At 37.4% G+C, this 57,671-nt stretch carries 55 protein-coding genes and 1 CRISPR repeat array (1 of these 56 running past the window's edge); of the genes, 39 read left to right on the forward strand and 16 right to left on the reverse strand.

Annotated features, from left to right (window positions below):
• Positions 1–87, forward strand: an 87-nt coding sequence (locus tag FCI53_RS05235; RefSeq protein WP_138417204.1) for an IS3 family transposase, incomplete at its 5' end; no start/stop codon positions are given.
• Between the two features lie 64 nt (positions 88–151).
• On the opposite strand, the gene FCI53_RS05240 is transcribed toward FCI53_RS05235, so the two are convergent.
• Positions 152–706: a hypothetical protein gene (locus FCI53_RS05240; protein ID WP_138416563.1), complete on the reverse strand. Its 555-nt coding sequence runs from the start codon at positions 704–706 to the stop codon at positions 152–154.
• Positions 707–802: 96 nt separating this feature from the next.
• Here FCI53_RS05240 and FCI53_RS05245 point away from each other — a divergent pair, with 96 nt between their 5' ends.
• Entirely contained in the window at positions 803–1,717 is a 915-nt protein-coding gene (locus FCI53_RS05245; protein WP_138416565.1) for a phosphatidate cytidylyltransferase, read from the forward strand.
• 48 nt (positions 1,718–1,765) lie between these two features.
• Here the strand turns inward: FCI53_RS05245 and FCI53_RS05250 are convergent, their stop codons facing one another.
• Positions 1,766–2,974, reverse strand: coding sequence for a PLL family lectin (locus tag FCI53_RS05250; protein WP_246050019.1), 1,209 nt, complete (start codon positions 2,972–2,974; stop codon positions 1,766–1,768).
• A gap of 165 nt (positions 2,975–3,139) precedes the next feature.
• Between FCI53_RS05250 and FCI53_RS05255 the strand changes: the two genes are divergently transcribed.
• The 7 genes from FCI53_RS05255 (at position 3,140) to FCI53_RS05285 (ending at position 7,313) form a co-directional block, all read left to right on the forward strand.
• Complete coding sequence (locus tag FCI53_RS05255) at positions 3,140–3,436, forward strand: hypothetical protein (protein WP_138416569.1); 297 nt, start codon at positions 3,140–3,142, stop codon at positions 3,434–3,436.
• Positions 3,437–3,541: 105 nt separating this feature from the next.
• Positions 3,542–4,063 (forward strand): CBO0543 family protein, encoded by a 522-nt coding sequence (locus FCI53_RS05260; RefSeq protein ID WP_138416571.1) that lies wholly within the window; start codon positions 3,542–3,544, stop codon positions 4,061–4,063.
• 35 nt (positions 4,064–4,098) lie between these two features.
• Positions 4,099–4,338 carry a hypothetical protein gene (locus FCI53_RS05265; protein ID WP_138416573.1) on the forward strand — a complete coding sequence of 80 codons (240 nt, stop codon included), beginning with the start codon at positions 4,099–4,101 and terminating at the stop codon, positions 4,336–4,338.
• 55 nt (positions 4,339–4,393) lie between these two features.
• Positions 4,394–4,765: a VOC family protein gene (locus tag FCI53_RS05270; RefSeq protein ID WP_138416575.1), complete on the forward strand. Its 372-nt coding sequence runs from the start codon at positions 4,394–4,396 to the stop codon at positions 4,763–4,765.
• A 336-nt stretch (positions 4,766–5,101) separates the two neighbouring features.
• Positions 5,102–5,536 (forward strand): hypothetical protein, encoded by a 435-nt coding sequence (locus FCI53_RS05275; protein ID WP_138416577.1) that lies wholly within the window; start codon positions 5,102–5,104, stop codon positions 5,534–5,536.
• Between the two features lie 120 nt (positions 5,537–5,656).
• The gene (locus tag FCI53_RS05280; RefSeq protein WP_138416579.1) at positions 5,657–5,998 is read left to right on the forward strand and encodes a hypothetical protein; all 342 of its coding nucleotides are present in this window, start codon (positions 5,657–5,659) and stop codon (positions 5,996–5,998) included.
• Between the two features lie 151 nt (positions 5,999–6,149).
• Positions 6,150–7,313 (forward strand): iron-containing alcohol dehydrogenase, encoded by a 1,164-nt coding sequence (locus tag FCI53_RS05285; protein WP_138416581.1) that lies wholly within the window; start codon positions 6,150–6,152, stop codon positions 7,311–7,313.
• 124 nt (positions 7,314–7,437) lie between these two features.
• Here FCI53_RS05285 and FCI53_RS05290 read toward each other — a convergent pair whose 3' ends face one another.
• Positions 7,438–7,848: a VWA-like domain-containing protein gene (locus FCI53_RS05290; RefSeq protein ID WP_138416583.1), complete on the reverse strand. Its 411-nt coding sequence runs from the start codon at positions 7,846–7,848 to the stop codon at positions 7,438–7,440.
• A 109-nt stretch (positions 7,849–7,957) separates the two neighbouring features.
• On the opposite strand from FCI53_RS05290, the gene FCI53_RS05295 reads away from it, so the two are divergent.
• The 5 genes from FCI53_RS05295 to FCI53_RS05315 all read left to right on the forward strand — a co-directional run bounded on the left by FCI53_RS05295 (position 7,958) and on the right by FCI53_RS05315 (position 13,527).
• On the forward strand, positions 7,958–9,229 hold the full coding sequence (locus FCI53_RS05295) for a Bcr/CflA family efflux MFS transporter (protein ID WP_138416585.1): 1,272 nt from the start codon (positions 7,958–7,960) through the stop codon (positions 9,227–9,229).
• A gap of 117 nt (positions 9,230–9,346) precedes the next feature.
• Positions 9,347–9,640 (forward strand): hypothetical protein, encoded by a 294-nt coding sequence (locus FCI53_RS05300; RefSeq protein WP_138416588.1) that lies wholly within the window; start codon positions 9,347–9,349, stop codon positions 9,638–9,640.
• A 115-nt stretch (positions 9,641–9,755) separates the two neighbouring features.
• The gene (locus FCI53_RS05305) at positions 9,756–11,573 is read left to right on the forward strand and encodes a DUF3298 and DUF4163 domain-containing protein (protein ID WP_138416590.1); all 1,818 of its coding nucleotides are present in this window, start codon (positions 9,756–9,758) and stop codon (positions 11,571–11,573) included.
• A gap of 391 nt (positions 11,574–11,964) precedes the next feature.
• Complete coding sequence (locus FCI53_RS05310; protein ID WP_138416592.1) at positions 11,965–13,017, forward strand: S1 family peptidase; 1,053 nt, start codon at positions 11,965–11,967, stop codon at positions 13,015–13,017.
• Between the two features lie 192 nt (positions 13,018–13,209).
• The gene (locus tag FCI53_RS05315; RefSeq protein WP_138416594.1) at positions 13,210–13,527 is read left to right on the forward strand and encodes a hypothetical protein; all 318 of its coding nucleotides are present in this window, start codon (positions 13,210–13,212) and stop codon (positions 13,525–13,527) included.
• Positions 13,528–14,231: 704 nt separating this feature from the next.
• Here the strand turns inward: FCI53_RS05315 and FCI53_RS05320 are convergent.
• Positions 14,232–15,431 (reverse strand): AraC family transcriptional regulator, encoded by a 1,200-nt coding sequence (locus FCI53_RS05320; RefSeq protein ID WP_138416596.1) that lies wholly within the window; start codon positions 15,429–15,431, stop codon positions 14,232–14,234.
• Positions 15,432–15,560: 129 nt separating this feature from the next.
• Between FCI53_RS05320 and FCI53_RS05325 the strand changes: the two genes are divergently transcribed.
• On the forward strand, positions 15,561–16,175 hold the full coding sequence (locus FCI53_RS05325) for an HAD family hydrolase (protein ID WP_138416598.1): 615 nt from the start codon (positions 15,561–15,563) through the stop codon (positions 16,173–16,175).
• 118 nt (positions 16,176–16,293) lie between these two features.
• Here the strand turns inward: FCI53_RS05325 and FCI53_RS05330 are convergent, their stop codons facing one another.
• The 5 genes from FCI53_RS05330 to FCI53_RS05350 form a co-directional block, all read right to left on the reverse strand.
• Positions 16,294–18,813: a PIG-L family deacetylase gene (locus FCI53_RS05330; protein WP_246050020.1), complete on the reverse strand. Its 2,520-nt coding sequence runs from the start codon at positions 18,811–18,813 to the stop codon at positions 16,294–16,296.
• Between the two features lie 110 nt (positions 18,814–18,923).
• Positions 18,924–19,733 carry a carbohydrate ABC transporter permease gene (locus FCI53_RS05335; RefSeq protein ID WP_246050021.1) on the reverse strand — a complete coding sequence of 270 codons (810 nt, stop codon included), beginning with the start codon at positions 19,731–19,733 and terminating at the stop codon, positions 18,924–18,926.
• A gap of 19 nt (positions 19,734–19,752) precedes the next feature.
• Entirely contained in the window at positions 19,753–20,727 is a 975-nt protein-coding gene (locus FCI53_RS05340) for a carbohydrate ABC transporter permease (protein WP_246050022.1), read from the reverse strand.
• A gap of 60 nt (positions 20,728–20,787) precedes the next feature.
• The gene (locus tag FCI53_RS05345) at positions 20,788–22,134 is read right to left on the reverse strand and encodes a sugar ABC transporter substrate-binding protein (RefSeq protein ID WP_246050023.1); all 1,347 of its coding nucleotides are present in this window, start codon (positions 22,132–22,134) and stop codon (positions 20,788–20,790) included.
• A gap of 56 nt (positions 22,135–22,190) precedes the next feature.
• On the reverse strand, positions 22,191–23,369 hold the full coding sequence (locus FCI53_RS05350) for an ROK family transcriptional regulator (protein ID WP_342774178.1): 1,179 nt from the start codon (positions 23,367–23,369) through the stop codon (positions 22,191–22,193).
• Positions 23,370–23,597: 228 nt separating this feature from the next.
• Between FCI53_RS05350 and argH the strand changes: the two genes are divergently transcribed.
• Positions 23,598–25,025 (forward strand): argininosuccinate lyase, encoded by a 1,428-nt coding sequence (argH, locus tag FCI53_RS05360; RefSeq protein ID WP_138416604.1) that lies wholly within the window; start codon positions 23,598–23,600, stop codon positions 25,023–25,025.
• 99 nt (positions 25,026–25,124) lie between these two features.
• Here the strand turns inward: argH and FCI53_RS05365 are convergent, their stop codons facing one another.
• Positions 25,125–25,352 (reverse strand): group-specific protein, encoded by a 228-nt coding sequence (locus tag FCI53_RS05365; protein WP_138416606.1) that lies wholly within the window; start codon positions 25,350–25,352, stop codon positions 25,125–25,127.
• 218 nt (positions 25,353–25,570) lie between these two features.
• Here FCI53_RS05365 and FCI53_RS05370 point away from each other — a divergent pair, with 218 nt between their 5' ends.
• The 18 genes from FCI53_RS05370 to FCI53_RS05455 all read left to right on the forward strand — a co-directional run bounded on the left by FCI53_RS05370 (position 25,571) and on the right by FCI53_RS05455 (position 45,330).
• On the forward strand, positions 25,571–26,524 hold the full coding sequence (locus FCI53_RS05370; RefSeq protein WP_138416608.1) for a helix-turn-helix transcriptional regulator: 954 nt from the start codon (positions 25,571–25,573) through the stop codon (positions 26,522–26,524).
• Between the two features lie 122 nt (positions 26,525–26,646).
• On the forward strand, positions 26,647–27,279 hold the full coding sequence (locus FCI53_RS05375) for a DUF4352 domain-containing protein (protein ID WP_138416610.1): 633 nt from the start codon (positions 26,647–26,649) through the stop codon (positions 27,277–27,279).
• Between the two features lie 323 nt (positions 27,280–27,602).
• Positions 27,603–30,767, forward strand: a complete 3,165-nt coding sequence (cas9, locus tag FCI53_RS05380) for a type II CRISPR RNA-guided endonuclease Cas9 (protein ID WP_138416612.1) — start codon at positions 27,603–27,605, stop codon at positions 30,765–30,767.
• Positions 30,768–30,782: 15 nt separating this feature from the next.
• Positions 30,783–31,691: a type II CRISPR-associated endonuclease Cas1 gene (gene cas1, locus FCI53_RS05385; RefSeq protein WP_138416614.1), complete on the forward strand. Its 909-nt coding sequence runs from the start codon at positions 30,783–30,785 to the stop codon at positions 31,689–31,691.
• A 4-nt stretch (positions 31,692–31,695) separates the two neighbouring features.
• Positions 31,696–32,004 (forward strand): CRISPR-associated endonuclease Cas2, encoded by a 309-nt coding sequence (gene cas2, locus FCI53_RS05390; RefSeq protein ID WP_171038072.1) that lies wholly within the window; start codon positions 31,696–31,698, stop codon positions 32,002–32,004.
• A 14-nt stretch (positions 32,005–32,018) separates the two neighbouring features.
• Positions 32,019–33,035 (forward strand): hypothetical protein, encoded by a 1,017-nt coding sequence (locus tag FCI53_RS05395; protein ID WP_138416616.1) that lies wholly within the window; start codon positions 32,019–32,021, stop codon positions 33,033–33,035.
• Positions 33,036–33,051: 16 nt separating this feature from the next.
• Positions 33,052–34,077: direct repeats of the CRISPR family, unit length 36 nt; unit sequence GTTTTAGCACCCTGTGATTTTAGGTATTAATGAGAC.
• A 350-nt stretch (positions 34,078–34,427) separates the two neighbouring features.
• On the forward strand, positions 34,428–34,601 hold the full coding sequence (locus tag FCI53_RS05400) for a helix-turn-helix domain-containing protein (RefSeq protein WP_138416618.1): 174 nt from the start codon (positions 34,428–34,430) through the stop codon (positions 34,599–34,601).
• A gap of 39 nt (positions 34,602–34,640) precedes the next feature.
• Positions 34,641–35,441: a DnaD domain-containing protein gene (locus FCI53_RS05405; protein WP_138416620.1), complete on the forward strand. Its 801-nt coding sequence runs from the start codon at positions 34,641–34,643 to the stop codon at positions 35,439–35,441.
• Positions 35,441–35,776: a hypothetical protein gene (locus tag FCI53_RS05410; RefSeq protein ID WP_138416622.1), complete on the forward strand. Its 336-nt coding sequence runs from the start codon at positions 35,441–35,443 to the stop codon at positions 35,774–35,776. The genes FCI53_RS05405 and FCI53_RS05410 overlap by 1 nt, the downstream gene beginning before the upstream one ends.
• Positions 35,763–37,022, forward strand: a complete 1,260-nt coding sequence (dnaB, locus tag FCI53_RS05415) for a replicative DNA helicase (protein ID WP_138416624.1) — start codon at positions 35,763–35,765, stop codon at positions 37,020–37,022. The genes FCI53_RS05410 and dnaB overlap by 14 nt, the downstream gene beginning before the upstream one ends.
• 303 nt (positions 37,023–37,325) lie before the next feature.
• Complete coding sequence (locus FCI53_RS05420) at positions 37,326–39,014, forward strand: BCCT family transporter (RefSeq protein WP_138416626.1); 1,689 nt, start codon at positions 37,326–37,328, stop codon at positions 39,012–39,014.
• Positions 39,015–39,324: 310 nt separating this feature from the next.
• Positions 39,325–41,463 carry a catalase gene (locus tag FCI53_RS05425; RefSeq protein ID WP_138416628.1) on the forward strand — a complete coding sequence of 713 codons (2,139 nt, stop codon included), beginning with the start codon at positions 39,325–39,327 and terminating at the stop codon, positions 41,461–41,463.
• Positions 41,464–41,826: 363 nt separating this feature from the next.
• Positions 41,827–42,828 (forward strand): signal peptide peptidase SppA, encoded by a 1,002-nt coding sequence (sppA, locus tag FCI53_RS05430; RefSeq protein WP_138416630.1) that lies wholly within the window; start codon positions 41,827–41,829, stop codon positions 42,826–42,828.
• A 15-nt stretch (positions 42,829–42,843) separates the two neighbouring features.
• Entirely contained in the window at positions 42,844–43,308 is a 465-nt protein-coding gene (locus FCI53_RS05435; protein ID WP_246050024.1) for an RDD family protein, read from the forward strand.
• A 249-nt stretch (positions 43,309–43,557) separates the two neighbouring features.
• Positions 43,558–43,755 carry an ATPase gene (locus FCI53_RS05440; protein WP_246050025.1) on the forward strand — a complete coding sequence of 66 codons (198 nt, stop codon included), beginning with the start codon at positions 43,558–43,560 and terminating at the stop codon, positions 43,753–43,755.
• Between the two features lie 48 nt (positions 43,756–43,803).
• A complete protein-coding gene (locus tag FCI53_RS05445; RefSeq protein ID WP_138416632.1) occupies positions 43,804–44,043 on the forward strand; it encodes a hypothetical protein in 240 nt (79 codons plus the stop codon).
• A gap of 91 nt (positions 44,044–44,134) precedes the next feature.
• Complete coding sequence (locus tag FCI53_RS05450) at positions 44,135–44,599, forward strand: hypothetical protein (protein WP_138416634.1); 465 nt, start codon at positions 44,135–44,137, stop codon at positions 44,597–44,599.
• A 140-nt stretch (positions 44,600–44,739) separates the two neighbouring features.
• Positions 44,740–45,330 carry a hypothetical protein gene (locus FCI53_RS05455; protein WP_138416636.1) on the forward strand — a complete coding sequence of 197 codons (591 nt, stop codon included), beginning with the start codon at positions 44,740–44,742 and terminating at the stop codon, positions 45,328–45,330.
• 58 nt (positions 45,331–45,388) lie between these two features.
• Here FCI53_RS05455 and FCI53_RS05460 read toward each other — a convergent pair whose 3' ends face one another.
• Entirely contained in the window at positions 45,389–46,591 is a 1,203-nt protein-coding gene (locus FCI53_RS05460) for a DUF4317 domain-containing protein (RefSeq protein WP_138416638.1), read from the reverse strand.
• Between the two features lie 294 nt (positions 46,592–46,885).
• Here FCI53_RS05460 and FCI53_RS05465 point away from each other — a divergent pair, with 294 nt between their 5' ends.
• From FCI53_RS05465 to FCI53_RS05475, 3 genes are all read left to right on the forward strand, one after another.
• Entirely contained in the window at positions 46,886–47,209 is a 324-nt protein-coding gene (locus tag FCI53_RS05465; protein WP_138416640.1) for a hypothetical protein, read from the forward strand.
• Between the two features lie 169 nt (positions 47,210–47,378).
• Complete coding sequence (locus FCI53_RS05470) at positions 47,379–48,311, forward strand: D-2-hydroxyacid dehydrogenase (protein ID WP_138416642.1); 933 nt, start codon at positions 47,379–47,381, stop codon at positions 48,309–48,311.
• Between the two features lie 284 nt (positions 48,312–48,595).
• Positions 48,596–50,062, forward strand: a complete 1,467-nt coding sequence (locus tag FCI53_RS05475; RefSeq protein WP_138416644.1) for a protein adenylyltransferase SelO — start codon at positions 48,596–48,598, stop codon at positions 50,060–50,062.
• Positions 50,063–50,578: 516 nt separating this feature from the next.
• Here the strand turns inward: FCI53_RS05475 and FCI53_RS05480 are convergent.
• Together FCI53_RS05480 and gltC are read right to left on the reverse strand one after the other, a co-directional pair.
• On the reverse strand, positions 50,579–51,409 hold the full coding sequence (locus FCI53_RS05480; RefSeq protein ID WP_138416646.1) for a CAP domain-containing protein: 831 nt from the start codon (positions 51,407–51,409) through the stop codon (positions 50,579–50,581).
• Positions 51,410–52,031: 622 nt separating this feature from the next.
• Entirely contained in the window at positions 52,032–52,943 is a 912-nt protein-coding gene (gene gltC / locus FCI53_RS05485; RefSeq protein ID WP_138416648.1) for a glutamate biosynthesis transcriptional regulator GltC, read from the reverse strand.
• Positions 52,944–53,297: 354 nt separating this feature from the next.
• Between gltC and gdhA the strand changes: the two genes are divergently transcribed.
• Complete coding sequence (gene gdhA, locus FCI53_RS05490; RefSeq protein WP_138416650.1) at positions 53,298–54,680, forward strand: NADP-specific glutamate dehydrogenase; 1,383 nt, start codon at positions 53,298–53,300, stop codon at positions 54,678–54,680.
• A gap of 58 nt (positions 54,681–54,738) precedes the next feature.
• Here the strand turns inward: gdhA and FCI53_RS05495 are convergent, their stop codons facing one another.
• Positions 54,739–55,845 carry a DUF1648 domain-containing protein gene (locus tag FCI53_RS05495; protein ID WP_246050026.1) on the reverse strand — a complete coding sequence of 369 codons (1,107 nt, stop codon included), beginning with the start codon at positions 55,843–55,845 and terminating at the stop codon, positions 54,739–54,741.
• A 3-nt stretch (positions 55,846–55,848) separates the two neighbouring features.
• Positions 55,849–56,229, reverse strand: a complete 381-nt coding sequence (locus FCI53_RS05500; protein ID WP_138416653.1) for a GntR family transcriptional regulator — start codon at positions 56,227–56,229, stop codon at positions 55,849–55,851.
• Between the two features lie 342 nt (positions 56,230–56,571).
• Between FCI53_RS05500 and FCI53_RS05505 the strand changes: the two genes are divergently transcribed.
• Positions 56,572–56,949 (forward strand): SET domain-containing protein, encoded by a 378-nt coding sequence (locus tag FCI53_RS05505; RefSeq protein ID WP_138416655.1) that lies wholly within the window; start codon positions 56,572–56,574, stop codon positions 56,947–56,949.
• A gap of 296 nt (positions 56,950–57,245) precedes the next feature.
• Here FCI53_RS05505 and FCI53_RS05510 read toward each other — a convergent pair whose 3' ends face one another.
• Positions 57,246–57,671 carry the 3' end of a CAP domain-containing protein gene (locus tag FCI53_RS05510; protein WP_138416657.1) on the reverse strand. The gene runs 705 nt beyond the window's last position, so 426 of the gene's 1,131 nt are visible here — the last part of the coding sequence; its start codon lies beyond the right edge, outside the window; its stop codon occupies positions 57,246–57,248.

The following is a 57,671-nucleotide window of genomic DNA, read 5'->3' on the forward strand; positions in this document are numbered from 1 at the left end:
ATGGTTTACTATAACAATTATCGATATCAATGGAACTTAAAAAAGATGACCCCTATCCAATATAGGAATCATCTTCAAGTAGCTTAATCTCTTTTTTCATAGTGTCCTTGACACGGGTGCCAGTTTAAACCATGCAACAAGGAATTCCCCCTTATTTTTTTGGATTTTTAATCGGCCCAAAGTTAAACAGTTTCCCTTCATAGATTAATTGTAATCGTTCATTTTGACGGAAATCATCAGGTGTGACCATCACGGAAAGTTTATCCCATAATTGAATGCCTGAGCGACGCAAGATTTCAGCAACAAATTGCGAACAAAAGTAAGCATTACTAAACTCAATAGGTTCTTTGAATGATACACCAATGACACCTAGTATATTGTATAAAAATTTAGTATCATTTTTTATGAAAATATCTAAAATTCGTTTCATTTTTTGTTTTTCTCGGTTTGTCACTTGAAGTTTATAGATGACACAAGTTGTTTCTTTGTATCTACTATATGTTCCTGTGAAAATATCTTCTTTAACAAATCCACCATGTAATGGATTTTTTGGGTTTTTTCGTCCAAAGCTGTACATTTCCTTAAGTTCAGGATCAAATGAAATGGAGGCATGATTATATGGTGCTTTCGTATATTTCTTAATAATGCTTGTAAACATCGTGCCTGTGTCAGATAGCATTATGTAGACATAGTGAGGTTGGCTCATTAATAACATTCCTTTTTTACTCGTTTTGTCTCATCTTTTTATTATATATGATAGGCTGTAAGTTGTGTGCAGTTTTTTCGTGAAGTGGGTGAGTATATGGTTCAAACATTATCGACATTAGCAATTATATTTTTCGCTTTATTAGGTGCGACAGTCGTATTTTATTTAACTCAAAAAAATCAAACGAACAAAGATTTCTCTACTATTCAAATGCGGGTGAAAACATGGTGGGGAATGTTTGTTGTTTTCTGTTTCGCTACGTTATTTAATCCGATGATTTCACTATTATCTATCATGGTGCTCAGTTTTTTCGCTTTAAGAGAATATTTCTCGATGATGAAAACTAGGAAATCGGATCGACGGTTGTTCCTTTGGTCTTACTTGATGATTCCATTGCAGTTTTACTGGATACTAATTGGCTGGTATGGGATGTTTATTGTATTTATACCGATTTATGTGTTTTTATTTCTCCCTTTACCACGTATTATTGGAAAAGGAACAATAGGATTTCTTCGTTCGGTGAGTTTTACGCAGTGGGGATTAATGTTAATGGTGTTCGGGCTTAGTCATTTAGCCTATTACCAAATTGCTACGCCGACATATGGTCCGAACCTAGTGTTGTTTCTCATTGTTTTGACACAATTAAATGATGTATACCACTATTTGATTTCACTGTACATAGGCAAAAGGAAAATCATTCCATCAGCAAATCCGTATATGACGTGGGAAGGATTCGTTATAGCATTGCTATTGACGATGGTGTCATCTTTTCTGTTATATCCTTTTCTTACGCCATTTGATCTAATATTTGGGATCTTATCAGGTGTCATCATAAGTGTTGCGGGATTTGTGGGAGGCTTAACTATTTCGGTTCTAAAACGTGATTTATTAATTGCCGATGTGGAAAAGCGGGAGTTGCTTAAAGGGCGTTATTTAAGTCGGATTGATAGTTTAACCTATACGTCACCGATTTTTTTTCACATTATCAGGTACTTTTTTGATTTTATGTAAAGGAAAGGGGGACATTGGATCGTCCCCTTGAACATTTTGTTACCGTTGTTATAGAAAATAATGGATAAGGTTTTGGTTCTGGCCTCTTGCAAATACATCGACTCGATTTGGTCCCCAAGAAACCGCCGCAGGTGCTGAGGTCAGTGTTCCACCTAGATTTTCCCAGTCTTGCCAGCGCGAACCATTCCATGTTCGTTTATACAATCGATTGTTTGTTCCTCTAACAAATACATCCAACTGATTGGACCGGCGCGAAGAAACGGCAGGAGCGCTTGTTAAGGTACCGCCAAGGCTTTCCCAATCACTCCAAGTCCGGCCATTCCACCATTTATGAATTAAATCTCGGTTTTGCCCCCTTGCAAAAACATCAATCCGATTCGGTCCCCAAGAGACTGCTGCAGGCTCTGAGTTTAGAGACCCCCCAAGATTTTCCCAATCGCTCCAGCTCGATCCGTTCCACGTTTTTTTATATAGACGATTATTCGTTCCGCGTACAAAAACATCAAGGTGATTAGTTCGGCGGCTCGATACAGCTGGACCACTCGTTAGCGTGCCACCAAGGTTTTCCCAATCACTCCAACGGGATCCATCCCACCACTTATGATATAAATTTTGGTCGGTTCCTCTTCCAAACACATCAATTCGATTCGGTCCCCAAGAAACAGCAGCAGGTGGAGAAGTTAACGTTCCGCCTAGGTTTTCCCAATCACTCCAGCGACGACCATCCCACCATTTATGGTATAGGCTTTGGTTCGTCCCGCGCGCGAAAACGTCAAGACGATTTCGTTGCCAAGAAGCAACAGCTGGAGCTGATGTTAAGGTGCCACCTAAGTTTTCCCAGCGACCTTGATCAGGTTGAGTGTCTCCATCTCGGATGATCGATAATACAATTTGAATCACTCGTGTTAAAACGCGATTTGCAGTGCTTTGGTCAATATTGAACTGTCTAAAGATAAGATTTAACCATGGAACTTGTTGCTGGAACTGATTATAAATTTGGTTTGCTGTGAGATTGCTAGTTGCTTGCCTCATGGTAAAGTCAATTAGAATATAGAAAATATAGTCGACAAGTTGTTGATTCATTCCAGCTTGTTGTAACTGTGTATATAGGTTACTATGTTGCGTGCGAATCGTTTGGAAGATTTGCTGTACATTTGGTTGCTGACGCAGATCTACATAGGCTTGGGTATAATAGTTGTTTATCGGAACATAGTGTGGATAATAGGTTTGAGGAACATAATAAAAATAATGATACATATACATACCTCCTGCTTTTTCATTAGCCTATGCAAAAAGGGGAGGTATAGGAACGATGGACTTGCCCAGAAGTGTTTGGTTATTTCGTACAGAGCGATCTTCGTGTAAACTGTAAATGAGCAAATAATGTTTGTATATTATTACGATATGAAGGCGTGGGGGCATATGGATCTATTTTTTTACATACTACCGTTATTATTAATAGGATTACTTTTTTTCTTGTTTAATTGGTTAATGGGATATCGTAAAGGGCATATTGTCCTCGATCTTGATGATCGCTATTTTGATCATCGTGCCTATATGCTAGCGATTCAGGAAAAGTTGGAAAGGGATGGGCATACCGTCAGTTATGAAGGGTATAGTCGGTTTATTATTGATGGCAAAAGATATTTGATGCTAGAAAGAAATATAAGTATGGGTGGTGTACCGATGCAGCGTACGATTCTTAAACCAATCGAATAGTGTACATTATTGTTCTTCACACTTCACTAGAACACTTATTATATGCCTAAGTAAAGTATGATGCATGGTTTACTGGTGAGACTAAGTAAAAAAAAAGGAAAAAAGGTGTTTCTAGTGTTTGCGCTTACGGTGTTAGTTATAGATGTTTTGCTTGCATGGAAATGGGGAGATTGGACGAATTGGAAGAAGTATGAATCCTCAATTTTATATTTAATTTCTTGTGATTTAGCTTATAATTTTCTAACTTATCATAGGCCATTATGGGAACATAGCCCAACACTGCTTGTGCAAAACCACACGATAATGAACTTTGTAGTGATGTTGGTTGCCTACCCAAGTGTGTTGCTTGTCTATTTGGGAAGGTATCCATCAAAGGTGCAAGATCAAATGGTTTGGGTCTGTTTTTGGGCTATCTTCTGGACGCTATTCGAGTGGATCAGTATACAATTAGGAGAGTTTAAACATTTTGCTAGTTGGAATATTGTACATAGTTTATTATTTAATTTTGCGCTTTTCACAATGGTACGCCTCCATTACAAAAAATCATTATTAGCGTACTATTTATCTATCATCATTGCCATTAGTTTATTAATACTCTTTCAAATCCCGGTTACTTCAATGAAATAACGAATGGTCATCGCCATTGATTGGAGGAAATGAATGTGAATTTTATACGTATAATAACAGGTGTAGCAACGATTGGAATTGTGTTTTATCACTTCTTTATTGATCAATTTTATTTTCCAGAAATGATATTTTCTGCGTTATTAACCATCCTATTTTTGTTTGGGGCATTAGACTATATGAAAGACAAAAAGAGAGTGCTAGGATCTATCTATATAGTTGCAGCACTGATTTCTTGTTCTGTTGTTGTAAAAGAACTTTTTACTAACTTTTCTTAACGGTATGTTCATCGTAACAGTGCAAGTTACTCAATTATATTTGGGGGGGATACCTATGGTTTTTTCTTTTAAAAAAATTGACCATGTGCAATTAGCAGCACCAAAGGATTCTGAAAATACTGCGAGAAAGTTTTATTCTGATATTTTAGGTTTTAAGGAAGTTGAAAAACCTGATGTGTTAAGGAGACGAGGAGGGGTATGGTTTACATTTGGGTCTAACCAATTACACATTGGTATTGAAGATCCATTTACACCAGCAAAAAAAGCCCATCCCGCCTTTGAGGTAGAAAATTTGGAGGCATTAAAGCAGCATTTAACAACTAATGAAGTGGAGTTTATTGTCGATCATAATCTCCCAGGTGCGAATAGAATCTATGTCTATGATCCATTTGGAAATAGAATCGAACTGTTAGAGTGGGAGGAATAGGTTAGATAAGAATGCTCTCAAAAATTTTTGGCGCCTAACTTTTAGATAGAAAGGTTTGGCGCTTTATTTTATCCTAGCGCAACCATCAGGATAGTTATCGTAACTGGTACACCCTATAATTTTTCAATGTCTCCATACCAGTATTATTTTAGAAAGAATAATATTAGTTTGAAAAATGATAACAATTTATTGTGAAACGATAAAAATACTGGTAAACTGATCTTGAAAATGAAGCACAGGTAAAAGTATTTTTTCTACAACTATTTTGTTTCAATTTTTCCGGACATACGGACAACGTGATTTACTGTTAAATTTTATTGGTGGGGGAAATAGTGAATGAATTATTTCTTGAAGTTACAAGTGGTTAGTATGTTATACGGTTTTATGGCATTTCTTCCCTTAGAACTTATGATAAATGTGTACAGAATTAGCAGACTCACAAACTGGGAAATTGGGACGGTTAATATTCTGACTGGCGCAATAGTCATAATTGAATGTGTAGTTGGTACAGTACTACTCTTTTTCTTAAACAAAAACTGGCTAGATGGGAGAAAGGCTAACTTTTGGTCGGTCATTCTTTGGATACCTTATTTCGTAATTTTTGTTTATCTTTTCGCATCTTTATTTCCAATAACTTATCGAGGGGATGATCCTAATCCGGTTACAGGTCTTCTGGCAATGGGAGGATTGATTGTTTATCCGATTTATATCCTCATTATGAACCTTACAAGTATGAAACTTGATCATCAATCGACAACTACAAATGTCTAACAGGTCGTTACCAACGTCAAACAGGAGGCATGACTTCGGTGTGCTTGGTATGACAACAAGGGGATTTAGCAATTACTGGAAATCACACTTATCCCTATTGAGAAAACGAGGTGTTGCATCATGCGTGAAACGATCTTAATCGTTGTGCTAACGGTATTATTGGTGGGGTGTTCAAACACAAAGACTTTTACAGGTAATGTCTATAAAATACAAGATCAACTACTCACTGTTGACTGTTCTGATGAAGTGAATCATACACAGGATGATTGGGGATATGATTGCCCTGTACAACTAACTAGCGAAACATCCCTAGTAGACCATGATCAACAACCAATAACTGTGCAAGATTTAGAAAAAACGAAAGGCTATGTCAAAGTAGAAGTGACGTTGGTTTCACCGACAAACTTAATGGAAAATTCAGATGACATCATTGCTAAGCAAGTAAAAGTTATCAATGAGTAAACCTAATCGAATTGGCAGCGATTTCTAACATGATGATGAAGAAGCAAACGAGAAAATATGCTGGTCAATTAAATGACACATTTTCAAACTAGTATTTAGTTGCTTTTTGGTAAAAAAATAGATTAAGATAGGAGCGGGAGGGAAGTCAATTATGAGAAATTTTGTATTTGATAATAAAACAAAGATTATTTTCGGTAAGGACCAAGAACAAGTAGTAGGAAAAGAAGTTGCTCCTTATGGGAAAAAGCTACTTCTACATTATGGTGGTGGAAGTATTAAGGAAACGGGCTTATACGATAAGGTAATCGAATCATTGAAAGCCCAAGGAATTGAAGTGTTTGAATTAGGAGGAGTAAAACCGAATCCAAGAGTTAGTCTTGTTCGTGAAGGTGTAAGCCTTTGCAAGGAACATGATATTGATTTTATTTTATCTGTTGGTGGCGGTAGTGTCATTGATTCAGCGAAAGCAATAGCTGCTGGCGTCAAATATGATGGTGATGTATGGGACTTTTACACAGGCAAAGCTTCGATTTCAGAAAGCTTACCGACTGGCGTTGTGTTAACGATCCCTGCAGCTGGAAGTGAATCAAGTGCAGGTACAGTCATTACCAATGAAGATGGGTTGTATAAGCGAGCTACTGGACACATCTCCTTAAGGCCACAATTTGCTATTTTAAATCCAGAGCTTACCTATACATTACCTGCCTATCAAACAGCAGCTGGTGTAACAGATATGATGTCACATATATTTGAAAGATATTTTACAAACGAACAAAATGTTGAGTTGACCGATCGGCTGTCCGAGGCTACCTTACGAACAATTATTCATAATGCACCGGTTGTGTTAGAAGAGCCCAGCAACTATGATGCGCGAGCAGAGATCATGTGGGCGGGTACACTTGCACATAATGACTTACTTGATACAGGAAGACTCGGGGATTGGGGAAGTCATGATATTGAGCATGAGTTGAGCGGTATTTATGATATCACACATGGTGCCGGATTAGCGATCATTTTCCCAGCATGGATGAAGTACGTTTACCAGCAAGATGTGAACCGGTTTGCACAGTTTGCTAATCGTGTATGGGGTGTAGAAATTGACTTAAATAATTTGGAGAAGACAGCCCTAGCTGGAATTGAGAAATTAGAGCAATTTTTCCAGTCAATCGGTATGCCAACAACTCTACGTGAAGCAAACATTGATGACAAACACTTCGAAGAAATGGCGAAAAAAGCGACGGAAAATGGTCCACTAGGTAACTTTGTTAAACTACATGCTGAAGATGTTCATCAAATTTATAAATTAGCACAGTAACTAGTTTTAACAGACATATAAGGATCCTTATCGTAACAGGTAGCCCCCTAACATGATTTGGAAGGGGGCTTTTTCATATAGTATAGCGAATCCTAAAGTTAAATGCCTGCACAGCTTTGTTCAGTTATGCTAAGTTAACCCGTTTGCCAAAGGGCACTTGTGGTTTGAATTTGTCTGGAATTAACCAAAACACATCATAATCAATGGTTAACTCTTCCCAAAAATAACCAGTAACATCTGTGATATAAAAGAGCTTGTCAATGTTGTTTTCTTCGGCCCATTCTAAGGTCTCAGTATAGGAAGCTTTACCGTGTGTTTTAAAGGTAAGATCGTCGGCATGTTCCGTGTCAGTTACCTCACGAATTTTATAATCGGCAACCAACATTGGTGTTTTTTGCTTGACTTGATTAAATAACGTGATAATGTTTTTAATGGTGTCGATTGGGTATTCATCTGTAGACGTATCAACAGCCACTGCAATATTTTCATCTTTTGCTTTCGTAATAATACTCAACAGTTGTTTTTGCCATGTCATTCCATTCAGCTCCCCATGATAAAGTTACGTTCCTAGTATTTTGAAAAAGCTGTGGAATTAGTCATTTAAATTGTTGGTCTATAGTGGGATTTTTTGAATAAAAATAAAAATGGAGGTGTTTGTGATTCATCAAGAGAAACAACATCATACGTTACATAATCCAACTGGAAAACAGCGGATCGGATTGGCGTTTTTGCTGGCGATGTTAAGTATGTTGGGACCTTTTAATATTGATATGTACTTACCGAGTTTTCCTGAAATTGCAAATGACTTTGGTGCTCGCGCATCGCTTGTTCAACTTAGTTTAACTGCATGTTTGATTGGGCTTGCAGTCGGTCAAATGGTGGTTGGTTCGATTAGTGATGCCAAAGGTAGGAAGAAACCATTAGTCATTTCGATTAGTTTATTTGCGCTAGCTTCTTTGCTTTGTGCACTAGCGCCAACGATTACGGTTCTTATTTTTGCGCGCTTCTTGCAAGGATTTACGGCCTCTGCAGGTATTGTGTTATCGCGAGCCGTTGTTCGTGATGTGTTTACAGGAAAAGCATTAACGAAATTTTTTGCGTTGTTAATGGTGATCAATGCAACGGCACCAATTATTGCACCAGTTTCTGGTGGAGCCGTTTTACTGTTGCCATTTGCAAACTGGCAGACGATCTTTATTTTCTTATTTTTATTAGGGATTGCGATTGTACTTACAATTATTTTCAAATTAAAAGAAACCTTACCAGAAGAGAAAAGACAGCCAAGTTCGATTGGCAATTCGTTACGAACAATGGTCTCGCTTGTGGTAGATCGTTCCTTTATTGGCTACGCACTTGTCGTTGGATTTGTACAAGGTGGTACATTTGCTTATGTTGCTGGTACGCCATTCGTTTATCAAGAGATTTACAATGTTTCGCCACAAGTATTTAGTATTTTGTTTGGAATTAATGGTCTGGGAATTATTTTAGGGAGCTTTCTTGTTGGACGGTTGAGTGGCATGATAAATGAGCGAACATTGCTTCGTACAGGTGTAATCGTGTCTTTAACCGCTAATAGCTTATTGTTGACCATGACCATAATCGAAGGGCCACTTGCCATGATTGTGCTGCCGATTTTTATCCATTTATTTACAATAGGAATTATTCTAACAAGTACATTCACATTGGCAATGAAACATCAAGCACATCGCGCCGGAAGTGCAAGTGCCTTCTTGGGCATGCTACCGTTAGTAGTTGGTTCCATTCTTGCACCATTAGTGGGGCTCAATGAATCATCAGCTATACCGATGGGTGCAGCGTTATTTACTACTTCTCTTATTGGCTCGATTGCGTTTTTTACTTTAACGAAGAAAAAAGCGTCACCTCATCATGAAAGTAAAGTTGTAGTAGAAAGTTAATCCATGAAAAGTATCGTACGATTCACATAGGTGAAGGTCAATAAAATTTATTTTGAAGAGTATTTCCACGGTTTCCTGTCAATAATAGTGATGAAAAAAGATAGGGAGGAATTCGTGATGCCAATCCAAAATGAACATGAAATTCAACAACTTGTTGAAGTATCGCAACGTTTAGAAGAAGCTGCTCGCCATGCACAAAACAATGCGGACCTCGAGCAAGCGCAAATCCTTCAACAAGAATTACAAGATGTGCAACATAAAATCCAAGATGCTCGTGGAAAAGCAATTAATGGTAGTGGCACATCAACAGAGCCGCTATTCGAAGCACAATTACGTGTTGAAGAAACACAGCACCAAATCCAAAGAGTCGTCAATAATTTAGAAGCAGGAAATGATAATGTGCAACCATAGCTTCTCTAAAAACGTCTTATTCCGGTTAATGAATGGAATAAGACGTTTTTTTGTAACTTTTTTCCTTTTGTATCGTCTGATTAGTTGAACAGATGAAACAGGGGAGTGAAGAAAAGTGAAAAAAATCAAGCAAGTTACAATGGCTGGATTACTTACTGTTGGCTGTTTCAGTATCCCTACGATCAGTATAGGAACTGAAAAGGTAGAAGTAGATAATGAGCAGCAAGTCAGCCAAGAAGAAGAGGAAGCGTCAAACTATGTACATATGACAGGTGAAATCACAGAGGTAAAAAAAGATGGATCGTTTTCGCCGTCGATTGTGGTAGAAGGTTTGGAAGAGGAAACAGAAACATACTTCAATATTGGTGGTGACTTTTTACTGCTTGATAGTGAGGGGGACCAATCATTAATGAAAGAAGATTTACAAATAGGACAACAAGTTGATGTTTTTTATGATCGACACAAGCCAATTCCAATGATTTACCCAGCAGTTATTCCACCAGAAATGATTGTCGTACACGATGAAGCAAAGCAAACACAAGTAAAGGTTGCGCCATTTGATCAAGATTTGTTAAGTTTGGATGGCGAATTACAATTACACGTTGAGGAATCAACAATCCTTGAGAATCCACAACAAGAACAGCTAGAAAAAGCGGACTTGCAAGAAAAGGAATTAATGGTGTTTTATGATAGGTCAACGAGAAGCATACCAGCTCAAACAACTCCGAACAAAGTGATTGCATTAGATCCTGTTGATGATGTAACAGAGACTGAACAACTTCAAATAGACCCAGAAGTGAATCAACTTGAAACGGAAAATGTAAAAATGGATGTTCGCATCCCAGTGATCAATATGCTAGATGGCACGCAAACTTGGAAACAAATAAATGAGACAATCCAAGATGATGTCACAGAACGGCGAAGTCAATTCTTAGAACAAGCGCAAGACGCATGGCGTACTGCAACGGAAACAGATTGGGATCCGCCACAAATGGAACTTAATACCGATTATCAAGTTACAAAAAACGAACAGATCGTATCGGTTGCGCTTGAAACGTTCTCCTTTACTGGTGGGGCTGGAAGTATGTCCTATACGGATTATTATAATATACATATACCATCCGCATCGATATTAACATTAGAGGATCTATTCAAACAAGAAGTTGACTATGAGCAAGTAGTAAACGAAAACATTCAGAAACAAGCGGAAGAACAAAGCAATAGCTATTTTGATACGGAGTCAATCAAAATTTCAGACGATCAGTCTTTCTATATCGAACATGGCAACTTAGTACTTGCGTTTGGAAAATATGAGATTGACGCAGGGGCTGCAGGTGAACCAACATTCTCGATACCATTAAAACAATTAGAAGATTTGTTGAGTGAAGATATGGTTGATGAAATTTGGGAGGACTCGTGGGAACGAGAAACGAAACAACTAAGTACGGATCAAGGATATACACAAATCGCTTACCCACAAGTTAATGACATGGAGGATCAAGAACTAGAACAGACCATCAATAGAGCGATTGAGCAACACGTAACAGAATTTACAACGAAAGATGCTTATTCACACCTGGATATGGATTATCAACTCTCCCAAGTTGATGACAACTATTTTAGTATTGTTTGGAAGGGCAATACACATACAGAAGAACAAGGAGAGGTTTTCGAACAACAAAGTTTAACAATTAATCAAGATACAGGTGAATCGGTGACGGTAGTTGATCTAACCGATAATCAAGATTTGCTATCTTTGTTAAACGAACAAGTAGAACAGCGAGAATTAGCCCCATTGCCAAAGGATGAGATCGCAATGTATTTTGATGAGGATGACGCTGTTTTCTATTATCACGAACAGGCTCAAGCATCGGAGCAATTGATTGAAGTTCGTTTGCCAAAAGATAATGTACGATCAATCATCGATATGTAAGAACAGGATGATGCTCGTACAATAAATTGTGTCAGTGAGGGCGAGGGCACAGACACGAGTTGCCCATGACAAGTCTGCGTTTGATTTACCCTGCCTAAACAAGTTCATCATTTCTGGAAGAACTGACAGATCAATTAGGATTACTTATTGAAAACAACATGAATAAACGCCTTATTCCTTGTAGGAGTGGAATAAGGCGTTTTTAATATGGAGGGACAAGTTAGCGAAATGGTAAGAAAACAGAAATTGTATGGTAGGAGATCGTCTAGGGCAAACTAGTTTTAGATAAGATCCCTTTTTAAATAAAAACGGCAAGATGATTAAATATATCGTGTCTTTTTTTAAACATTTCTGAATCGTTAGCAAATATGCTAGGATTAATGGTGGAGAAATGGTCCTTCAATTGGACTTATCTAGTAAAGATCAAAAAAGATTGGAAAAACTTGAAAAGATAGTTGACAAATTAAATAAATCTTATCCGAATGAATATGAAGCAGAAGAAATTACTCATTCTTTTGATGAATTAGTTGAGATGCAAAATGAATTTGCTCAACTCGCAGATTCATTAAATATAGAAAACTATGTATTAGACTTGGTCTCGTCAAAAAATAGTTTAAACCTAATTGTTGATACAATTTCTTCAGAAAACAAACAAATAATAAAGGAGACCTTCGGTAATAAATTATCGATTACCATAGATGAAAATATTGTACAAAAATATAAAGGAAAGGAGGAAGTTTATAAAGATAGAACAGAAGATTGGAATTCACAAGGTGCTGGAATTGGATTAAGGATAAATCAAAATGATGGATCTTACTATACTTGTTCTACTGCTGGTGTAGCTCAAAAAGATACAAAATTATGGGTAATAACAGCAGGACACTGTAATAATCACGGAAACACATTTCATCAATGGAACAAACAGCTAGGAACTACACATTTAGATGCCACGGAAAGTGATTATGACTTCTTATTAATAGATGTCAGTGGTTCACCAATATCTCGGTATGCTTCCAATGGATTGTATTCTAATACTGGAGATACTTCAACAGGTTACGATAGTATATTAGAAGGTTCTTTTGTACAAAAAGAAGGTCTAAGAGTTTGTAAAGTTGGTATTACCACAAACCGAACATGTGGGGAGGTTACTGTTGCTAGAAGACAAGCAGGTTTATTTAACACTGGGATTGTCACTTCGGTCGTAAGTGGAGACGGATCTATTTTATCTGGGGGTGGAGATAGTGGAGGAGCCTGGCATACACAAAGTCTGCCTTTCCGACTTGTTGGAATCCATCAAGGTGGTTCAAAAGATATTTATGTAGGTAAAACTTCGAGTGGTGATCCTATTTACCATTCAAGTGAATCATATTTTACCCCATGGGTGGAGGTAAGAGATAAGTATGGTTTAAGCTTATATACGAGTGATACAAAAAATCCAATGTAACAAAATATGTAATAATTAGAGGGTACCAAACGTCACTTCCTTTCTTGGTTGTTGGGTGTTGAGGTATCCTCAATAATCTATAGAATTTAGAGGTGGTATTTTATTGCTTATACAGCCCTCTAATATAGGATTTAATAACCAATTTTTTATATAAAGCCTTGACAATACGATTAATGGAGAGGGGAGTTAACAATGAAAAAAAGTAGTTTAGTCCTATCATTACTTCTACTAGCATTCGTTTTATTTGGTTGTAGCGAAGATAAAAATAATACGGACATAGGAAAAGTAACTATTAATACCGAAGTTGGCGAATATGTTGGAATAATTGATAATAATATTTTTAGATTTGAAGTAAAAGTAAATGGAGAAATTATTAAATTACAAACCACTTCTGAGGAATGGGGAAAAATTAAAGAATTAGATAGAGGGGAAAAAGTGAAAATTACATTTGGTGATCCACCAGATATTAATGGATACTATCTTCTTGAAAAGATTGAAATTCAACGTTAGGAAATTAATTACACTTTGTAATGTATCATACACGATAATCTATGCATTAACTTTATTATTAAAAAGTTCCATACACTTTAATCAATATGGTAAGCGTGAATCTAATGCTTACCATATTGTTCGACTTATGAAAAAGATGGATGTTCTTGCATTTTTACATAAATAATTTTCAGTAATTGTAACAAATTGTCATTGTAGTTCAATAAAAGTAATATTCATTAGTTGAAAAGTTCGGCATGGAGAATATAGGCGAAATGTCGATGGAAATTGTGATATATCACATCCAGAAAGATTCATTTGTACATACTTTTTTGTCGCATTCATTACTAAAAAGATGAATGTACATACTTTTTTGTCATTTTTGTACAAATATTTATGTCCTCGGACAATATGGGGGGACCGTGGGGGACGGTCTTTGTTATACAAACGAAAAAAAGATAGAAGTTGGTAAAAGGATATTAGTTATAACTCGTTCGGTTTTTAAATAGGAAATTTAGGGTATATATCAACGTCATTTGTTTCATGCTAGTCAAAAAAACCGAAAAAACGCAGAGGCAAATCCTCTGCGTTTTTTTCGGTTTACTAAAGTCTTTATATCACTAACTCATTGCGTTGTTCGTTGCTCTTCACCAGAATGGAATAATTACTTAAATCTTTAGCAAGGCAGGCAACACACAATCTACTAATTTAAAACAACATTTTAATTATTGATACGAATGTTCTTTTCTGTATTGAACAGGTGGAACATGATAATACTTTTTAAATATTTTAGTAAAGTAATTGATATCATAAAATCCGACATATTCGCCAACCTCTTGGATCGGTTGTTGACTAAATTGAAGAAGTTCAGCGGCTTTAATAGCGCGTAGTCGATTGATATAGTTTGGAATCGATTCATGTACTTCTTTATTAAATAATCGTGATAAGTGTGAGGTGCTAACATTCGCATATTCCGCTAATTGCTCAAGTGTAAGTTCATCACTCAAATGGATTTGTATGTAGTTTATGACTTTACGAATAATGGGGGCGTAGTCTTTTAAACTATATTGCTGAACGAGGCGACAATAGTCATCTACCATTTTAAATTCTAATTCCTCTATGGCTTGCACACTTGTTGAAGATTCAATCCGTGTTGCGAAGTGGGAAGAAATTTTGTCAATATAGTATGGATGTACACTCGCTTGTTCCACAGATAATCGCAACAAGGTATTGAATACGAATGCTAGATTCTTTTTATTCCGAATCGGACTTTTGTTGCGCTTAATGACTTTGAGTTGTTCTCTTAGTAATTGAAAGTGTTGTTTTGCTTTGACCACGTTACCATACTGTACTTCTAGTAATAATCTATTATTTAAATCATATCGTTGTTCCAAAAGAGGTATAAGTGACTCGATCTCATCTTGTTGTCGGTCATCTTTGGGTATATCCATTATATTTTCTAAATGATAGTAAACAACGGGATAATCTGTTTCAGTCTTCGCTACTTTACGAATAATTGTTTGCGCAAAAAAGATTAAATCGGTTGTCTGACAGATTGGGATTGTTTCTAAGTACGTATAAATTGGCAAGGAATGAGAGGGCAGGGACTGACTGTCTTGTACCGTCTCTTGGCTGACTCGCTGCACTTTGTACGGACCAAGTACAACCAACTGGTCCTGATCACAGGAAAAAGTAACATAGTTCATTGACAAAGAATCTTTATAATGGCCAACCGATAAATTAGGTGGAAGAGTAGTGATTCTTTCTGCCATCTTGTCTTTTTGTTGCGTCGTTAGAAAAGGAGGTAATTGTTGTTTGTAATGGGATTGAAAACTGCTTTGATTCCACTCGATACAAGCTACTTGAACAGAAAATAGTCCATTTACTAGTTCTTTTGTTAACTCGATTAGATCTTGATTTTGCATAATTTCTCCTCCATTGTTGTAACTGTCTACTATTATATACTATCAGAATGTTTAAGTAACCAGAATTTCCAACTGTTTTACAAAATGTGGTATTGTTAAGGGAGTATATGTTGAACAAGGAGCGTTTGTATGGACAGTGTTATATTTGATTTAGATGGAACGTTATGGGATTCAAGACAAGCGGTAGCAGATGCGTGGAACCATGTCCTCAAGCAAAAACAAATCAATAAACAAATTTCAGTGGATGATTTACAAAAAACAATGGGGTTGCCATTTGATGAAGTAGCAATGAAACTGTTACCTAATATAGACCAACAGAAGCGGGAACAAATTCTAGAGAAATGCGGTGAATTGGAAAATGGTTATTTAAGGAAACAAGGTGGTAAGCTCTACCCACAAGTAGAGAAGGTGCTTGAGACCTTGTCGGAAAAATATAAGCTCTTTATCGTAAGTAATTGTCAGGACGGGTATATTGAGGCGTTCTTTGCTTATCATCAACTTGGGAGCTACTTCATCGATTACGAGCATCCAGGTAGAACAGGGCTTTCAAAAGGAGAGAATATTCAACTCGTGATCGACCGAAATCAATTAACCAATCCTATCTATGTTGGGGACACGGATGGTGATCAAAAAGCAGCAACATTTGCCGGAATTCCATTTGTTTATGCAAAATATGGATTTGGGGAAGTAAAACAGTATGACTACGTGATTGATCAATTTAATGCGTTACCCGAAATCATTTGAAATGGGACATGGGGACAGGGCACTTGTCCCAGTGAAGTGTGGGACAACAAACCTGTCCCCATGTCCCAGAAAAACGCCTTATCCATTTGATGGATAAGGCGTTTTTTGATATAGATGGCTATTCTTGTGATCCATCATAACTAATGAGGTTTGTGAAGGTGCGGTATCCACCTGGAACAAGCCCTTGTATTTGACGATACCAAACAAGGTTCGAATAAATGTACGAGCCTTCACCATAATCTGTTACTAGAATACCAGATTCAAACGTATCCCCATCAAGGTCTGTCATAGTTAAGAGTGTTTCGTATTGGTTATCCCACTCCATTGGGTAATAAAGGCCACGATCTTGAATCCAACCCGACCAGTCATTTTCTGTTATTTCATTTGGTTGATTGAACAATGGATGTTCAGGTTGTAAGATTTCGTAGTCAGAATCTTCATCGGTAACCCGCCATTCGATCGATGGTTCACCTAATGTTAGTGGGTATGGAGCCGTTGTTTCAGAATCCCAATTGTCCCAAGGTTTATGATATTGTACAACAACGTTCCCACCATTTTCAGCAAATTCTAATAGTCGATCATTATGCTCTAGTAAATCTTCTCTTGATAAATAGGCACGAATACCGACGACAACTGTATCGTAATTAGAAAGGTCTGCACTACCAAAGTCTTCAATCTTTGTGACATCCATTCCTACTTCTGTAAGACTGTCGGCAACGGTATCAAACCCCGATTCGACATAGCCAACTCGTAGGTCGTCATCAAATTGAAGATCAAAGGCGGATACGTCAATACTTGCATCTGTTAAATAATAAAAGGTACCGATATGGTCATAGGAAATCACTTGAATACTAGTAGATAATTGTTTTTCATCTACAGTAGCGACTGGTGTAATGTTTAAGGAACTGTTATGATCGATGCCTTCAGGTGGGGTGAGGTTAAATGTAACAGTTGTCTCTCCATCTTCCGTGCCTAAGCTCACTGTTTTACTGTCTACATTTTCCCACCCGTCAGGAACTTGTAGACCAATATCAGTAGTTAAATTATCGTTGGTATTATTCGTCACTTCAACATCGATTTCAATCTCTTCTTGGTCTTTAGCAGTATTAATTGCTAGTGACCCTGGATTCGCCTTTAAACCGACTTCAGGAAGGACAGCGGTCGTTTCTTCAGTTGTATCAACAAACGTGATGGATTCGTTATCAACCTGGTAGGTGACTTGTGCGGAAATGGTATCTTCTGCATATGGATCGTAAAAGTCAGCAGCATCAGCTACACCGACATCAAACTCCACGGAAGTTGTTGCACCTGAATCCAACGTATCTACGTTAGTAGCATTTGAAACGTCCCAATCTCTTGGAGCATTTAAATCTACTGAGACATCAGTTAAGTCGGTTTGGCCATGATTTTCTAATTCTACTGTTACGGATGTCTGATCCCCTTGTGTTAACGTCGGTTTAGCTACTGTCGTTGTCACATCCAATTGTGAGGCAACCTGGCTTACCTCCGTTAATTGCTCTTCTTTTATATCCAATCGATGAAGTAAATCATTTTTATCAACTTCATCAAATGTAAAGGATTCTACTCTTTCCTTTGTTTTTCGTACTTGTTTTAGCGCCTGATGCGCCTCTTCTAGAACAGTATCAGAATCTGGATATGCTTTAATGACCTGATTAAGTTGTTTCTGGAGATTTTGCAAGTGTCCTTTTATTTTATTATCGGATTTGGAAAGATCTGCTGCATATTGATAAAAGTCATAGTGTAACCCTTGAAAGATCGATTGTTCATCTGTTTGATCCCCAACAACAGATTCCGCTAGTTGCAGGTATTGCATTTGGGAGCCTGGTTCGATATCATTTCCCATCCCTTGACTTTTGTGAAGGTAGCGGGATTCTTCACCAAGTTGTGGATAGGTCATGTCATAAACGGGATCATAATCACCGATTTCAAAACCGATCGTTGCCTCTTCTTCGTCAACCGGTAGATAGATCTTTTTGATTTGCCATGGATCAAGACCAATTTCTGAGTGTTGAGGGAATACATCTGGATCTGCAGCATCCTCGAAAGCTTTGAGACTAAGCTGAGTAATGGCGCGGTGGTGTCCGTGCTGACTTTCTACATCAAGAAAAGCTGGCATGACGATATCAGGCTTAAATTGGCGAATAAGTCTGATGAAACGTTCATAGGTAACGTCTTCACCCCAAATATTTAGTGTATCATCAGGTGATTTAGAAAAACCAAAGTCATAAATTGGATCACTAGTGGTTTCACTTAAATGAAAAGCTTCCACACCTGTGACTTCTGAAGCCTCAATCATTTCACGTGACCGAATAATGCCTAGTGCATTTCCTAATTCCTCTCCAATCTCATTTTGGCCACCTTCGCCACGATTGGCAATTAAACTAGCAGTATGCACACCTAATCCTCTTGATAAGTAGGCTAATAGGTGACTACGCTCATCATCAGGATGTGCCCCAGTATTAAGAAAACTTGTTATGGTACTTAAAGGTTTCACAGCACTCCAAAGTTCTTCATTATGTCCGTTTTCTTCCTTACTTTCTTGGCCAAACGTAACAGAAGGGAGGAGCAATGGAAGGATCAACATTGCAACCATAAAGATTTTTAAACGTTTTGTCACTATGGAAAATCTCCTTTCAAAGTTGTTAAACATCAGAAGCTAGGAGTAACTTATACTGTTGGGTTCTTTCATGAATCACCTCCTAAAAGAAACATTTTACTGATGACTATTTATTTCATACCCGTCAACGTAATCCCTTTAATAATATGACGCTGTAATAGAATGAAAACAAGAATTAACGGGATGACGGAAATGGTTGCCCCTGTCATAATTAAATGCCATTTGGATTCGGCTTCACCAGAGGAAAAGAAGGATAGACCAACAGGTAGTGTTCTTAGACCCGATGATTCTATCACGATTAATGGCCATAGAAATGCATTCCAGTTACTTAAAAACGTGAAGATCCCTAAAGCAGAAATGGCAGGCCATACTTGTGGAATGGCTACTTTAAAGAAAATAGCAAATTCATTCATTCCATCAATTCGAGCCGCGTTTATTAGGTCATCAGGAATTTTTTCCATAAATTGACGCATTAAAAACACACCAAAACCAGTCATCAATCCTGGAAATAAAATGCCCCAATACGTATCTGTCCAACCGAAGTCAGAACTCATCATGTACCAAGGGATAATAAGCATTTCAGTTGGAACCATTAATGTACTTAAAATCATGATAAATAGCACAGTACGACCAACAAAGGAAAACTTGGCAATAATGTAACCAACAAGCGTATCAAAAAATAACACACTAATCGTCGTAATAATAGCGATGATAATACTGTTTAAAAACCATCTTAAAAACAAGCTTTCTTCAAATATATGTTTGTAATTTTCTAAGGTTGGTGACTCAGGTATAATATTTAAATTAAAAATATCCATTGGTGCTTTTAATGAAGTAGAGAGCATCCAAACAAATGGAAATACCATGACGACGGCACCAATGATCAATAGTAAGTATGGCCATAATTTTGATCGTTTCAACCACTGTCCCCCCTTTTTACTAATAATCGAATTTCTTTGTTAGCACTTTCATTTGGAAGAGTGTTAATCCCAAGATAAATAAAAATAAAATGACGGTTGCAGCGGAAGCTAATCCCATATCAAATTGTCGGAAGGCTAATTGATAAATATAGACAACAATTGATAGGGTTGAATTTAATGGGCCACCAGATCCATCGACACTCATATTTACGACTTGAGTAAATGAAATCTGAATAAAATTGATCGTACCAATCACAGCAGAGAAGACAATGGTTGGATTGAGCAATGGTACCGTAACACGCCAAAACTTTTGCCATGGGGTAGCCCCATCAATATCGGCAGCCTCATATAACATTTCAGGGATATTTTCAAGACCTGCCAAAAATAACACCATTTGAAAGCCAATCGATTGCCAAATCATCGCCGCAATAATGACGTAAATCGCTTGATCAGGTGAATTTAAGAATGGCTGTGGTGGAATTCCGATTTTTACGAATAAATCATTGATAATCCCATTTCCCATTAAAATCCATTGAAACACCCAACTGATCGCCACAATACTAGTCACATAAGGGATAAAATAAATCACACGAAATAGACCAACAAACCGATTAATTTTATGCAATAATAAAGCAACAATAATCCCAAACATTAATTGACCAGTTACCCCTAAGGCGATATATAGAATCGTATTAAAAATGGAGCGGATAAAAACTTCATCTTGAAATAGGGCAACATAATTATCCATCCCTACGAATGGTGCTGCATCACTTGAAAGCAAATTCCAGTCTCTAAATCCAACATTAAAGGTGAACAATGTTGGTAAAATTCGAATGCCAAGATAAAATAGAATGGGTAGCAATAAACAGGTGTAAACAAATATATATTTTTGCCGTTTTTGACTTCCTTTAAGTTTTGTCATCAAGGATGGTTTGTTTGTTGTAGTAGATTGATTCGTTTCTGTCTGATTGGATGGGTTATGATGGGTTTTCATCGTGCACCTCCTTGTCGAAAGTGGGATCAAAGGGAATCCCCTTGATCCCATGCAACTGAGTTACTTACTACTCCAGTATTCGTCATATAGTTCTTGTGTCGATTCTACTAACTCGTTAAAGGCTTCTTCTGGGTCAGCGCCTTCTTGTAGTACACGGTTAGCTGCATCAATTACTAGATCACGTTCTCTCGTTTCATCAACGAAGAAGTGTGCATTCGCAAATGGCAATGATTCGATAAACGGACCGTAAATGTCGTCATCAACAAATTTGTCTTGCATCGCTACCGCTTCTTTTGCAGGTAATTCACCAGTAGCGTCTAACCATCTCTCCATAACATCCTCGGACGTCAAGAAGTTAAGAAACTCTGTAGCCGCTTCAAGTTTTTCTCCTTCCACACGTGACGTAATACCATTTGTCCAGAACGATGCATTTGTGGATTGATCATCTTTTCCTGGGAGTGGTGCAATCGCATAATTTAAGTCAGGGGCATCGGATTGTAATGTACCAACACGGAATGACCCATCCACATTCATGGCAGCTTTTTCCGTTACAAAGGCAGTAACGTCATCCGTGTAGAAACCTTGTTCAGATGTTTCCAATTCAGTTGGGAAACTTAACCAATACTTAAATGCTTCTAACCCTGCAGGATCATCTCCCCAAACAACATCTTTACGGTCATCGCCTAGTACTTGACCACCAGCTTGAAGTGTCAACCCATCACGAAGCCAGTGATGCCCTTGTTGTGCAGGTTCCCAAGCCATTCCAGATTGTTCTAGGCGACCATTGTTCGACTTCGTTAATTCAACCGCGTAATCTTGTAATTCATCCCATGTCTCTGGTGGAGAATTTGGATCAAGTCCAGCTTCTTCAAATAGGTCTTTATTGTAGAATAGAGCAAGTGTACGAACGGCTGTTGGAATTGTCCAATATTCCCCATCCATTTTCGTTGCTTCCACTAATGGGAAAAATTCGTCTTCTATTTGATCATGTGGAAACGCATCTTGTGGTAATGGTTGTAGATAGCCAGCATCTACATACGTTGGTACCCAACCATAGAATAAATTAATGACGTCTGGACCTCGACCAGCGGGTACTTGTGCAGCAACTTGTTCATTGTATTGATCATATGGAAAATTCGTTTGTTCCACCTTAATTCCAGGGTTTTCTGCTTCAAATTCTTCAATTAACTCATCCATTAAATCTACCTTTGAATCAAACGAATATTGCCAATACTCTAAAGTGATTTGATCCTCATCATCATTGGATTGTTCTGTATTCTCTGTGTCTTCTCCAACATCTGACGGATCTGTCTCACTTTCAGAATTGTCACTGTTACCACTACATGCTGCTAACAAAAATACTAGCAGCATTCCTCCTAGAAATGCGAGATACCATTTTCTGTTCATGAAAACTCCCCCTATAAAAATTATTTTAAAGGACAAAATGTCACTTTAAACCATGTTTAAACGATTAAAACGGATTTATGTTCCCTTAATACTAAGTAAGCGGCACCTAGTAAAGATACATGTTCGACATTGGTAATGGAGATTGTTGTTTGGATCGGTAGATGTTTTTGTATGGTAGTAGTGATGGAAGGTAAATATGGGTGCATCGATTTGGAAATTCCTCCGCCAAGTACAATGTGTGCTGGGTTTAGGATGGAAATTAGATTAATTAAGGCAAAAGAGAGGTGTGAGATCGTTTCGTTGACGACGTGTTTAGCGTTTGGATTCCCTTTATTAGCTAGTTGAAAGATTTCTTTGGCGGATAATGGCTCTTCATTAGGATTGATATCTGCCATTCGACTCGAAATGGAGGGACCACCGACATGGCTGTCTAAAAAACCATAACCATGAAAAGCTTGCGTATAGTTCTTTTTGGCAGTATCCATATTCGTAATCATATAGCCGATTTCACCGGCGGCATAGGCGAATCCTCGATAAAGATTCCCATTAATAATAAGTCCACAACCGATTCCGGTTCCTAGGGTGATCATGACAAAGTTCTGTTTCGTTTTACCAGTCCCTTTCCATTGTTCGCCAAGGGCCGCGACATTGACATCATTGTCGAGGTAAACAGGGCAGGGGAGTAACTGTTCTAGCTCTTCCTTGATCGGTTTGTTTCTCCAACCAAGGCTTGGGGCATCGATTACAATCCCCTTATGAAAATCGGTAATCCCTGGCACACCAACCCCTATACCGTAAATCTTCTTGAAATCCAGGTTGTTGTTCTCTAATAAGTTTTTGGTCGTTGTGGCGATCGAGTCGATAAGATGTGTGTGTGTTTGGGTAGCAAGTGTTGTTTGATCGATGATTGTACCAGCTAAGTTCATAATGCCGATTTCTGTTGTGGTCCCACCGATATCGATTCCAATTAAGTAATAAGCTTGCTCATTAAAATAAAGAAGAAATGGTTTCCTTCCACCAGATGGACTTGCTCTAGGACTCTCTTGTTCATGGATCCATTCTTGTTCGATTAGTTCATCAATGAGCGTTGAAACAGTCGGTTTGCTAATTGCTAATGACTTGGCGATATCTGAACGAGAGTGTCCGGGGTGATGTTGAATGTATGTTAATACTTTTTTCTTGTTGATGGATTTGATGGAAGTGGAATCTATTTGGAAATCGCGTCTGCTTGTAATAGTATTTCACTCCTTTATGAATTAGTATGAAAGCATGGTTAGTAAACTTAACTAACTTGATTTAATTTTAGAATACTATGGGAACTATCGGACGTCAACAATTAATTAGAATATTATGAATTTTCTTAAAAATAACTTTACAACAGTGAGTTTCATTCTATACAATGTTGGTAAGTAAAGCTAATTAACGAATTAGTTGATTATATGAATGCATTGGGGTGTTTATTAATGGATGGGTTTAAAAAGCAGTTTCAAGCTCAAGATGGTACCGCATTTCCCGGCAAAACCTATGTGGAGGAACTTTTAAAACCGGTATTCAATGACCAAAAAGAACACTTATTCGACGCAATGTTCAACATTCATAAAGCACATTCGACCATGTTAATGGAGCAAAGAATTATTACGGAAAACGAATATAAAAAAATAACGGAAGGGATTAGCCATGTAGAAAAGATGGACCAAAGCAAGATCCATTATTCCCCTGAATATGAGGACCTTTTTTTCTTGGTCGAATCTAAAATAAGTGAGCGAATAGGGGAAGAGCTAGCAGGAAAAATGCACATCGCCAAAAGTAGAAATGATATGGGGGAGGCGATGTACCGAATAGTAATTAGAGACTATATATCACAGGCGATTCTTGAAGCAGAACGATTAAATGAAGTAATTCTCACGCAAGCGGAAAACCATTTACATTCTGTTATGCCAGCACATACCCATACACAACCAGCACAGCCGACTACATTTGGACATTATTTAGTAGCGGTCCATGATAATCTTGCGCGTGATATGGAGAGATTAAAACAGGCATATCGAACGGTCAATCAATCACCAATGGGAGCTGCAGCCATCACGACAACTGGGTTTCCAATCAATCGGGAGCGAATGGTTGAATTACTCGGATTTGATGGACTGATTGAAAATTCTTATGATGCCATTGCTACTGGTGATTATCTGATTGAGGCTGCACAAGCCTTGGTGAGTACAATGACTAATATCGGTCGTTGGTTGCAGGAACTGTTACGAATGGCTTCTAAAGAAGTAGGGTTAATCAAAGTCTCGGATGCCTATGTACAAATTAGCAGTATCATGCCGCAAAAAAGAAATCCTGTTTCAATTGAACATTCCCGTGCGATTGCGAGTAGCGCTGCAGCTGAAGGGATGGCGGTCGTTCACATGATTCATAACACCCCTTATGGAGATATAAATGATACCGAAGATGACTTACAACCACATCTTTATTCTGGCTACCGGAAAGCAATTCGAGTGTTGCGATTAATGCATGCCGTGATTCTAACAATGGATTTTAATCGTGAGCGTGCATTCAAGCAAGCGAGGGAACATATGATTACGATTACGGAATTAGCGGATGTACTCGCCCGTGACTATAATATTTCTTTTAGAAAGGCACATAAGAAAGCGAGTGTCATAGCTAAAAAGGCAGATAGCGCACAGAAACAATTGTATGAATTGCCGCTCACAACTGTCAATCAATGGTTGGGAGACGTTGAACTAAAAAGCGAAGACTGGCAAGCCATTATCGACCCTGCCGTTTTTATAGAAAGAAGAAAAGTAACAGGCGGAACCAACCCACAAACAGTAAAAACCATGATCGAAAAAAGGAAATGGGACACGGGGACAGGGCACTTGTCCCCGTGAGTGCGGGACAACAAACCTGTCCCCATGTCCCATCTATAGATAGAAAAGGGCAGGTCTTTACGACTTGTCCTTTTTCAATGTGCGAGATAATTCGTATTTCTAACGAACAAGAACAGCGATTTCTTGATCGCGCTGATGTCGTTCCTCATCTGTTACTAAATCATATTTTTTCAGTAAATGAAAGAAGGTGTTTAACACTTCTTGTGATGGTTTGGTTCCTAGAAACTCTTTTCCTTCTTGATATAAATTTTGTGGAAGAAAGGCTTGTTGATCATTTAATTTTTGCCTCACATCTTCTAACGAATGATCGATATTACATTTCCCCATAGTATCCCTCCTTAACAGTATCTTAAGTCGACTATATAGTGTTTGCGCTCTTTGATCAAGTGGGACATGGGGACAGGGCACTTGTCCCAGTGAGGGCCGGGACAACAAACCTGTCCCCATGTCCCAGTTCGACAGGAAAACTATGTGAAGATATAGAATTAATACTAAAGACTCAACTAGAAAGTGTAATAGTTTTCTAGGATGAAAGAAGGGTGCATATGAGTAAGGTTAGTAATTGTTTGCGGATGATTGAACTTTTAATGGCTAGAGGAAAAATGAAAATCAGCGAGCTTGCGGAAGAGTTAGAGGTTGATGAGCGAATGATTCGCTTTTATCGGGATGAATTGGAGAAAGCGCAAGTTTTTGTGGATAGTGAACGTGGCCCACATGGTGGATATTATATTGAGCGTAAACATCTATTTCCCGTTTTGAATTTCACTGCGGAAGAATTGGAATCCATTGAAATGGCTGTGAACAGTGTATTTGCCAAAAAGCACGATCAACACCTTGAAAAGCTCCAATATGCCTTAGATAAGGTGCGTGCAGCGCATCAACATTGGGAAAATAGGCAACGTCATATTTATTTTACGAATTCATTTTTGGTTAATAGCGAGATGGCTGCCAACGAATCCTATCGTTATACGACATTATATGAAGCGTTTGCCAAGCGGAATAAAGCAAAAATCACCTATAAGGCAGCTTCTAGTAATCAACAAACCGAACGAGTGATTCAGCCATATGCGTTTGTTTACTATGATGAATTTCTTTATTGTGTTGGCTGGTGTGAGTTAAGAGAGGAATTACGTAATTTTAAATTAGTAAGGATTGAGCAAGTAGAAATTTTGCCAGACAACTACATGATCCCACGGTCGTTTGATATTCGGAATGAATTACCCCAATTAGGATTAATTAAAGATTCCTTTTTTGTCGAATTACATATTCAATCTCCATATTCGTATACAGTGAAGGAATCTGTGTGGGGAGAGCATCAACATATTACTGAACAACATGACGGTAGTATTCTATTTCGAGCAGAAATGAATGGAAAAGAATCCGTTAAAAAGTGGATATTTGGAATGGGAGTTAATGTAGAAGTGATCCATCCGCAATGGTTAAGAGATGAGCTTAAGGAAACGATGCAAAAAATTGTAGAAAAATATGACAAAAAATAATCTGACAGTAATATTTCCAGTATACGCATTACAATGAACCAAAGGCGTTGTTGCATGACTACTTTATGAGTGACAACAGTTGTTATAGGTAACGCCAAAGTTTATATACTGGGGGTATTTGTATGAAAAAATTATTGAAATGGATTGGAATTGTATTCGCAGCATTTATTGTAATTGGTATCATCGCTAGTATTGGTGAGGAGGAACCGGCAGCAACTACAGACAATCAACCGAATGCGGAGGAGGAAGTAGCGGCTGATGTAGAAACAGAATCAACATCTTCTGATGAGGATACAGCGGACCAAGAAGAGGAAAGTGCAGAAACAAGTGCTGAAGCATCTACCTTTCATGTAGGGGATGAGGTTTCGGTAGGTGATTTAGCCTATATTGTGCACGGTGTGGAAACAACAGATACGATCGGATCAGGTAACGAGTTCATGGATGATTTAACGACTAATGGAAAATTTGTCATCATTGATCTATCAGTAATGAATAATGATTCGGAAGCTAGATTTATTGACAGTGAAATGTTTCGTCTAATTGAGGATGACGGTACAGAATACAGCCCCACATCTGATGCAGATATGTATATTAATGATGGTGATATCGGCTTTTTCTTAGAAGAAGTTAATCCAAAAATGGATATGAGAGGTAAGGTAGCGTTTGAAGTTCATAATGAATTTAGTGGTGTGATGCAAGTTTCTAGCGGATTTGGCTGGTCTGGTGGGGAGTATGAAGAGATTGCGTTTGAGTGATTTATATGGGTAGGTATTTGAGTGTTTCTAGTTTTTAAAAGCGAATTTAATATCAGAAAAATGACAAGATTTTAATCTTTTAGGTAAAAAGAGTTTGACATAATTGGTGTGAATTAGTATACTAAAATTGTCTCAAAAGTAATCGACGGATTACTTTAATACCTAAGGTCATATGGATCTGCTAAAATAAGGCTTATGTGCCGGATTTGATCCATTCGGATCTGAAAAGAGCTTGTCATTTCGATGACAAGCTCTTTTTTTTATAGGAATAACAAGAATTATTCGATACAATTGATGTAGTGATCGTGAAGGAGGTTTTTTCAATGAAATATGATGGTCGGTATACACTTGGGTTAGATATTGGAATTGGATCTGTTGGTTGGGGAATTATTGATGAAAACCAAGATATAATTGATGCTGGTACCAGGTTATTTCCAGAAGCGGATGTTTCGAATAATGATGGAAGAAGAACCTATCGTGGTACAAGACGCTTACTTAGAAGAAGAAGCCATAGAGTTCAGCGAATTAAAAATCTGCTTAAAGAGTTTGATATTATCGAAAGTGATCATAATCTATCCTATGAAAAGCTTAATACGCCATATCACATTCGAGTAAAGGGATTAAATGAAAAATTAATGAAAAATGAAATTGCCATTGCACTCACTCATATTGGGAAACGTCGAGGTATACATAATGTGGATGCAACCGATGAAGACAAAGGTAATGAATTATCTACGAAAGATCAAATTGTTCGCAATGAAAAAAATCTAGAGAATCGTTTTGTTTGTGAGCTGCAATTAGAAAGGTTGAATACTAATGGACAAGTTAGAGGACATGAGAATCGGTTTAAAACATCTGACTATGTAATAGAAGCGAAACAATTATTGGCTACACAAGCTAAACATCATTCTGAAATAAATAATAATTTTATCGATAAATATATAGACTTAATTCAATCCCGTCGTGAATATTATGAAGGCCCAGGTTTTGGTAGTGAGTATGGTTGGGACCAAGATATCAAAAAGTGGTACGAACAAATGATGGGAAAGTGTAGTTACTATCCAGAGGAATTACGATCTGTAAAGGAAGCGTATTCAGCGCAATTATTTAATCTACTTAATGATTTAAATAATCTAGTTATATCTAGGTCGGAGAATGATAAGTTAACACAATACGAAAAAGAAGATATTGTAGAAACCCTATTTAAAAAATATAGAAACGTTACGCTTAATAGAATTGCTAAATTTTTAGGGGTTAAAGACTATGAAATTAAAGGTTATCGAATTAATCCATCCGGCAAATCTATCTTCACGCCATTAACTATTTATCATGATGTGAGGAAAGTTACCGATAAAGATCGTATTCTTAATCAAGATGTATTGGATCAAATAGCTGAAATCACCACGATTTATCAAACCCCTGAAGATGTTCAAGAAGAATTATCAGAACTAGATCTTCCACTAACTAAAGAGGAATTAAAGGCGTTAAGTGAATTGAATTATACACAGACACATGCTTTAAGTTTAAAACTGATTAAACAAGTATTGCCGGATTTATGGGCTACATCTAAAAATCAAATGCAATTATTAACTGAAATGGGAATTAAACCGAAGAAGGTTCAACTAGATGGTAAAAAATATATCCCATATCACCATATTGATGATTGGATCTTGTCCCCTGTTGTGAAACGATCTTTTAAACAATCGATTCGTGTTGTGAATCAATTGATGAAACAGTATGGGATGCCAAAAGAAATTGTTATAGAACTAGCACGTGAAAAAAACAGTCAGGATAAGAAGAAGTTTATTAGTGATCTAAATAAAAAGAATGCCGCATTGAATAGGCAGGTGAAGGAAAAGTTAGACGCTAAGGATATTTCTGGATCAAAAGGGTTATTTAGTATGGTACGTTTATGGCACTTACAGGATGGTGTTTGTCTTTATTCCTTAACGTCAATCCCTATTGAAGATTTGCTAGAAAACCCATTTAAATATGAAATCGATCATATCATACCGCGCTCTGTTTCTTTTGATGATTCTCAAAGTAATAAAGTTCTTGTAAAGAAAGAAGAAAACCAGAAGAAAGGCAATATGACACCGTTTCAGTATTTTAATAGTGGCAAATCAACTATTTCTTATGAAAAGTTTAAAGCACATATCTTGCAACTAGCTAAATCAAAAGAAAAAGTTCCAAAGAAAAAATTGCATTACTTATTAGAAGAAAGAGATATCCATAAATATGATGTCCAAAAAGAGTTTATCAATAGAAATTTAGTGGATACACGATATGCAACACGAGAAATACTATCATTATTAACAACATTTTTTAAAGAGAACAATCATGATGTAAAAGTGAAGTCATTAAATGGATCTTTTACTGATTATCTACGTAAATTATGGAAGTTCAGGAAAGACAGAGGGGTAGATTTTAAACATCATGCGGAAGACGCACTTATTGTTGCGATGGCAAACGCTATATTTGAATACAAAACGGAGTTGGCTAATCAGAATATTATATTAACGGAAAACAGGGTTACAGATAAAGAGACTGGTGAGATTTTAGATGAAAACAGGTTTGATGCCACTTTTTCAGATAAATATCACAAAGTTCAAGCAATAAAAAACTATAAAGCTTACAAATACTCACATAAAATTGATATGAAGCCTAACCGACAATTAATGAATGATACTTTATATTCTACTCGTGAAAAAGAGGACAAAGAATATGTGATTGAGAAGATCAAAAATTTATATGATAAAGATAATGATAAATTGGCTAAGTTAATGAAAAAAGATCCGAAAAAATTACTTATGTATCATTTTGATAAAAAAACATATGAAAAATTAGAACAACTCTTTAAACAATATAGTGATGCAAAAAATCCTTTACACCAATATTTAATGGAACAAGGAGAGTATTTACGTAAGTATAGTAAAAAAGGTAATGGACCTATCATAAAATCAGTAAAATATTATGGTTCATTGTTAAAAGAACATAAAGATATTTCTCATAAGTTCGCACCAAAAAACAAACGGGTGGTTAATTTGTCATTGAAACCATTCCGAATGGATGTCTTTAATGATGATGGTTTGTATAAATTTGTAACCGTTCGTTACAATGATTTGGTTGAGAAGAAGGATGGTTTTGTACTTGATCAGCAGCTATATGCGGAAAAGTTAAAGGCGAAAGATATAATGAATATTGAGAATTTTATGTTCAGTCTTTATAAGAATGATCTATTGGAACTAAATGGGGAAGAGTATCGTTTAATAGGTGTTAATCATGATACAGGTAATCGAATTGAATTAAATAACATTAATAATGATTATAAAGAATATTGCAAAAAAAACGATATTAAAACCAACAGATTATATAAAACTATTAGCAAAAACACCTATTCTCTTAATAAAATTTCTACAGATGTTTTAGGGAATAGATACATGAATCGAAATGAGAAGTTAAAATTATATTATCGAAAACAACTGTAAAGCGGGGGTGAGTAAATGGGATGGCGCGTCATCCATGTAAGTGATGTCAACCAACTTTCTTTGCAACAAAATAATTTAAGAGTTGTGCAAGGAGATGTAGATGTGAAAATACCATTAAAGGATATTTTTGCATTAGTAATAGAAGACTTAACATGTAAATTAACTAGTAGATTAATGATTGAATTATCAAAGAATAGTGTTTTGGTCCTTCTTTGTAATCAACAATATTTACCTGAATGCGTGATCCATCCTGTATCCGGCCATTTTGGACAGCATCGACAAATGAGTAAACAATTAAAATGGTCGGATACAAGTAAGCAATTATTATGGCAACAAATCATTAAACGAAAAGTAATTAATCAATTGGTAGTCATGAAAAGAAATCAAGTGGAAGCTCAACGGATAGAAAAAATGGCTGATTTCTACAGTTATATTGAGCCAGGTGACAAATCGAATGTTGAAGGCCAGGCGGCAAGAATTTATTTTAATAGCTTCTTTGACGAAGGATATACACGTAGCAATCAAGACTATATAGAAAACGCAGCATTAAATTATGGATATGCCATATTACATTCAGCTATTGCGAGAACTGTTGTTGCGAAGGGGTTAATACCAGGGATTGGTATCCATCATAAAGGGGATCGTAATCCACATAACCTTGCATCGGATATTATTGAACCATTTCGCCCGATCGTAGATTATGTTGTTGTAAATACTCCACCACCTGATGGCTATTTAACTAAAGAATATCGAGTAAAGTTAATCAATTTGTTACACAGTAAAGTCCTTATTGCAAATAAGTTACAAACCGTTATGCGTGCTATTGAAATTTTTCTTGATTCTATATTTGAATTCTTTGAAACTGGTAAATCAGAAAAACTAAAGCTACCCAATATAGAAAAATTAAAGTTATATGAGTTATAGATTCATGCGCGTTATGATTATGTTTGATTTACCAGTAGAAACAAAGGCACAGATAAGGACATACAACAGATTTCGGAAAGAGCTTATTCGGCATGGTTTTTTAATGATGCAATACTCGATTTATATTAAATCATGCTTGAATAAAGAGGCAGCACAAGGATCTGTTAATAATGTGAGACGTTTTCTGCCAAATGATGGACATGTTCGTTCCATGATCATAACAGAGAAACAATTTGAGCAAATGACGATTTTAGTTGGCGGAGAAAATCGTAATCTTGAAATGCTAGGTGAAAATAGAACAATCGAATTTTAAGGGTGATGCTAACGATGCAAATGAAATGGTTAATTAGCAAAGAGGGTAGAAGGTACCAAATAAATTTATCCTCCTATAGTTCGTTATTTATCAACCATACAATAAATACAAAATCGCTTATCGATCCAATAGTAAATTATTTTCAGCCGAAGGGTAAATTAAAAAACGATGTAGTAGTGAAGGACCTTTTACAAGAATATGAAGAAATAAGTCATCATTCCTTTATAACAGTTGAACTATCCAATCAAATTCTAAAAAATGAAACCTTATTGGGAGCTAAAACACTGTTAAAATCGCAAGTAAAACAAGAGTTACTTAATAATGTGGAAACGGACGGCTATATGTTAACGATAAATACATTAATTGAGGATTTGATAGCTGTGTCCTTGGACAACCTGCCTGTTAATACAAAACCATTTACAATTGAAGCACTAATAAAACATATCGAATTAGATATGAAACTCATTGAACATGAATTGGAAACAAATTCGACTATGTATCAAAACAAATTGCTGCTTCCGATGATTAAAAAGTTCTTGAAAGATAATTATAGTAGTTCTGTTCTATTATTTTTTATGTTTCCAGAGGAATCTCTAAGTCCAAAGGAACAAAAGACGATGAAGCAACTTTTAATGAATATTAGTACTGGCATACAAGTACTAGTCATCACACAATCCAAATATTTTTTATCAGATGATTTGGACAGTCATAATTATTTCGTTCATGATCAACAGTTGTTTACGGATGAGTTTATGAATGATTTGGAGTGGGAAAGTCCTCTACCATATACTAGTGAAGATCTTTCTAAAAGTTTATTATTTATAATCAAAAAATATATAGATAAGTTAGAATTAAATCCGACTGTTTCAAATTGCAATTATGCAGATGTGATCATATTTAAGTCGATTGATCTTTATGTATTTACTTTCATGATGAATCGATTGAAATTTTGCTATGAGATAGATATAAACCCAGAAAGTATCGATAAGCCAGTGTATGACTATGCCATGGATGTTTATGAAAAAATATGATATATTTTCATTAGAGGTTTTAGCACCCTGTGATTTTAGGTATTAATGAGACAAACTCGTACAAGAGTGAATGTCGTCGCGGGTTTTAGCACCCTGTGATTTTAGGTATTAATGAGACTTAACGACATGATTCGACTTGTTCGCAACGTTTTAGCACCCTGTGATTTTAGGTATTAATGAGACCAGGGCATTACAAAGTACCCCTGGAAGATTGTTTTAGCACCCTGTGATTTTAGGTATTAATGAGACCAGGGCATTACAAAGTACCCCTGGAAGATTGTTTTAGCACCCTGTGATTTTAGGTATTAATGAGACTTCTAAAACTTGTCCAAATTGTTTATACTAGTTTTAGCACCCTGTGATTTTAGGTATTAATGAGACTTACGTATCGTGAAAAGGATTCTATATGGTGTTTTAGCACCCTGTGATTTTAGGTATTAATGAGACCAGATGGGCGAGATTACCGGCCGAAAACTCGTTTTAGCACCCTGTGATTTTAGGTATTAATGAGACCGTATGAGGAAGATCGTGCAGGAAGTCCGGGTTTTAGCACCCTGTGATTTTAGGTATTAATGAGACAAAGTAATTAATCAAGATGGTCAGTTATTAGGTTTTAGCACCCTGTGATTTTAGGTATTAATGAGACTTAAAAATGATTCTAACTCTCCATCTCAAAGTTTTAGCACCCTGTGATTTTAGGTATTAATGAGACTCGCTGCAACTTCTTCCCAGTTCGGCGCGGGTTTTAGCACCCTGTGATTTTAGGTATTAATGAGACGTAGAAGTTTCGTTGTTGTTGCTTCATATGGTTTTAGCACCCTGTGATTTTAGGTATTAATGAGACTATGGGATGAAAAGGCGGTTGAACGAGGTGGTTTTAGCACCCTGTGATTTTAGGTATTAATGAGACCAAATGGCGGTCAACTTAGTTATTTCATCGGTTTTAGCACCCTGTGATTTTAGGTATTAATGAGACATAACATTGTTACCCCTGTTGAAGTACCGAGTTTTAGCACCCTGTGATTTTAGGTATTAATGAGACTGCTAAATAGGAAGCAAATACAGCGATTGTGTTTTAGCACAATGTTTTAGCACCCTGTGATTTGATTTTAGCGCGACATTTCAATAATCACTTAGCTATATGAAAAAAGAGTTGTTGGTATGTAAACAACTCTTTTTTTATTATTAAATAAGGTGTTTTATAACCAAATATACCAGTTAGAAGATTTTGGGTTCTAAGTGCATTCAAACCTCGTTCTATATCTCGTTTAACTCTGACACTATTTAAAGATAATTTCTTTAAGTAGTGTTTTTTTATGAATCAAGATAGACACCAAATACCCAAAAGTAAACGATTATAGTTATGAAAAGAAATATAAAGGAGGTTTTATCATGGAACATCAATTTCTGACTGTAAAAGCAGTTGCGAACTATTTAAATGTGCACACAGATACCATTTATGCACTGGTACGTGAAAACGAGATCCCACACTTTAGAATTCGTTCAAAAATTTTATTTTCACAAGTTGCTATCGATAACTGGATTTATGAACAACAAGCAAATTAATTGGGGCAAGGTCCAGTCCAAAAAAGGGGAGTGTTTGTTATGAATTATTTGAAGGAGTTGCATGCGTTTAAGCAATGGATTAGAACACATGAATTACCGACGAGTGCCATTATTTTATGGCACTCGTTAATGTTGTTGCATAATAGCTCGGGGCAAAAGCAAGTATTTAGTGTACCAAATGGGGAAGTGGAGATATTGACAGGGCTATCGAGGCAAGGAATAACTGATGCACGAACAATACTGGTAGAGAAAGGGTTAATTCGATATCAGAAAGGTCGGATAGGAAAAGCACCTGTTTATCAAATGCTGTCGTTGTGTGGTCACAGTGTCAACCCAAATGACAATGTCAACTCAACGGACAAGGATAATATCAACTCAAACGACAAAGTCAAATCAGTGGACAGTGATCATGTCTGCTCAGTTGACCAGGTCCAGTCAGTGGACATGTCTTTGTCAACTGAGCCGACCTTACTTAAAGAAAGAGAAGAAGAAGAAAGAAGAAGAAGGGTGCGCGAACAAAATCCTATTATCATTTATGAACAAAATTTTGGTGTGCTTCGACCAATTATACGAGAATCTTTTTTGGCGTGGTGTGAGGATCTGGGAGATGAAATTGTGATTGCAGCAATCAAGCTAGCAGTACAAAAAGGCGGCATGACCTATAGTTATATAGAACAGATTTTGAAGGAATGGGCGAACGCCAAATTAGAAACGATTGAGCAAGTTCGAACGCATGAGCTCAAAAAGAAGAGTAATAAACAAAAATCCATATCGTTTTACCAATCAAAAAAAGGTGATCATCAAGGGTTATTTAATAAATTACGACAGGAGGGAATGTAATGACTTACGAGGAAGCAGTAGAAATTTTAGAAACAATCCATGAAGTGTATCCAAACTTTACTATTAGTGAGAGAAAAGTCCGCATCCTTATTCCTCAACTAAAGCAAATGGATTACCAAGGGGTGTTAGCCAAGCTATCTACGTATGTAGGCCAGAATCCATTTGCGCCAACACTTGCTGATATTGCTGTCTATCCACCAAAAGAAAATCATTATTTGCATCAGATGAAAAATTTACGCAAACAAACACGAAGAGTCCCAGAGGAGACAAAGCGGAACTTTCAACTACAAATGCAACAATTGATTAAGGAGGTTTCAAAACATGAACGTGACTAACTACCATGCTGAAGTAGCTGTATTGGGAGCTGTCTTGGTAGAAGGTGGGTTGTTTAAAGAGCTCGAGGTAACGGAAGAGCATTTTTATGATCATCGTCATAAACGGATTTTTCATGCGATGAAACATGCCAATGACCAAGGATTATCAATTGATTTGGTAACGGTAACGACACACCTAGGTGAATCAATAGAACAAGTTGGTGGAATCAGTTATTTAATGGAAATGACAGAGTCAGTCGCAACCACTTCAAGTTTGCCTCATCACCAACAATTGATTTTTGATGCCTATAGAAACAGAAAGTCACGCGAGCTTGTGTTACGTTATTCGGAGCAACCTAGTGCAGACGGATTACAACAATTAATTGGTAACTTGCAAACAATTGATGACTTTAGTGATAGCAAACAAGAAAAGCAAATATATGATCACTTATTGGAAATCACTGAATCGATGAGTTCGCCTCCAGCTGAACTTGCAGGTTTTGAAACGACTTATACCGATCTAGATGAGATGACGGGTGGTTTTCAACGTGGTGATTTAATTATTGTTGCTGCCAGGCCATCAGTAGGGAAAACAGCTTTTGCGTTAAATATTGCAGCAGCACATTGTAATCAAGGTGGAACTTGTTCGTTTTTTAGTTTAGAGATGGGGATTAGACCTTTGTTGCAGCGGATTATTTCTTCAGAAGCACAGATTGTTAGCCAAAAGTGGCGTAGTTATGCATTTGAAGCAGAAGATTTTGATCGAGCTACAAATGTTGTGGGGCAATTATCAAAATGGCAGTTAAATCTTTATGAAAAGAAACGGACACTCAGTGACATTCGTGCTAGTTTACGAAAGGCCGTTGATACAAATCCAGATGCCAAGCATATGGCTGTAATTGATTATTTACAGCTGATCACACCAACAGGTAAGCGTGAACGACGAGATTTGGAAGTGGGTGAAATGACGAGAGAGTTGAAATTGTTGGCAATCGAATTTAATATCCCAATTATTTTACTCTCCCAATTATCCCGTGGTGTCGAACAACGAAAAGATAAACGCCCTTTAATGTCCGATTTACGAGAATCGGGCAATATTGAGCAAGATGCTGATGTGATTGCCTTTCTTTATCGTGATGACTATTACAATAAAGGTTCGAACAGTAAGGATGTTATTGAAGTTATTTTGTCCAAGCAGCGGAATGGGCCAACAGGTACTGTGGAATTGACCTTTTTGAAGGAATATGGTCGTTTTACAAATTCGTAATGAGCTAAACGTTATATCTGCGCTCAACAAAGTTACCGCTTGCTGTAATTGGAAGAACAGTAGTGAAGTCAAAATGTAAACAAACTAGCACCTTTTATACTGTGTCGATTAGGGTTTCTATTTTACTATACTTGGATGGAAGAAAGTCCATAGAAGAAGAGCACTCTGTAGTATATGGAGTTAAAAACTTTTGATCATTCATCGTTCTTTTCTCCCCCGAATAATGAATGCACATTAGGTAACGATAAGACCACAATAAAACTGTCAGACATACGTATTTAAATTATGAAGTAGGGGAGAGTTATGATGACCAACAACGATCGCAAACTGATTGATTGGCCTACGTTTATCAGGGCGTTAATCTTACTATTAGCTGTTGTGATTCCGTTAGTTTTAATTCAAGACGCAGGAAAAGAATTCGTTAATAACTTGAACAGTCTCATCACACAAAATGTCGGTTTTTTATATTTAATTTTGGGATTAGGTATCTTCTTTTTCTTACTATATGTCGGTTTTTCAAAAAATGGGCATGTCAAATTAGGAGAACACGGGGAAAAGCCTGAATTTAATACCTTTTCTTGGGCGGCCATGTTGTTTTGTGCCGGTATTGGTTCGAGTATATTATATTGGGGCACGATCGAATGGGCCTTCTATTATCAAGGGCCGCCATTCGGAATAGATCCAGAGGCGCAACAGGTAGAAGCAATTCAATGGGCATCGACTTACGGTATTTTTCACTGGGGGCCGATTGCTTGGGCGATTTATACACTGCCGGCTCTTCCTATTGCTTACTTTTATTATGTGAGAAAAAAACCTATACTTAAAATCAGTGAGGCATGTCGTCCGTTAATCGGACATCTAGCAGATAGTCCGCTTGGTACGATTATTGATGTGTTATTTATGTTCGGTTTGATGGGTGGTGCAGGGACCACATTAGCCCTTGGTACACCAATGATTGCAAGTGGTGTCTCTGATCTAACAGGGTTAGACGATACCATGATGATGCGAACTGTTATTTTGGTATTGTGTACAACGATATTTGCTATTAGTGCATACTCTGGTCTGAAGCGAGGGATCAAAGTTTTAAGTGATTTAAACTTATGGCTATCGATCTTTTTACTAGCGTTTGTGCTCATCTTTGGCCCAACCGTCTTTTTATTTAATACGACAACGAATAGTATCGGGCTTATTCTTGATAACTTTTTTCATATGAGTACATGGACAGAGCCGTTCGGAGATATTAATGGATTCGTTGATACAGGATTTCCTGAAGGGTGGACAGTATTTTATTGGGCATGGTGGCTTGTGTATGCGCCGTTTGTTGGCTTATTTATTGCTCGCATTTCTAGAGGACGCACAATCCGCCAAATGATCTTTGGGACCTTATTATATGGTACGTTTGGTTGTATCTTGTTCTTCGGTATTATGGGGAATTTTGGCCTATGGTTGCAACTGTCAGGAGAATTTGATGTCTTAAGTGTGTTGAATACTTACGGGGCTCCGGTTGCAATCATTGCAATCATTAACCAACTACCATTTGCCAAATTAATTGTGTTAATCTTTACCGTGTTAGCGATCATCTTTTTGGCAACAACGTTTGATTCTAGTTCCTATATTTTAGCTTCTGTTACACAGAAAGAAGTTGGAGAAGAACCAATTCGATGGAATCGACTATTTTGGGCGTTTGCACTTTGTATCATGCCACTAACTTTAATGTATCTTGGAGGGTTAAATACGTTACAGACGGCAAGTATTGTTGGTGGTTTTCCGTTGATTTTCATTATGACGATGCTTGGTTGGTCATTTATGCGAGCTTCTACAGAAGATATCCAAGCCTCCAATAAATATGAACCAAAAACAATTGTGTTAGATCATCGCAAAATCCGTGAACGTCTACGTCAAACAAGAGAACAACGCAAAACACAACCACGCCAGGTATCCGTTGTTGATGTGAAACGGAAAAATGATCGGAATAATAAAGATGACTCTTAGATTTTCGGTGCTGCTTATGTTAGAAGGCATAAGTAGCACTTTTGTTGTATAACAAAAGGATAGGATAGGTAAACTAACCATAGTTAAAAATTCCAGTAGGGATTATCTTGGTGCATCTGTCCGTTAGACTCCGCTTCAAAACATCAGATAAAATGGTGATTTAAAGGGGGAGTTAACCTTCGCTTTCACCCCGAATGGTTCAAAGGCTTGCGAGTCACGCCTTGTGGTACGAACATTCAGTGGGGGAAAGCAAAAAACGACTAGGTGAAGTTTCATTATATGCAATTTGTTCAGTTTAGGAGGCTTACATATGGATGAAAACCAACAAAGCAATTCCACAAATTATGAAAATAAAAAAGACGAGCAATTGGAGCAAAACCGGGTCGATCATCAAGGGGACAAACTTACGACGAATCAAGCGGTTCGTGTGACTAATACCGATGATTCCTTAAAAGCGGGCGAACGTGGACCGACTTTAATGGAAGATTTTCATTTTCGTGAAAAGATGACCCACTTTGACCATGAACGAATTCCTGAACGTGTCGTACATGCTCGTGGGTTTGGCGCACATGGATATTTTCAAGTGTATGAACCAATGAAAGAATTTACCAAGGCTAAATTTCTACAAGACCCTTCGGTGAAAACGCCGGTATTTGTGCGCTTTTCCACAGTTGTTGGTTCGCGTGGTTCAGCAGATACTGTACGTGATGTTCGTGGATTTGCAACGAAGTTTTACACTGAAGAAGGGAATTATGATTTAGTCGCCAATAATATGCCGATATTCTTCATTCAGGATGCGATCAAATTTCCTGATATGGTGCATGCGATTAAACCGGAGCCACATAATGAGATACCACAAGCTTCAGCAGCTCATGACACATTTTGGGATTTTGTAACAAGTCATACGGAAACAGCCCATATGATTATGTGGTTGTTATCTGATCGCGGGATACCTAGAAGTTTCCGAATGATGGAAGGATTTGGTGTGAATACGTTCCGCTTTGTAAACGAGCAAGGGAAAGCTCGGTTTGTGAAATTTCATTGGAAACCCGTTCTTGGTACGCATTCGCTCGTATGGGATGAAGCTCAGAAACTTGCGGGAAAAGATCCTGATTATCTCCGCCGCGATTTATGGGAAGCGATTGATATGGGAGAATATCCAGAGTTTGAACTTGGTGTGCAAATGATTGATGAAGATCAAGAATTCAATTTTGACTTTGATATATTGGATCCAACCAAGTTTTGGCCAGAAGAGCAAGTACCAGTCAAAATGATTGGAAAGATGACTTTAAACAAGAATCAGGATAATTTCTTTGCTGAAACAGAACAAGCAGCCTTTCACCCAGGTCATGTTGTTCCAGGCATCGACTTTAGTAATGATCCATTATTGCAAGGGAGATTGTTTTCTTATACGGATACACAATTGCTCCGCCTTGGTGGGCCGAACTTCCATGAGATTCCAATCAATCGACCGATTGCTCCAGTGAACAATAACCAGCGCGATGGCTTCCACCGAATGACAATTGATCGTGGAGCGGTGTCCTACTCACCGAATGCAATGCGGTATAATTCACCAGAGCCCGCAACAGACCAAGAAGGTGGGTTTACACATTATGCAGAAAAGGTAGAAGGACAGAAGGTAAGAAAGCGAAGTGCAAGCTTTCAAGATCATTATCGTCAAGCGACATTGTTTTGGAATAGTATGTCCCAGGCGGAAAAGATGCATATTGTGAAGGCATTCCATTTTGAAGTTGGAAAAGTAAAAGATAAACAAATCAAACAACGTGTGGTGGACATGTTCAATAATGTCGATGGAAATTTAGCAACCCAAATCGCTCAAGGACTGGGTGTGAATCCACCAACAAACCCTGGAGGAACTAATGTCACAGATTCATCACCAGCTGTAAGTCAAGAAAATACGATTCGAAGTGCGAAAACGAGAAAAGTAGCGATTTTAATTGAACAAGGTTTTAATTATAACGATGTATCACAGTTCATGACAGCACTAACTTCTGCTGGGGTACATGCAGATATTGTTAGTAAGAACTTAGGTATGATCACAAGTTCTGATAATCAGCAATTAGAAGCAAATAAGAGTTATGCAACGACTACCGCGGTGATGTATGATGGCTTATTTATCCCTGGTGGAAAAACCGCTGTTGATCAACTGATGACACATAAAGAAGCAAAGGATTTTGTGAATGATACATTTGCACACGCCAAACCTCTTGGAGCAACAAATGAAGGGGTAGACTTATTACAAGTAGCAGATGTAAAAAACGTTGTCCTTGCTGAGCCACAATCACAAGCACAAATATATACAGATATGGGAGTAGTAACAGTTCGAAACACCACTGATCTAACTGCATTTCACCATGAATATGTCGATGCCCTTGCCCAACACCGACACTGGATGCGAGAAAACCAAGACGGCAAAATGAGCGGATAAAGTTGGGACATGGGGACAGGGCACTTGTCCCAGTGAGTGGTGGGACAACAAACCTGTCCCCATGTCCCACTGAACTAAGGACGAGTGTCATTGTAATATGGCACTCGTTTTATATGTTTTAACCATAGAAGAAGTGTAAATATACATTTATAGAGCTTTATAAAATTAATCTCAAATTCTTTTCAAAAAATCGAAACTTTCCTCGATCTAGGTTCGTTACATACAATAGAGAATGCACGTTTTTAGAAATATTGGAAGTTTAACAGAAAAAACAATATAATTGGTGGATATGGGTATTTTTTTAAATCTGGGACAACAAACCTGTCCCCGTGTCCCATCAAATAGAAATTGGAGGAATAGATGATGAGTAAAAAACGCTGGATTGCCCTAGTGATTGCAGCGGGGCTGTTTTTCGCGTCAGTCGGGTTTCAATTTTTAACAAGTTTGGTTACGGCTGATTTTGAATCAATGTTTGATATGCAAGATTTAAATAAGGGTTATAGCGAGAAAGTAATCGAAGATGGTACAGGAACTAATAAAATTGCTGTCCTACATTTAAATGGTGTAATTCAAGATACGACAGCGAGTACGATGTTTAATACGAGTTCCTATAATCATAAGCGATTTTTAGACATGTTGGAGCAGGCTGCCGAAGACCGTTCTGTTAATGGTATCATCCTACGGGTGAATACACCTGGTGGTGGTGTAGTTGAAAGTGCAGAAATTCATGATAAAATCACTGAAATTCAAGAGGAATACGACAAGCCAATTTATGCATCGATGGGGAATACAGCTGCATCTGGTGGGTATTATGTCTCCGCACCTACGGATAAAATTGTTGCCCATAATGCAACCCTAACTGGTTCGATTGGTGTGATTATGGAAAGCTTTAATTTTGCTGAATTTGCTGAAGAACATGGTATTGATTTCAATACGATTAAGAGTGGAGAATACAAAGATATCATGTCGATGTCTCGTGAAATGACAGATGACGAACGAGCAATCTTACAAGCGATGATTGATGATATGTATGCGGATTTTGTGCAAGTTATTGTAGATGGTCGTGATATGTCAGAAGAGCGGGTGCGTGAATTAGGAGATGGACGCGTTTATACAGGTTCGCAAGCGAAAGAAGTCGGTCTTGTGGATGAACTTGGATCCTTGCAAGATACCATTGACATCATGAAGGAAGACCAAGAATTAGACAATGCAAGAGTTGTCGAATATGAACAAGGATTTGGTATGAATCAATTTCTAGCAGGATCGATGCAAAGCGTATTTGGGATGAACAATGATGTATTCGACATAAAAGAACTAGTACGTGAAAGCAATGCCCCGCGTGCGATGTACTTATATTCAAAATAAAGGAGGGTGTCGTCTGTGAGTGAAGAACAATTGGAATATACGTCCACTACTGAGTCGGATCGTAGGTATGCAGGGTTTTGGATGCGATTCTGGGCCTATTTAGCTGATTTAGTGATCGTATTTAGTATTAACGGCATCCTTTTGCTTCCATTTCGATTTATCAACGATGGAGCTGGTCTAGATATTGGTATATGGCCTGTTGCAGGGATTGTTGGTTCGATTGTATTTTATCTGTATTTTTTGATGATGACGAAATATTTTCAACAAACTTTAGGAAAGATGATCTTTGGTTTAAAAGTTGTCAGACAAGATGCCGAAGACCTTAAGTGGAGTGATCTTGTCTTTCGAGAAATAGTGGGTAGATTTATCCACCGTGTCTTTTTTATCGCCGGTCTTTTATATTTGGCTGTTGCATTTTCATCCCAAAAACAAGGGATTCATGACATGATTGGTGATACGCGCGTGGTATTTGATGATTAAATAATATACAGTAATCAAAAGTAAGTAGTTCTGTTTTGGAGTGAAGCTTTATAAACGCTCTGAAACGAACTACTTTTGTTATCATGTCTCTCCAAGCATAGGGAAAAGCGTTATAGAACAAGGCTGCTTATTTTAAATGAAAGAACACATAAATAGTTTGTATACACAAATCGAATAAGTAAAGAAAGTTCAACAGTTCCGTGATAGATGGTGCAACCTATATTAGATAGTAAAAAGAAGGTGTATGTCGTGAAAAAAGAGCTGTGGATTCCACTGATTGTTTCATTCGGAACAATGGTAGTACTTTATTTCATCGGTTTTTTAACGAATTTGGAATTGCTTGTATTTCATTGTCATATACCGAAATTTCATTACTTCCAATTGCAATTGGGAGCACTTGCAGGGTTTATTACAGAGCGTATAATCAAACGAAAATCACAAATCTAAATGAGGAAATGTTGGTTAAAATGTATAACATGAGTGAGGAGTGATCTAATGGAGAACTATTATATTGCAGTAACTTACGATGTTTGTGAACATAACGACCTTGTTGAGGATATGAATCAATATCTTTTAAATAATAAGACAAGTATAGAGAAACAAGTTGCTGAATTTGCTAAACAGGATGTTGCTCCTCTAGTAAAAGTTTATCAATCTGTTAATCGAGATTTTAAAGACGTTCAATTATATCGTGACTATCATTTCGTAGACTATCAATGTAAGTGCACGGAGTAGTCTTTTCCTATTTTATCACTATCAAAATATTTAAAAGACTTGTCCTATTTTTCTACTTCGCTTCATAGAGTAGAAATGGGAGGTGCAGGTAATGATAAATTACGGGAAAGAGATTTTTCAGGATAACATGACGCAATTAATAACCATTATTGTTAGTTTAGGATTGGCGATTGTTGCCAAAAAATTATCAGGCGAAATTGCGAACATGTCGATCATAAATTTTATTAAGGATGGTTATAGTTATATAAAGGATAATGAGCATTTAAGTCTTGTTCATGATGTTTTTGTCCCTTTAAGTATGTATATTGTTTCTTGTGCTTGTTTGTTATGGATGGGGGTCACGAATTTAGTAACGCGTAAGGAACAAGCGGATAGCCGTGCCAACTTCTTAAAACTAGTGCTAGGATGTTTTCAGTTATGCTTATTTACTATATTTTTGTTTATTGAAGGTAAATTATTTTTTTATTTTATGTTATTAGTATTCACGGTCATTCTATTAATTGGGGCGATGAATGTTGCGGCATCTAATCATGACAAACGAAATAGATATAATTAGTGAAGAAACTAGAACTATCCATATATATAGTTCTAGTTTTTGTATTATTTGAAACATTTGACAATATCAACAGAGTTAGTACACTGTAAATATACATAGAAATTCTATATATAACATCCATTCGATAGGTGGTATTGAGAATGAAACGAAGTGTTATGTTCTGGCTTGCGATTTTTGCAAGCGTTTTGTTATTAGTGTTTAAATTTTTTGAATGGCAACTTGTTGGACTTTTTACAGTGTTTTTTTTGCCTGTTATTTGGTTGGTGTTTTATGGATTTTTTATTGTTGCAGGGGTTTTATCGATTGTCCAGTGGGTCAGAAAAAAAGATTGGAAGCCTGTAACGGTTATTGCCGTAACGACACTGCTCGTGTTTTTAATTCCATTTCATCAGCTTGCGATTCAAACGGATTTTTATTGGAATAAACAGAAACGACTGGAAGTGATTGAACAAATTGATAACCAAACGCTCGAGCCAAATGTATCACATAATGATACATTGATCGAGCTACCAACAAAATATCGATCATTATCGAGTGGTGGGGATGTGGTTTTAGAAAAACAAAGCGATCGTTTGTCTGTTTTGTTTTTTACTTCCCGCGGGGTGTTAGATAATTTTTCTGGCTTTGTTTATAGTGAAAATGGCGAGGAGCCAGATAGAAGAGATTTTGGCGGTGACTTCAAAGAAATTGTTCCAATGGGGGAGAAATGGTTTTTTGTTTCTTCTTCATAAGCGAAAATAGCTGAAAACCATCTGCATGATCCATTCATCATACAGATGGTTTATTTTGTTATTCTTCACTTGGTGGTTCTTCATCTTCTGCATTCTTGCCAAATGCTTCAGGGATCATGGTAAATCCTTCGATCATCGTATCCTCTTCCACTTCAATCATTAAATACCGTTTTCCATTAAAGTTAACCCGCCTAACATAGCTTAGATCTTGTGGGCTTATCGAAACATTGGCGACTTTTGTTTCAATTTTAATCGATTTTGATTGATACTTTGGTACGACATTTTGGGCCTTGAGCTCATAACTGTGGTCGTCGATTACTTTTTTGAAAGCTGACTCGACTTTGTCGTCATCGACATCTTCTACACCGCTCATTTTCAATACTCGTCCAACATCTTTGTAGTCTAATGTAGGTGCCTCGTCTTCTTCATTATCTTCAATCACGCGATTGATTTCTTCATAGACATTGGAGAGAGTGGACGTATTGAGTTGGTCTCCTGTCACGTCTTTGACTATTTCTTCAAACACGACTTTATCTTCTTGAGCTGTCATAATATCCTCACCATTCAACACATCTTCGATAAACCGGTAATCAGGTTCATAGGCTTTACTGGCAGCGTATAGAATACGGTTGACATCGGCAGCGTGATCGGTGAAACAAGGGAAAAGAAATCCACCGATTGGTGCGGTTAGATTGATGATTGGATCCACCACAACATTGTATTTGAATTCTTTTTCCACATAGTCAAACAGCAATTCTTTTTTTGGATCTTGCGTTTTATTAATACTACATAGCACAAAAGGGTTGGAATAGACAGTATCCCGTTCGCTTTCTTCTGATTCTTCACTACGACGCTTCATCGGCTTTAAGTACTCTCCGCGAATGAATGTGACAACAATATCCATGTCATATTGGCGATCTTCCAACATTTTTGCAACGATACGAAGCATTTGCTCATTCCAGCTTTCTGTATCTTCACTTAATAATCCTTGATGTAAAATTAGTTGACTACTGTCCTCGACACCGCTCTGGAATTTTAATTCAAATAACTTTTGATCGAGCTGACCAGTTAGAAGTTTTTTAAAATTAGCCATGAACAATTCTTGTTGATCAGGTTCTAACATTTCAAATGGTTGGCTCTGATAATGGTAAATATCACTCGATTCCTTCATAATATAAACATTAAATATCTCTGTGATTTTCAGTAAATCATTATTGACTTTAAATTGTTTTCGAATATCTGCTATGTCCTTCTTGTTCATAAAGCTCCCCACTCCTAAATGATATTATATGTATGAAGACGCATTTTCTTATTTTAACACAACTGGGACAAGGGGACAGGTTTTCTGTCCCAGTTTATAAGTTTTTATTAAGATATACCTGATCATGAAATAATACACGTATGTTATTAGATGAAAACACCAATACATTATTTTTACATAAGGTCTAAAAGAAGATCGCCCAACCGATTAAATGGGGAGATATGATAATATAAATATAGATTTGCGATGAATAGTACCTAAACGTGTGTAGGAGATAAAGAGGGGGATGAGCGTTTGGAAAAGGAAGAAAATGATCGGGTCACAAATGAAGGAAAGAAGATGTTTGCTACTATAGTTGACTACTTATTAGCAATCTTTATCGGCTATGTTCTTGGGTTTATTGTTGCAAAGGTTTATCAAACATGGGCTATTGTTTATAGAGAAAGTCAATATGACCTTAATCGCCCCACGCAATGGGAGACAGAATCCCCACCTGCTTGGGCATTTGCAACAGAAAGTCCTAATTCATTTTTTGCGTTGGTTGTACTTTTCTTTATTTTTATATGTATACTATTTACTTTTTGTTTGAGAAAAAGGTTAAAGACTAATGCCAAATAATTATTTATTCTTATAAGGTATGCATAAGTGAGTTCTGTGCTAGCAAGAAGGGGGAGAATGGCAAGATTTTGTAATAATTATTTACAGGGCATAATGCTTACTACTGCAATCACAAAAAGTATAAGGTATGATGGATGTATATAAATTAAGGGATTTAGGGGGAGATTTTGTGGAGATCCAAAACATTTTAATAGCGGGTAAGCTTGCAAATGCTATGAAAGAACAAATTAACGCGGATGCCTATCGACAGGAGTTTCGTTTTAAGCCAGCACCAGAAGTAACAGTCGATGACCTGCAGTGGGCGGATGCCTATGTATCGTTTGAACCGACTGCGAATTTTGATTTTTATAATCTAAAATGGGTCCATTCGTTTGGAGCAGGGGTGAATCCATATGTGTATAACAGGGAATGGAAACAAGATGTGTTATTAACCCGTACAGTTTGTTCCTTTGGTAGTCGTATTAGTCAATATTGTTTAAGTTATTACCTTAAAGATATGCAGGAACATGACTATTTCAGAGCGCATCAAAACGAGAAAAAGTGGCAACCTAAGGAACCGCAGTTGATTAACGGGCAAAAAGTGATGGTGTATGGGACTGGTGAAATAGGACAGGAAGTTGCCAAAATCTTTTCCACCATTGGCATGGACGTAGTCGGTGTTTCGTTAAGTGGAAAACAAAAAGACTATTTTCGTGATGTGTATGCCGTATCCACTGAAACCGAAGAATTACATGATGCTGATCTAGTCATCAACACACTTCCATTAACAGACAGTACGGAACAACTTTTTGGGGAGGAATTCTTTACTCGCTTGACGCATGCTGTCTTCATTAATGTTGGACGTGGTTCTTCTATTGTCGATGATGCACTGTTGCGTGCGTTGGATGATGGGAGAATAAGGTTAGCAGTTCTCGATGTGTTTAGAGAAGAGCCGTTACCAAAGGGAAATAGATTGTGGAACCATGAAAACGTGTTGATCACACCACATATATCAGCTGTCACTACCGTTGAGGAAGCTGCTGAATGCTTTTTAGATACGCTAAATACCATTGAAAACAACGGGGTATTACATAATAAAGTCGATGTAACGAGGGGGTATTAATCGTGAAAGGACGTGGTAGGTGATGACGAGAGATGGTGTTTGACTTTATCCACATGTAACTGGCAGGAAGCCTCCACTTCACACTGCGAGGTGAAAAATTAATGGGTGAGCTGCCAGTATATGTTCGGTTCTGTTCAACATTCTAACAGGATTTAAGCGAAGATCTTACACTATTTTGACGCGGGATAATATAGGCGTGATCAGTGGACACTAGGAATAAAGTTTTTCTTAATAAAACTTAACTTATTCAATCAACTACAATATCAAGCGAAGAAGGAGATAGAATGACGGATAAAGCAAAAACAGGATGGAATTTTGAAAACAGCTATGCTCGTTTATCAGACATTTTTTTTGCAAACACGAATCCAACTCCAGTTCGTGAGCCTGAATTGGTTCTATTTAATGAAACGTTAGCATCATCCCTTGGACTCGATGGACAAGCATTACAACAGGGTGGGGGTGTGTCTATTTTAGCTGGTAATGAAATCCCTCAAGGGGCAATGCCAATTGCACAAGCATATGCAGGACACCAATTTGGTCATTTTACGATGTTAGGAGATGGTCGGGCTGTACTGCTAGGAGAACAAATCACCCCACAAGAGGAACGTATTGATATCCAACTGAAAGGTTCCGGTAGAACACCATTTTCACGCGGTGGGGATGGACGAGCAACGCTAGGCCCAATGCTACGTGAATACATTATTAGTGAAGCCATGCATGCACTTGGTATTCCAACGAATCGAAGTCTAGCTGTCGTGACAACAGGGGAGTCAGTCATGCGTGAGACCGCATTACCTGGGGCAATCCTAACGCGGGTGGCATCTAGTCATTTACGTGTTGGGACATTCCAATATGCGCGAAAATGGGGAACTAAAGAACAATTGCAAGCATTGGCGGACTATGCGATTGAGCGTCATTTTCCTCATTTGGTAAAAGACGTGGAGCGCTATCGGTTATTTCTTAGGGAAGTGAGTGACCGCCAAGCGAAACTGATTGCGAATTGGCAACTTGTCGGTTTCATCCACGGAGTAATGAATACCGACAATATGACAATAAGTGGAGAAACAATTGATTATGGTCCATGTGCCTTTATGAATACGTACGATCCTAATACCGTGTTTAGTTCGATTGATGCTCAAGGGCGTTACGCTTATGGCCATCAACCTCGCATTGGTGGATGGAATTTAGCAAGATTTGCTGAAGCATTATTACCACTTTTACACGAGAATCAAGACCAAGCAGTTGAGATAGCTCAGGACGAAGTTGCACGCTATTTGCAGGTACACCATAACTACTGGCTCACAGGAATTCGAGCGAAATTAGGAATCAGTAATCAAGAGGAAGAAGATGAAGGGTTAATTGAAGATTTACTGCAGTTGATGGAAGATAGTGGTTCAGACTATACCAATACATTCCGTGCTTTGACCTTTGATCAATATGACGAGATGGCATTGTTTAACACCAATGAATTCGCTGATTGGAAAAAACAGTGGCAAGCACGTCTCGAACGTCAAGCCCAATCAAAACAAGCGATTCACGAATTGATGCGTAACAGTAATCCCGCAGTAATCCCGCGTAATCATCGAGTGGAGGAAGCGTTGGAGGCTGCGGTTGAAAACGACGACTATAGCGTGTTAAAACAACTTCTTGATGTCTTATCTCGACCATATGCTCACTCAGCGGATCAAAGAGAATACTGTTCACCGCCACCGGCAACAGATGTTCCATACCGTACTTACTGTGGAACTTAAGATTATATGGACGCTTTAGAGGAACGACTCCTAAATTGGTCGTTCCTCTTATTTATTGATAATTTCTTTCGTATGTAAAATGCGCATGTGCTATATCGTTTGCGATTAGTAGAAGTTATAGTGTTATTCGGACGGATTGTTGTTAATTGACGAAAAGTTGTAGGGTTAAAAAACAGGAATAAGGGGTAATGAAACAATGTGATTGTAAATACAGCCAAGAATAGACGAGGAGGATTTTCATGCAAAAACATCAATGTCCTAGATGCAAACTGCTAACGCCGAGAGTTATTAAATTCCGAGACGAGTTTGTCTGTCAATTGTGTTACGTGAAAATTCCTGAAAAAGAAAGAACACGAGCGGCTTTACAAGAACCAAAGTTAATATGATCATTCCTAAATTTAACAATCTAATTGTTATTAGAACAAGAATAAAGCTGTATGATTCGATCATTATACAGTAAAAACAGCCATAAATAAAAAGCTCGGCGTTTAAACCGAGCTTACTTCTTTCTACACTTTATTTTTTAATAAACATTTGTGCCCAGTGATAACCAGTTCTTTCAACGCCAACACCAATATGGGTCATATTCTCGTCTAGGATATTGGCGCGATGACCTTCACTGTTCATCCAAGCGTCGACAACTTCTTCTGGAGAACGTTGTCCATGTGCAATATTTTCGGCAGCAGATTGGTAAGAGACGCCGAAATCCCTCATCATATCAAACGGTGAACCATAGGTTGGACTAGTGTGTGAAAAATAGCTGTTCTCTTGCATGTCATCTGCTTTTGCTTTTGCGACATTATTTAATTGACTGTCCGCTTGTAACGGAGGTAAACCTTGGTTTTGTCTTTCTGCATTCGTTAATTCGATCACAGATGAGACAAAATCATCTGTATCGCCTTCTTGTGTGGGACTATCTTGCTGTTGTGTTCCTTGGTCTGCTTGCTCTTGCTCTTGATTTTGTTGCTGCTGTGTCTGATCTTGACGTTGTGTTTGTTGCTGCTGCTGTTGTTGCTGTTGGGTATTTTGTTCTTGTTGAGTATTTTGTTCTTGTTGAGTATCTTGTTGTTTTGTGTGTTGTTGTGCTTGTTCTAAGTTGCGTAGTTGTTGTTCAACAATACCATGATTTTTCGCTTGTTTCTCATCAACTGCTTTAAACTCATACTTCGCTTCTTGAACTCTGACCGGTTGCGTGTGTGGATAACTGTCACTGTTGGAATCGGTTTGTAGACTTGAAATGTTGTCATTTCCATTGTTTTCATTGTTTAAAGCTTGGTCATTTGTATTGCATGCTACTAAAAGTATCATTAGAAAACTGATAAATAGTATTGTCCATTTTTTATGCATGATATAAACTCCTTTTCTGTTTTATTTTTAGTTTTTCATGTTTTTAAAAAAATAAAGATGGAAATATAAAACAAATGAAGCAGCTCTTTACACAAGACTGTAATTTTATCAATAAGTAGGCGAGAACCCCCATCTTCAAGGAATGTGAAGGGCAAAGCCCAATGAGTAAGTGGGGGGATGAATCGCCTTTTTGCAAAACACTTGCGTAAAATATACAATCGCGCCACACGTACCGAAGTAGCGAAAAACAAGCAGAGTAGGGAGTGCGGAGAGTCCAACGTACAAGATATAAGCTTTCACCGTAGGGACTACGGGTAGAGCCTACTCAGGTAACTGGTGGTTACACTGGTGTTCGTAGGAATCCCCCACTTCAAGCTTTAGCTAAGTCGTGGGTAGTCAAGGTGAGGATTGGACACGTAGGTAAGGTGAAAAAATATATATAAACTATATGATATTCGCTTTATTTTTTGCAGAGAAATGTTGATTGTATTTCCTTTTAACAAAAGTACAAAAACAAAATCCACCGAGTTCCACTAATCGAAATGAGAACTGCGATGGTTTTATTTTCTTTGTTATGTTAAATATAATAATTTGTAATATTAACCGGGGTAACAAGCTTTAATTATTTATTAAAATGATGTAGGCGGTCGTAGGTTTCTAATAAAAATTCATAGAATAATTCTTCTGTTGGTAATAATTTTCGAGAAGTTGGAAAAATAACACCTACGGACCGCGTTTGGTTTGGGTCTTCTAAAGGTATTTTTACAGTTGAACGAGGAGTGTTATCAACCAACGTCATTTCTGGCATCAGTGCGATGCCTAAACCGGCAGAAACCAATCCCTTTAATGCATCGATATCTTTGCCCTCAAAAGCAATTTGTGGTGAGAAACCAGATTTTGTACATGATTTAACAACTTGATTACGGAACACATAGCCCTCAGGTAACACAATGAATGGATCGTTTCTTAGCTCTCGTAAGGAGAGAGAGGAACGGTGTGCTAAGGGATGATGAAGTGGCAGTAATACAACAATATTTTCACTAAATAAAGTGGTACCGTTGAATTTATCTGCTTTTTCTTTTTTTGGCATAGGTGCAATCATGGCTAAGTTAAATTCGCCATTCACAACCCCATCGATTAAATCATAATAGAGCGCATTACTCATTTGAAATCTTGCTTCGGGATAGCGCAAGCGAAAGGAATAGATAATCGACGGTAAGATATGTGCAGCCATGCTGATTGGAAAGGCAATTCGTACAGTTCCTTTTTCAGGGTCTAGATATTCTTTAACCTCGCGTTTCGCATCTTCCATTAAGTTCATAGACTGTTTCATTCGTTTTAAGAAAAGTTTTCCCAAAGGTGTTAGTTTTACCCTTCTACCTTCGCGAAAAAATAGATCGATGCCTAATTCATTCTCTAAATTAAAAATTTGCCTACTAACTGATGACTGTGCTACATGTAAGGCATCTGCAGCTTCAGTTACATGCTCTCTTTTTGCTACTTCCATAAAATACTCAATTTGCCTAATCTCCAAATTTATTCACTCCATTTCAATTCATGCGTTTTGTGCATTGATTTTATCGTTTTAATACATATAAAACTATTATCGTAAGGTGTTTTTTTTTCATTATAAATAGATAATTCAGAGTATTTTTTTCTAAATTAAAATACGTGCTAACCCAATAGTGGGTTGTGTAAGGGATATGGAGACTCTGTTTCTTAAAATGACTCCATTCAGTTTTAATCTGTTAAATCAAAATTTTTAGCAAGTTCAATAATGCAAGTAACGCATTGATCTCATCGTTTATTTATATTGTAACTATCATTTGTTTAATTATAAAATGAAAATACGACTTAAAAAAGGAAAACGTTTATAGGAGCTGAAAATATGAAAACGATGGAAGATGTCCAACAAACAAAACAAGAAAATGTGCAAGCATATGTAGAGCGTATCATGAAGATTATTGAAAAGCGTAATCCAAATGAAGTGGAGTTCCATCAAGCAGCAAAAGAAGTATTAGACTCGTTAGTGCCTGTTTTAGTGAAACATCCAGAATACATCGACCATGCAATTGTAGAAAGAATGGTAGAACCAGATCGTTTGCTTACTTTCCGTGTGCCATGGGTTGATGATCAGGGAAGAGTTAAGGTGAATCGTGGTTTCCGTGTTCAATTTAATAATGCGATAGGACCGTACAAAGGTGGATTAAGATTCCATCCATCTGTTAATGCAAGTATTATTAAATTTTTAGGCTTTGAACAAATTTTCAAAAATTCCTTAACTGGTCAGCCAATTGGCGGAGGTAAAGGTGGTTCTGATTTTGATCCGAAAGGGAAATCAGACTTAGAAATCATGCGTTTCTGTCAAAGCTTTATGAATGAACTAGCAAACCATATCGGACCTGATGTCGATGTACCAGCTGGTGACATTGGTGTTGGCGCAAGAGAGATTGGTTATATGTTTGGGCAATATAAGAAGCTTCGTGGTGCATATGAAGCTGGTGTACTTACTGGAAAAGGACTTGGCTATGGTGGTAGCTTAGGGCGTAAAGAAGCTACAGGCTATGGTACTGTCTACTTTGTTGACGAAATGCTAAAAGATAATGGATTAAGCTTTAAAGATAAAACAGTTGTTGTATCAGGTTCAGGGAATGTGTCTATCTATGCAATAGAAAAAGCAACGGAATTAGGTGCCAAAGTTATTGCATGTAGTGACTCTAGTGGTTATATCTATGATGCTAATGGTATTGACCTTGAAACAATTAAACAACTAAAAGAGGTTGAAAACAAGCGTATTTACCATTATCTTGACCATCATCCGAATGCATTGTATATGGAAGGTTGTGCAGGGATTTGGTCTCTACCATGTGACATTGCCTTGCCATGTGCAACACAAAACGAACTTGATGAACAGAGTGCGAACATGTTGATCGAGAATGGTGTGAAAGCAGTCGGTGAAGGTGCAAATATGCCAACAACTCTAGACGCAATTCATACATTTATGGATAACGACGTATTATTTGCTCCTGCTAAAGCAGCTAATGCAGGTGGGGTTGCAGTTTCTGCGTTAGAAATGGCGCAAAATAGTGCACGTTTAGCATGGACTGTTGAAGAAGTTGACGGTAAGCTTAAGCAAATTATGAAAAACATTTATCAAGACAGTGTGCAAGCATCTGAAGAATACGGTGTGGCAGGAAACTTAGTAACAGGTGCTAACATTGCCGGATTTAAAAAAGTAGCAGATGCAATGATCGCTCAAGGCGTAAATTAGGGACAAGGGGACAGTACCTTGTCCCTTTTCTATTTCTTATCATTTAATATCGCATTTTTTACAATGTAAAGGACAAGATTAATATGATAATAACAGGTAAGAATACTACAACATAACCAATTGGATTGGCAAAATTTAATGTCCAGCCAATACTAAATCGTTTTTCCACAAAAATAGAAGGATCATGCGGATTGAAGTAGAAAATTCCACCCTTCCAATACTTATCCTCATCCACGCTTTCTTGCTCGTTCGTTTGTCCTGTTATTCCTTTTCCTTCCAAATCAGAGTCCACCGAACCAACCTTAACAGCTAGTACGAGCGCACCAATCAACATAACGAATAAAAATCCAAATGGAAAAAACAGTAACCATCTATCACTGAAAAGTTGGTCGTAGAGCAAATTCAATTGTAAAAAAGAGAACAATATTGTGATTAAAATGTTGGTTAGAAATAAAAACCAACTTGAATATTTTCGTAGCCGTAATTGACGTAATGTGGAGGACGTCACGTTTCCAGCTTGTATTTTAATCCCTGAACGTTTAGTAAAAATGTTAATTGCAAGAAACATCGCCTGCATGATCAAGAGAATGAACGGTAGGTTCAACACAGAGATCCAACTTTTGTCCGTAAATGCATCAGGTTGTCCGTCTGCACCCCAATGAATCGGGATTTGATTTGGCAATTGCTCAAATAAATTCGCAGATAATAGAATCAACGTAGCGGTGATCACCATTGGAATCAAGTGCACGAAGGAAGAGAGCATTTCATCCTTTGCTCGTGCTCGTAAATCGGTAACATGAACCTGCCGAATATTGCTATACCAATCTTCCTCTCTTTTAAGTTTGGATAGTTTGTAGTGAAAGAAAAAATAAAGGATCATACTAGTGAAGAGAATAACAAAGGGAAGAATGCTCCCTGTTAGGACGAGTTTAGGTTGCTGCAATGTATTTACTTGACTCCAAATAAGAAATCCAATTAAAACGATAACTGAAATAATTGCTGTGATCAGTGCATATCGCTTTTTATACTGCATGATTTTGGGATCTTGCGCATGTTCATATGGGATTGTGACACCAAAAACGACATTGCGTTTGACAAGAAATGGTATTGTAATCTGTAAGATGCTAACAAATAATATGGTAATAAATAAGATGATGAACTCCATATGTTAATCCTCCTTAATTTTTACTAGGACCTTCGTGATGAGGTCTTGTAACTCTTGTTGACTGATCCCGTTTACTAAAGCTTCTACGACAAGTGGTTGGAATGCTTCTCCTAACTTATTGAGCTGGTGTGCAGTAATTTGCTGCCTTTTATTAGCTATAATAATAGCACCTTTTTTGGGAACAATTTTGATAATGCCTTTTGTCTCTAGTTCATGATAGCTTTTGTTGACTGTATGCATATTAACACCTAAGTCACTGGCAAACGCACGAACAGACGGTAACATATCGTTCGTTGCTAACTCATCTCGGACAATCGCCTCCATAATCTGGTTGGTTAATTGTCTGTATAAAGGTAGTTCTGATTCAGGGTTTAGGCTGATCATTATAGACGCCTCCATTCTTAATTTCTTCTGTTATATACATAGCATAACAATTTTGTTCTACTCATACTATAACAAAATTGTTATATATTGTCTATAACAGTTTTGACTATTCGCTTTGTTAAGTGAGGAAGAGGAGTGGGGGAGTGATTAAAGATTAAGAAAGTCATGTTCGATTAGTGTTTTTCTGACAACAATGTGTGTAAATACTGTTGGAAGTTTGTGCGGAAAAACTGTTTTCTTCAAAAGTGTTGCTTTGTTAGCAGTTAATCACTTATGACGTATAGCTTAAATTCATGTTACAATTATCAAGTAGGACAATTATAAAGTGAGTAGGTGAAAAATATGATCGAGATCAAAACATCTGAAGTTAGTGATGGAGAATTCAATAGAGGTGTGTTTGCTACATGTGATATAAAAAAAGGCGTGCTTTTTCATGAAGCACCTGTCATTTCTTATCCAAATGACGAGCATCCACATATAGAGAAAACCTTACTCGCTGATTACGCTTTTGAGTATGGGATCAACCATTCTGCGATCCTTCTAGGCTACGGTATGTTGTTTAATCATTCTTATGAACCAAATGCAGAGTATGAGATTAATTTTGATAATCATACCTTTGACTTTTATGCTTACACAGATATAAAAGCAGGACAGGAGATTTTTATCAACTACAATGGTGATGTGGATAATGAGGATCCGCTTTGGTTTAATCAAGATTAACAAGGCGATAAAGATGTAAAGAGGTGATTACTGTCGTGTAGATAGTAGTCGCCTCTTTTTGTAGTACCATTTATATCTCATCTGCGTTAAAAAATAGCGGAACGACGAACAGGTTTATAAAGGTATAAAAAATTTGTGCGAGCAACAGAGGATCAACATAAACCGAGGTCCAAAATATACGTTATCTATCGAAGAAACAGACTGATAATGTAAGAAAACGAATTTCTTTGCACAGGGACAATCTTTTAACGAACAATCTAAAAAAGCAACTTTGGCACTGTACAGTGCCAAAGTTGCTACTTTGTTAAGAAATTCTCCGTATAAAATGGTTGGTCGTCTTCATCAAATGCAACCCCAACCCCAAGGCTTTCAAATCGTTCCTTTAATATATTCTCACGGTGTCCAAGCGAGTTCATTAATCCTTGATGGGCAAAAATACTACTTGGTTGTCCTGCGGCAAGATTTTCACCAGCTGAACGGAATGAAATATTATCATTACTCATCCGTTCAAAAGGGGATTGTCCCTCTAAGTTTGTATGACTGAAGTACCCATTCTGGGCCATATCTGAACTATGCTTGCGAGCGGTTGTTCTCACGGATGTTTCCCAGGTGAGTGGCGATAATCCATGTTTCACTCTAGCCGCATTCGTTAAATCGAATAGTTGGTGTTCAAATCCTTCCTTCAATTTCTCACTTGGTTCAGCGAAGAATTCGGGTTTTTG

It is taken from the genome of Aquibacillus sediminis, from assembly GCF_005870085.1.
Lineage (GTDB): Bacteria > Bacillota > Bacilli > Bacillales > Amphibacillaceae > Aquibacillus_E > Aquibacillus_E sediminis.

Coding starts and splice junctions, on each gene's coding strand:
- FCI53_RS05280 (WP_138416579.1), top strand. CDS start 5,657: ATGCGTGAAACGATCTTAATCGTTGTGCTAACGGTATTATTGGTGGGG.
- FCI53_RS05445 (WP_138416632.1), top strand. CDS start 43,804: ATGGAGAACTATTATATTGCAGTAACTTACGATGTTTGTGAACATAAC.
- FCI53_RS05345 (WP_246050023.1), bottom strand. CDS start 22,134: ATGAACAGAAAATGGTATCTCGCATTTCTAGGAGGAATGCTGCTAGTA.
- FCI53_RS05275 (WP_138416577.1), top strand. CDS start 5,102: ATGAATTATTTCTTGAAGTTACAAGTGGTTAGTATGTTATACGGTTTT.
- FCI53_RS05340 (WP_246050022.1), bottom strand. CDS start 20,727: ATGAAAACCCATCATAACCCATCCAATCAGACAGAAACGAATCAATCT.
- FCI53_RS05505 (WP_138416655.1), top strand. CDS start 56,572: ATGATCGAGATCAAAACATCTGAAGTTAGTGATGGAGAATTCAATAGA.
- FCI53_RS05425 (WP_138416628.1), top strand. CDS start 39,325: ATGGATGAAAACCAACAAAGCAATTCCACAAATTATGAAAATAAAAAA.
- FCI53_RS05495 (WP_246050026.1), bottom strand. CDS start 55,845: ATGGAGTTCATCATCTTATTTATTACCATATTATTTGTTAGCATCTTA.
- FCI53_RS05405 (WP_138416620.1), top strand. CDS start 34,641: ATGAATTATTTGAAGGAGTTGCATGCGTTTAAGCAATGGATTAGAACA.
- FCI53_RS05375 (WP_138416610.1), top strand. CDS start 26,647: ATGAAAAAATTATTGAAATGGATTGGAATTGTATTCGCAGCATTTATT.
- FCI53_RS05460 (WP_138416638.1), bottom strand. CDS start 46,591: ATGAACAAGAAGGACATAGCAGATATTCGAAAACAATTTAAAGTCAAT.
- FCI53_RS05300 (WP_138416588.1), top strand. CDS start 9,347: ATGCCAATCCAAAATGAACATGAAATTCAACAACTTGTTGAAGTATCG.
- FCI53_RS05395 (WP_138416616.1), top strand. CDS start 32,019: ATGCAAATGAAATGGTTAATTAGCAAAGAGGGTAGAAGGTACCAAATA.
- FCI53_RS05370 (WP_138416608.1), top strand. CDS start 25,571: ATGAGTAAGGTTAGTAATTGTTTGCGGATGATTGAACTTTTAATGGCT.
- FCI53_RS05325 (WP_138416598.1), top strand. CDS start 15,561: ATGGACAGTGTTATATTTGATTTAGATGGAACGTTATGGGATTCAAGA.
- cas2 (WP_171038072.1), top strand. CDS start 31,696: ATGCGCGTTATGATTATGTTTGATTTACCAGTAGAAACAAAGGCACAG.
- argH (WP_138416604.1), top strand. CDS start 23,598: ATGGATGGGTTTAAAAAGCAGTTTCAAGCTCAAGATGGTACCGCATTT.
- FCI53_RS05290 (WP_138416583.1), bottom strand. CDS start 7,848: ATGACATGGCAAAAACAACTGTTGAGTATTATTACGAAAGCAAAAGAT.
- FCI53_RS05455 (WP_138416636.1), top strand. CDS start 44,740: ATGAAACGAAGTGTTATGTTCTGGCTTGCGATTTTTGCAAGCGTTTTG.
- FCI53_RS05410 (WP_138416622.1), top strand. CDS start 35,441: ATGACTTACGAGGAAGCAGTAGAAATTTTAGAAACAATCCATGAAGTG.
- FCI53_RS05295 (WP_138416585.1), top strand. CDS start 7,958: ATGGAGGTGTTTGTGATTCATCAAGAGAAACAACATCATACGTTACAT.
- FCI53_RS05365 (WP_138416606.1), bottom strand. CDS start 25,352: ATGGGGAAATGTAATATCGATCATTCGTTAGAAGATGTGAGGCAAAAA.
- FCI53_RS05500 (WP_138416653.1), bottom strand. CDS start 56,229: ATGATCAGCCTAAACCCTGAATCAGAACTACCTTTATACAGACAATTA.
- FCI53_RS05270 (WP_138416575.1), top strand. CDS start 4,394: ATGGTTTTTTCTTTTAAAAAAATTGACCATGTGCAATTAGCAGCACCA.
- cas1 (WP_138416614.1), top strand. CDS start 30,783: ATGGGATGGCGCGTCATCCATGTAAGTGATGTCAACCAACTTTCTTTG.
- FCI53_RS05255 (WP_138416569.1), top strand. CDS start 3,140: ATGGATCTATTTTTTTACATACTACCGTTATTATTAATAGGATTACTT.
- FCI53_RS05315 (WP_138416594.1), top strand. CDS start 13,210: ATGAAAAAAAGTAGTTTAGTCCTATCATTACTTCTACTAGCATTCGTT.
- cas9 (WP_138416612.1), top strand. CDS start 27,603: ATGAAATATGATGGTCGGTATACACTTGGGTTAGATATTGGAATTGGA.
- FCI53_RS05400 (WP_138416618.1), top strand. CDS start 34,428: ATGGAACATCAATTTCTGACTGTAAAAGCAGTTGCGAACTATTTAAAT.
- FCI53_RS05245 (WP_138416565.1), top strand. CDS start 803: ATGGTTCAAACATTATCGACATTAGCAATTATATTTTTCGCTTTATTA.
- FCI53_RS05480 (WP_138416646.1), bottom strand. CDS start 51,409: ATGCATAAAAAATGGACAATACTATTTATCAGTTTTCTAATGATACTT.
- FCI53_RS05475 (WP_138416644.1), top strand. CDS start 48,596: ATGACGGATAAAGCAAAAACAGGATGGAATTTTGAAAACAGCTATGCT.
- FCI53_RS05420 (WP_138416626.1), top strand. CDS start 37,326: ATGATGACCAACAACGATCGCAAACTGATTGATTGGCCTACGTTTATC.
- FCI53_RS05240 (WP_138416563.1), bottom strand. CDS start 706: ATGAGCCAACCTCACTATGTCTACATAATGCTATCTGACACAGGCACG.
- FCI53_RS05450 (WP_138416634.1), top strand. CDS start 44,135: ATGATAAATTACGGGAAAGAGATTTTTCAGGATAACATGACGCAATTA.
- dnaB (WP_138416624.1), top strand. CDS start 35,763: ATGAACGTGACTAACTACCATGCTGAAGTAGCTGTATTGGGAGCTGTC.
- FCI53_RS05250 (WP_246050019.1), bottom strand. CDS start 2,974: ATGTATCATTATTTTTATTATGTTCCTCAAACCTATTATCCACACTAT.
- gdhA (WP_138416650.1), top strand. CDS start 53,298: ATGAAAACGATGGAAGATGTCCAACAAACAAAACAAGAAAATGTGCAA.
- sppA (WP_138416630.1), top strand. CDS start 41,827: ATGAGTAAAAAACGCTGGATTGCCCTAGTGATTGCAGCGGGGCTGTTT.
- FCI53_RS05285 (WP_138416581.1), top strand. CDS start 6,150: ATGAGAAATTTTGTATTTGATAATAAAACAAAGATTATTTTCGGTAAG.
- FCI53_RS05310 (WP_138416592.1), top strand. CDS start 11,965: ATGGTCCTTCAATTGGACTTATCTAGTAAAGATCAAAAAAGATTGGAA.
- FCI53_RS05320 (WP_138416596.1), bottom strand. CDS start 15,431: ATGCAAAATCAAGATCTAATCGAGTTAACAAAAGAACTAGTAAATGGA.